Genomic DNA, 40,808 nt, shown 5'->3' on the forward strand with positions numbered 1-40,808 from the left:
CAGCAGGCTGACCTCGCCGACTGGTGCAGCAACCTGCAGGGCGCGGCGGAGGTGGGCGGCGGCAACGTCAAGGCTGGCGCCATGCTGGGCGGTCGCGGCTGCATCGAATCGCTGGGCAGCAACCAGTACCTGATCACCGTGGCCTGGCAGGGCATGACGCCGATCTCCGCGCCGCCGTCGAGCGTGGCCTGTGGTAGCGGCAGCTACGACGGTAGCTCGGGCTGCAGCAGTGATCTCTGCCGGCGAGTGGTCACCACCATCGTGCGGGTCGCTTCGCTATGAGCGGCGTTTCCCGACAGCGGGGCTTCACCCTGGTGGAGATGATGATCGCCGTGACCATCAGCCTGCTGATCATGGTCGCGGTGCTAACGCTCTACCTGAACCTGCGCCGCACCAGCGACGACATGGCCCAGACCAACGCGCTGATCGAGAACGGGCGCTTTGCCGTGGGGTTGCTGCAGGAGGACCTGGCCCATGCGGGGTTCTGGAATGGCCACGTTCCGCAGTTCGACAATTTGAGCGCCAGCAAGGAGCCCGGCGACTACCCCACAGCATTGCCCCCGGTGTGCTCAGCCTTCTCGGCGTGGACGCAACAGGACCGAGTCAATGCCATCGGCATCGTGGTACAGACCTATTCCGGTGTCCCGCCCGGTTGTTCGGGGATTGTCACCAACCTGGCGAGCAATTCCGACGTGCTGGTGGTTCGGCACGTCGACACCTGTTCGCCGGGCGTGGGCAACTGCGACCCCGTGGCGGTAGGCAAGGTGTATTTCCAGGCTTCATTCTGCGACGACGACATTCCCCCGTCGAACCCCAGTCCCGAGACAACTCCCTACCCCGTCGTTCTGGACACTACCGGGTTCACATTGCACCAGCGCAACTGCACATCCCAGGCAGAGCTTCGCAAGCTCGTCGTCGATCTGTACTACGTCCGCGACTACGCGGTCGCCGCCGGGGATGGTATCCCGACCCTCATGCGCTCTTCGTTCGATCTTTCTGGCGGCGTCACGCCGGCCAACGCGCTGCAGCCCGCAGTGCCGCTGATCGAGGGGATCGAAGCATTCCGCGTCGAGTTGGGGGTCGACAGTCTTAGCAAGACGGGTGAGGCGCTGAATTATTCGGCACCCCCGGATTGGGCTGACCCCGTCACCAGAACCACCGTGAAGAACCGCGGCGACGGCTCGCCCGATGGACCCTTCGTCCATTGTGGCGCCGCCTCCTGCACGCGGGACGATCTGGCGAACGTGGTGGAGGCCCGGCTATATGTTCTGGCTCGCACCCGCACCCAGACGCCCGGCTACAGCTCGGACAAGACGTATGCCCTGGGCGGTACCACCCTGGGACCGTTCACCGATGGCTACAAACGGCACCTGTTCACCTCCAGCGCCACGCTGGTGAACGTATCCCGGCGGAGGCAGACGCCATGAAGATGCAGCCTGATTCGAGATCCCAGCAGGGGGCGACGCTGGTAATTGCCCTGGTGATGCTGCTGATGCTGATGCTGATGGTCGGCAGTGCCTACACCCTCAGCGGCGCCAACCTCAAGGCGGTGGGCAATATGCAGTTCCGCAACGAGGCCATCGCCGCAGCCGATGTCGGCCTCCAGCGGGTCATCGGCTCAGCATTCACCGGCTCGCCGACGGCCGAGCAGCAAGATGTCGACATCAATAACGACGGGACCAAGGATTACACGGTTTCGATGGAGGCACCGGTATGCATGAGCGTCAAGCGGAGTCCATCCACGAGCGCTTGTACGGGCCCCCTTGAACCTATGTGTTCCAAGGAATGGGACTCCATCTGGGTGCTCAACGCCAATGTCACCGATAACGTGACCGGGACCTCGGTGAGAGTACGTTCCGGGGTGCGGGTGCACCTGAACGACGCGCAGAAGAACGCCGCCTGCGGAGCATGATCATGAAAAAGAACTGCTTGGCCGGAATGCTCCGGCGTATCTTCGCCATTGGCCTCCTGTGCGTCGCCCACTCGTCTGTTCGCGCCGAGGACATCGACCTGTTCGTCGGTACCCCCACGGGCGCCACGGACGCGCCCAACGTCCTGATCATCCTGGATAACACGGCCAACTGGACCACCCCGTTCACCAACGAGATGACCGCCCTGGCCTCGGTGGTCAACAGCCTGCAGGTAAACAAGTTCCGCGTCGGCCTGATGCTCTTCAGCGAATCCGGCGGGGGCAACAAGGGCGATGACGGCGCCTATGTGCGTGCCGCCATGCGCCTGCTCGACAGCTCGACCAAGCCCAAGTACCAGACATTGGTGAGCAGCCTGGACGTGGGCGACGACAAGTCCAACGGCGGCAAGATCAGCAAGGCGATGGAGGAGGCCTGGCTCTACTACTCGGCGGGCACGCCCAACTCCGGTAACCAGAAGGCCAAGACCGACTTTACCGGCAATGCCAGTGGTACCGCGGCGTCCAACGCCATCTACGCCCTGAGCGGCAACGCCTTGGCATCCAAGGACGCCACCACATACAACAACCCCATCGTCGCCGGCTGCGCGAAGAATTTCATCATCTATATCAGCAACGGCGCTGCCCAGGACAATACCGCCGACATCAAGCAGGCGACCGACGCGCTGACCGCCGCCGGGGGCAGTACCACGGCGATTCCCATTTCCCCCAGCGGTTCGCAGGACAACATGGCGGATGAATGGGCGCGTTTCATGAAGAAGAGCACCCAGTCGATCACCACTTACACCGTGGACATCAACAAGGTCACCACCGGCCAGGGGCCGGGCTGGACGGCGTTGCTCAAAAGCATGGCCAACGTCAGCAGCGGCAAGTACTTCGACGTAACGGCCAGCGGTACGCAGATCGCCGATGCACTGAATGCGATCTTCTCCGAAATCCAGGCGACCAACAGCGTGTTCGCCTCCGTCACCCTGCCCATCAGTGTCAGCTCCCAGAGTACTTACCTGAACCAGGTGTTCGTCGGCATGTTCCGCCCGGACCCCGATTCCTTCCCGCGCTGGCCCGGTAACCTCAAGCAATACAAGATAGGCGTGGTCAGCAGTCAGCTCACCACGGTGGATGCCGACGGCAAGAGTGCGATCAACGGTGGCACCGGTTTCATCACCGAATGCGCCCGCAGCTTCTGGACGCCGACATCACTGGACAATTACTGGGCATTCAAGCCCCAGGGCAACTGCCTGACCGTGACGGGTTCCGACGTGTCCAACTACCCGGACGGCAATATCGTCGAGAAGGGCGCCCAGGCCTATGTGTTGCGCCAGGCCACCTCGCGGACCGTGAAAACGTGCAGCCCGACGAGCTGCACCGCGCTGACCAATTTCAATACGGCCAATACCGCGATCACCCAGGCGCTCCTGGGGGCGACGGATACCACAGAGCGGGACAACCTGATCGGCTGGGCCAGCGGCGCCGACAACCTGGACGAGAACCTCAACGCCAACTTCACCGAGATGCGCCCCTCGGTGCACGGCGATGTCGTGCACTCGCGCCCGGCGGCGGTCAACTACGGTACTTCGTCGTCGCCCCTGGTGGTGGTCTACTACGGCGCCAACGATGGCCTCCTGCACGCCATCAACGGCAACCGCACCGGCACCGTTGCCGGTGTTTCGGCGGGCAGTGAAATCTGGTCCTTCATGCCGCCGGAATTCTATCCACGCATCAAACGCCTGCGTGACAACACCACTACCATCAGCTTCCCCGGCCACACCACCGGCACGCCGACGCCTCAGCCCAAGGACTACGGGATGGACGGTTCGGTCTCCGTGGTCCAGCAGGGCACCAGCACCTGGATCTATTCGGCCATGCGTCGGGGGGGCAGGGCGCTCTACGCTTTCGATGTTTCCAGCCCGGCCAGCCCGAGCCTGAAGTGGAAGATCGGTTGCCCCAACCTGGGCAACGACACTGGCTGCAGTACCGGGCTCACCGGATTGGGGCAGACCTGGGCAACGCCTGTACCGGTGTTGGCGCAAGGCTACGGTAGCGGTGCATCGACCATCCTGGCCATGGGCGGTGGTTACGACAACTGTGAGGACGCCGACCCCAATACCTGCAGCTCGACCTCCAAGGGCAATCACATCTACCTGATGGACGCCGACTCGGGCGCCTTGCTCAAGACCTTTGATACTGATCGTGGTGTGGTGGGCGATATCGCCCTCGTCACCAACAGCAGTGGGATGATCTCCTATGGGTATGCCTCGGATCTGGGGGGGAACATCTACCGCATCTCTGGCATCGATGCGTTCACTGCCATCGGCAGCACCGCGCCGGCTAACTGGACTATTACCAAGATCGCTTCACTGGGATGCACAACGGCGACCACCTGCTCGGCCAACCGCAAGTTCCTGTTTGGGCCGGGCGTAGCCACGGTCAATGGCCAGTATGTGATCATCCTGGGCTCGGGCGACCGCGAGAAGCCGCTGCTCACCTACTCCTCCGCGGCCAGTGTGGCGAACCGCTTCTACGCACTGCGCGACAAGCCCAGCGATGTCAACTGGCTGACCCAGGAGAACGCCACCTGCGCCGCCAACCTGATCTGCAACAACTCGCTGCTGCCCATTACCAGCACGGCGACCCCGACCAGCACACAGCTCGCGGCGTATCCCAAGGGCTGGTACCTGGGCCTGCAATCCACCGAACAGGTGGTGACCTCGGCGCTTCTGCTTTACAACAACATCACCTTCAGCACCCACCAGCCTGCCGTGGCCAGCACCACCAGCTGCTCCAGCCTTGGTACTGCGCGTGTCTACAACATTGATTATCGGAACGCCGCAGGCAGCGGTGATCAGCGCTTCGCCGTCATTGCCGGCGGAGGGCTGCCGCCGTCGCCCGTGGCGGGGCGCGTACAACTCGACGACGGAACCCTGAAGGATTTCATCATCGGCGGGAACGAACAATCGCCGTTGACGGCCAAGGAACCCCCGGCGCCCGGCGGCGGTGCGCAGCCCAAGTCCTGGGTATTCTGGGACATCGAGCGATAGGGGCCGGCCATGAACGCGAAATCAAGGCGTACTGCGCGCGGCTTTACTCTGCTGGAACTGATGGTGACCGTCGCCGTGCTGGCGGTGCTGATCGGCATCGCCGTCCCCTCGCTGGGCGATGCCACGCTCGCCGGCAAGCTCGCCGCCAGCGCCAACGACCTGGTCGCTGGCGTGGCAATGGGCCGAAGCGAGGCGATCAAGCGCAACGCGGTGACCAGCCTGTGCGTCTCCAGCAATGGCACCAGTTGCGGCTCGGGCGGCTGGGAGCAGGGCTGGATCATCATTTCCGGCTCCACCGTGCTCCAGAAACACTCTGCCGCGCCGACGGGCTTCAAGGTGACGTCCAGTGTCGCCAAGGTCGACTTCCAGCCAACCGGCGTGGGCAACACCCAGGCGACCATTACCGTGTGCCGCTCGGCCCCCAGCGCGGGCTCCCAGGAACGGGTGGTGAATGTCAGCGCCACCGGGCGCGCCTATGTCAGCAAGACCACCACCGGGACCTGCTCCTGAGCGGAACGACCGGGTAAATCGCAGACAACAAAAAACCGGCCAGAAGGCCGGTTTTTTGTGGGCTCTGGCAGTTCATCAGAACTGCCGGAACCATGTGGTGGTGCCCCGGGAGGGACTCTCATAGCTCCAAGTGGGTTTCGTAAGCCTCTATTGGGTTGCCTCAAGCCCTCGATTCATAAGGGTTTACGCCAAAGTTCATTCGTCAACTTACATAGGCTTGGCGTAATTTCGTGCTACCGTTTACGCCAAATTTACGCCAAGGCAGGTTCACGGTGGCAACGTACAGGAAGCGAAGCGGCGGGTGGCGCGTCGAGGTGGCCAAGAAGGGAGTGCGCGACTCAGGCACCTTCGCCACGAAGGCTGAGGCGGTGGCCTGGGCGACTCAGCGAGAGGCTGAGATTCTGGCTGGAGTGGGAAGCCCCAAAGGGACATCGAACTCGACTCTGAAGGAGGCGCTGGAGAAATACAAGCTTGAGGTATCGCCCAGCAAGGTTGGCCAGCGCTGGGAGGAGATCCGCCTGGACAAGCTTATCAATGAACTGGAGTTCGTCGGCGAGCGTATCGCTGACGTCGGCGCCGAGCAGATCGCGGCCTGGCGTGACCTGCGATTGAAGTCGGTGGCCACCTCAACCGTGCGACGAGAGATGACGCTGCTGTCCAGTGTGTTCGAGCAGGCGCGGCGCGAATGGCGCTGGATCAAATCAAACCCCGTTCGCGAGGTGAAGCGACCGAAGAACCGGCCGCCCAGGGATCGGCGGATCTCGGCCACTGAGGAAAAGAAGATTCTCGACGGTCTTGGGTATGTCGAGGGCGAGGCGCCTACCAGCAAGCTGCAGGAACTGGCCTATGCCTTCCTGATTGCGCTGGAAACTGCCATGCGGCAAGGCGAGATTCTCGGCCTATCTTCCGGCCGGGTGAGCTTGCAGGCCCGATACGTGGAGCTGACGCATACCAAGAACGGCGACGCGCGCAAGGTGCCGCTGAGCTCACGCGCCGTTAATCTATTGAAGGTGATGGTCGATGCCGCCGGCGATCGCCAGGAGCTGTTCACGCTGTCTTCGAAGTCGGCAGACGTCATGTTCCGTCGCGTCCGTGACCGCTTGAAGATCGACGGTTTGACATTCCACGACACGCGCCACGAGGCAACCACCAGGCTCGCCAGAAAGCTCGACGTCCTGGACCTTGCCAGGATGACAGGGCATCGCGACCCGCGCTCGCTTATGGTCTACTACAATGCCACGGCTACGGAGGTTGCGAGCCGTCTCGACTGAATCTGCAGGAAGCCGGGATAAAATGAAGGAAGCGATGATTGTTGATAGTGCTGAAGCGTTCCTTGAAGCAATCAGTGCTATGAAAGGAAACTCTGTTGTTCTACCAATTTTCAAGGGCTGGCCTAACTTTCACGTAGAGATCGAGGGGGATCGATACAAGGGGACGCTCACTCCTCGGCTCATGATGGGCCTTGTTGAGTTTCACGAGCAATTGCTGCGGGCCTACGCCGAAGTAAGGTACGGTTCTCCTGTACTAACGCGGCTGACCCACGCTGAGAAGGCTGAGCTAGATTTAATTTTCGAGATTTCCAAAGGTTGCACAGATGGAAAGAGTCCCCTTGACGAATTCTTGAATAAAATTCTTTCGGCACTCCCTATGAATAAAATGTCTGGTGGTCAGGTTACAGCTTTTCTGATAGTGGCCGTTCTGTCATTTGCCGGTTACCACGTGTTTTCTGAGTGGAACGCTAATGATCTTGAAAAGGCTCGCTTCGAGGCTGACCAGAAAACCGCTGAACTCAATGCGAAAGTGGTCGGCAAGCTGGCAGATGCGCTGGCAGGAAATAATTTCACCACTGAAGCGGCGCGAGTCAGGGACCGGGCGAGCGAGGGTTACCGCGCGATTGTAAGCTCAGCCCCCGATGCGACATCTATGGAAATCCAAGGTCAGCATTTTAATGCCGATGAGCTAGAGCACATACGTGCTCAGGAACCGAAGGATCGAGTTAGAAGCGAGCGTCGTGAAGAAGTCTTGATTGAGATGATAAAGCGGAATCAAGACTATCTTGCGCTTACACTTCGTCTTCCCGAGGAGGAGTATAGCTTTCCAGGGCGAGTAGAACTTTCGACATTTGATCCCGATAAGCTTGACCGTCTTTTTGATGCAATCAAGCACGCCAAACCAATCCGCCTCTTCCACTATTCGGTAATGGAGAATGGGAGGATTTTGCGTACCTCGGTTTTAGCTGTCGATGATGTTAGTGGAAAGGATTGATACAAAAGGGGCTAGCTTTTGCTAGCCCTACCTCTCGGCAACTTACTACTGTTCTGCCTCGCCCATTTTTTCACGTCGACAGCAAACCAACGCTTCATCGCCTTCACCGTGCCGCAGGGTTGTAGAGGCTCCGGGAAGTCCGGCCGGATCGCCACGCGCTGCTCGACCGTCACGTGCGAGAGCTTCAGGTACTCGCCAATCTCTCTGCTGGTCCACAGCTTCTCGTCCGGCGCGATCTTCGGCGCACTGAGTTGCGCCACCAAGTCACGAATCGCGGCGGCCAGATCCTGGTCCGTCGGTTGAACACTCTGCTCCATCTCCTACCTCCGGCTTTCCCGCGCCACGTTTCGCGGATTGTTCATTTCGTGGCGCGCGACTATCGCCGCCACCTCATCAAGCAAGGACTCGACGCCAGCGGCATAGCTCGCCGGCTTTGCCTCGGCCCCCTTCCTCAATAGCGCAATCACCTCGGCCGCTGCACCTTGGTGCTCGATCATCCCGAGCATCGTGCTCAGCAGCTCGGCCGTCTCGATGCGCCCCTGCCTGAACAGCACCTGGTCGACTCGTTGCCCTGCCGGCGCGACACGGACCGGCAAGCCCTCATCTGTCTCTTCATGCCTCTGCGTAATCGCCTTCCGCTCTGCTGGTGCTGACTTGGCGATTGCCTTCTTGCGCGCCGGTGCCGGGGCTATCCTCCTGGCCCGATCGAGCGCTTGCCGTGCGAGTGATCCGAGAGGCTTACCCACGGCTCACCTCCGGCTTGCGCTCGATCATCCTGGTGGAGCCGTCAGCGCGATGTACCGTAAGCCCCGGCCGCTGAATGAAGGTCGTTCCGTCCTCCGTCTGGTACTGGCGCGGCGCCCCATAGAATGGGCCGTCCGGTGCGAACGGGTCAGGGATGGCGTCCGGGTTGTTCAGCATGAAGTCGTTCATGGCGAAGCTCATCGCCACGGAGAAGGGACCGGCGTCCCAGCGGATTCGCCGGCCGCTGCGGTGGTGCGCGCTATCCTCGAACACGCCGCCGCTCCAGAGCAGCCCGTCAATCTTGTTCCGGAACTTACCGGCCGCCTCCCGAGCTTCAGCGCGGTGAGCATGATTAACAGAGAGCACGTCGCACAGGCTGTCGAACGTCATCAGCGCATCGATCCCTGCCGCTGCGCTGGCCAGCCAGGCGCCCGTTTCTACCATGGCCTTCCACGTCGCCTGTGCCTGCTGGCGATCCTGCTCTTGAACAGCCTTCAGCGCCTCAGCGGTGAAGGGGAGGCCGCGCTTCAGCTTGGCCATCTGCTGCGCGTAGGTGACGCGCCCGAGGCCGCGGATTCCCCATATGCAGCGGACGGCCATGCGATAGGCGATCAGCCGCACGGCTATCGAGCGGCTATCGTCGCACGCGATATCGATTGCCTTGTGCAGACGCTTCGGAGAGCGGATCACTGCTCGCCCTCCACCACTTTTATGCGCAATTGCAGACCGCAGGCCTTTGCCAGCGGCACCAGCTGCTCGACAGTGCTTTCCCCGCTCTGCAGTGCAAGGCCGAGCTGCACCAGCCGATCACCCAGGACGGCGAAAGGATTGCTGGTGACCAACTCGAAGGTGTGTGCGCCAGTGGACGCCGGCACATGTGCTGTCAGGGTCATAGGATGAACCTCTCATGCCGCGGGGCTGGGCGCGCGGCGGTTGGCGTGATGGGCTTGGGGCAGCTGACCACGATGGTGGTGCCGTTCATGTCAATGACGGGCTTGGCCAGGTGCCTGGCTTCGTCGCGCTGTTCGAATGCGCCCATCGCGATGGCGAAGTTGGCGATGGCGAAGGTGCCGAGCAGCCAGTGCCAGAACCAGTGGGTGCTTGTGCTCATGCTTCACCGCCTTCTGGCTCCTGCGCGCCAAGCCAGGAGTCGTCGACTGCGGCACAGTCACTGCAGATGCCGCGTTCACGGATCAAGGTTGCCTCGTCGCTATCTCCCGCGAACCAGTGTCCGTAGCGGCAAACAACGGGGTCCGCCGTCTTCTGCTGGCGCTTCAGCTCGGTGACCACCACCTCGACCGCCTCGATCACCGGCACGCCGACGTAACCGTCCTCGATCTCCACTCGCTCCAGCCAATCCCCCAGAACCAGGATGCTTTTGGCCAACTCGGCCTGGTCCTCGCGTAGGCCGGCAGCCACCTGCTCGATCTGGGCCGCGTGCTCCTCGCTCGAGGGGAGCACCTGCGGCACGTTGGCTGCCTGCCCGGCGGTGCCTGTGATGATGTCGAAGATGCTGGGCTTAAGTGCTTCGCTGGGTGCGGCGTTGAACTCTTGGGCGTGCTCTACCAGGTGCCTGTCGATCTGTTGCACCAATGCCAGCCCGGCGCGAGCGCCCTGCCAGGGGCAGTTCTCGTCAACGTGATCCTGCTGGCTACATATGCCGCAGCAAGCGGAAGTCGGCGCGGAGTAGGGAGGCTCGCCGGTTTTTACTGGCTGCTCCCGTGCGCCAGACTGATCCAGGAATGCCGCCGCCAACTCGCGGATGTTGCCGAGAGCGTCCATCGCTTGCCGGGTCGTGCCAGTCTGGCCGACCACTGCGTGCTTCTCGATGCACAGCAGCGTGCGCTCCAGCGCGCTAACCACAAGCTCCAGTGACTCCGCTCCCTCCAGTCTGCTCTCCACCGAATCGATGTAACCGGCAGCAGACTCGGCCGCCTGGCGCTTGTCCTCGATGGTGTTGCCCTCGACCACATCGGCGATTACTGCGCCGCCCCGGCCGATGGCGATCGGTGTGCCGGGTTTCAGGTAGGGGCGAACCGAGGTGAGCTGCATGCCCATTCCGGAGCGGAGAACGATGGTGATGGCTTCCATGATCATGCCCCCACTGCATTGGGCTGATGGCGCAGTTCTGCACCATGAATGCGCTGGTAGATCTCCTCACGATGTACCTCGGTGTCACGCGGTGCGGTCACACCGATACGCACCTGGTTGCCCTTCACGCCGAGCACCACGACCTCGATGTCGTCGCCGATGCGGATGGTTTCGCCTACGCGCCTGGTCAAAATCAACATGGTTCCTTCTCCTTGGGTGGCTTCCCAAAGCGCCCGGTTACCCAGGCGCTTCAGTGAAGCGGCTACTGGATGACTCGAAGTTCGTTGCGCGGAACCCAGCCGGCAGGCGTTTTCACCATGCAGCCCATGAAGGCCGCATAGCGGGTGTCACGTCCGGTCTGGAATCCGTAGTAGCTGCAGCTGCCCCAGTTCAGGGCGGCATTGACCGCAGATGCGCCCAGCGCCACCAGCAGAACCAGGACAAGACTCTTCCGCGCGCGCCGCTTCATGCCTCGATCCCGAAGTCCTTCAGGCGCAGGCCGAGTTGGGTCCCGATTTCGGCTAGCACCTTCAGCTCTTCGGGGCTGATATTCCCGTCACCCTCGGCAACGGTGAGCATGTTCACGAACACCTCTTCCGCATCGAGCGGGTTGTTCTTGATGTCCGCGATCTCGCGCATGATGTTCATGCGGCCCAGGCGGAAGCCGGCCTGCAGCTGCTCGGTGAACAGGTTGACGGTGCTGGTGATCTCGGAGCCGAAGTGCTCCAGGTTCTTGTTGGCGCGGATCTGAATGTCGATCTGCGCGGCTTCGTTCTTGCTGATTTCGCCGTCGGCAGCGGCGACCAGCAGGCAGCCGCCTACGATCGCCTGCATCAGGTCGCGGTTTTCCAGCTTCTTCACCGCGCGCTTGGCGCCGAACAGTTTTTTACCGATGCCGAACATGGTGTTTCCTCTCTGTTGGTGTGGTGGTGCGCTTTATCCGGGCAAGCCGATCCCCTGCCGGGCTGTTTGGCTTTCCGAGAATCAGTGGTTGGTGGTCACCGGACTGCGCTCGATCAGGAGCGCACGCCGCTGATCACGCTGCTATCAGTCCTGCTTCCTCGCTGCGGCGGGAGGTCTGGCGCAGCTCGCTCTTGCGCTCCGGCGGGCGGCGGTCGCGGCGAATTGGGTCGTCATCGAGGATCGGGTGGATTGCTGCCATACCAGCCAGCACCATCACGCAGGCCGGGGCGATGATTTGGCGGCGGAAGGCCTCCAGCACCAGGCCGCGAACGGTCTTGGCGCCGAGCTTGAAGCGCGCGTCATCGAGGCGCTTCTGGACAGTGCCGGGGGAAATCCCCATCACCCGCGCGATCTCCTTCGCGCTCATCTCGTCGGCGGCGAGCAGGGTCGCCTCCAACTCGCGGGGCGCGAGGCCCATGCCGAGAGTGCCTTTCCATTTGCCGGTGTTGATGGTTTCCATGCTGCGCCCCGTTGGGTTGTTTCGCGTCGGTAGGGCGAATATAAGCCGATGCCTAATCATGTGTAAATAGGCAATGCCTAATTTTATTAGGCAGACCTCTCCAGTTGAATCTTAGCGATTCAGAAAGTACTGTATTTATGTACAGCAAAAGGAGAGGCGTATGGCCAAGCAGAAGCGTTCGAACGATCAAGAAAAGGGTGGGGTTAACGCGCTGGATCGCCTGCGCCTGCGGGTGTCTGCGATGATCCACAGCCCGAAGGCACAGGCCGAATGCCGAGCGTCAATTTGGCGTCTAGATAGCGATACGGATCAGGCGTGGCGCCAAGTGCTAGAGGAGCTCGCGGAGACTGATGGGCTGCAGATGACCGTCAATGAGGGCGGCACGGTACTGCTGGAGTGGGAGGCGGCAAATGACGACGAGGCCGCGGCGGCGGTGGATATGCCTCCGGATCTGGTCGCGCAGCGGCTGGACGAGGAGCCGGCGCCGTTCTAACGGCAGAAACGAAAAGCCCCGCGCGGTGGCGGGGCTTTTCGACGATTCTTGCTCAAGCTGATTGGAGCTTGGCGGCCGTGATTACTTCGTTTTGCTGCTTGGTGGACTCCGTGATGACTGCGCTGTAGACGCGTTTCTTCTCATCCGATTTGGCATTACGGATGAAGTCGGCAAATGGGTTGCTCTTGGCTGCCCGGCTGGTGCCTGTCTTGAAGAACATCATGATTGGAGTCCTGATGGTGTGATTCCGAGTAGAGCGGCCAGCGATTCGCGCGTATGCCGCTCGGGGATATGATAATCGATCTTGTCGACGCCTGCCTTATATTGGCGATTGGAGTTGTCGTTGCTCTTGAGGAGCAAGTCAACGTTGATGTCTTTGCCGAACTCTAGCTTGAGACGGTTCACGACGTCACGCGCGGCGAAATACTGTGCGACGAAATGCTCTGGCAGGATGCGCCGCCCCTCTACGACCTCGCGGGCCTGGACAAATTCCCACGCCAGCAGCGGGTCTTGATAGACGTAGAGAATTTGCACGAACCTGCCGCGCTTGAGTGAGCGGTGGATGTTCTTCTTGGCCAAGTCGTAGTTGGCGAGGGTACCGTCGAGTAGGTATGACTGGTGGTTATCCAGGGCCATGTCGAGGATTTTCTCGACCAGGATTGAGACAGCGCCCTGGAACAGCCAAGCGTTCCCCCCTTTGTAGGCCTTGAACTCATTGCGCAGCTCGTCCGGGTCTATGCGTAGGATGCGGGTATTGGTGAACAGGCCGAGCAGGGCCGTCGAGGCTTCTGTCTTTCCCGCACCTGGCGAGCCTGCCATGAATACTGACACCGGGGCGCTTTCGGGGGGATAGACGTTCTTGTCTGTTATCCGCCTTGCGATGGATTTCTTGTTGGCTCGGGCAAATTCGATTGCCTCATTCTGAGTGTACTCATCGATGGGGCTCATCCATTGGGGCACTCTTCTAGTCCCTCATCGTCTGACCGCGGGTTACAGCTTCCGGAAATTCCAGACGCCCAGGACTCTTGCCTGAAAGTGCATGTCTTCCATCCTGGCTTTCTGAGGCTCGAAAGCCTTGTTATCCGAGACGAGAAGGAAGTGTTCTGCGTCCAGCACCTGCACGCGTTTGATGTAGAGGTGTTGCAGCCAGGTGAACACGTACACGCCGTCGTCGGCCCAGTCGGTAACGCCGATATCGACGAGCAACGGGGACTTGTCCTCAATGGTGCCGAGCATGCTCTGACCCCATCCACTGATAATCTTGAGATTTTCAGGCGCGGTGTATTTGATGCCGAGGTCGTCGAGCTGGATCCTGTCGACCACCACGTTGCGCACGAACTCACGGTAGTCAGCGGGTACCTGCCCTCCTGCACCCATCGCCGCCCTGACGTCATATTGCGCGATGACTATGGTGTCTCCCTTCACCACTGTAGAACGGGAGAAATCTCCATGGATGACATTACTACTCCCTCCGGATGGAGGTGAGTCAGAGACTGCATTCGCGATCTTCTGTCGCGCTTCGGGAGGCAGGTTTTTCCCATGCTTCGCTAACATCCGCAGCACTGCATCAGCGGCTGTTTCTGGCTCAGGTTCTAGAGCTGGGTCTATAGCTGGATAGGACGCGAAAATGAGATCGCCATCATCGAGTCCCCAGTGCTCGGGACCGACCACGTCCGAAAAGAAGCGGATCACGTCGATCAGCTTTGACTTGTCGATTCGCCCGGTGGTTACCCATCCCTGAACGGAGGGCGCCGCAACACGGAAGACCTCTGCAAGGGCCTTCTTGGTGATGCCTTTTTTGACACGGGCGGCCTCAATGGCTTGGCCAAGATCTAATCCAGTAAGCATTGCCTAATATGGCCTTTACATAAGGTGATTAGGCAATGGCTTGTTATTGATTAGCCAATGCCTTATTTTGTCATGAGCTTTCATCGGAGAATCCTCATGACCCCCTCAGCGGCTGCACGTAAGGCAGCGGAGATCCTTGGCAGCAAGACGGAATTGGCCAAGCGCCTTTCGGTTAAGAAGCCAACCGTAAGTCAGTGGTGTTCTGGCGCTCGTCCTATTCCAGCAGCCAGGGCGATTGAGATTGAGCGCCTGACGGGTCGTGTTGTGAGCCGCTCTGATCTCTGCCCTTCGTTTCCTTGGGGTTGCGCTGGCAGCGGCGCCGATGACGTTGAAGAAATCCTAACCGCTGATCTCTCCGCGTTGCAGAGCTTCGATGATCCTGTTCAGGCATCCAGTATCGAGGCGCCCGCATGAACCCCTCTGTCTCGGCCGCCACCTTCAGGCCAGGCTGACTTTCTTCCGAGCAATAAAAAACCCGCCTGCCAGGGCGGGTCTTCTCCGGTAGCCGTGCCAGCGGCTGCCTAGGTACTTCATCGTCTGTAGGAGGACGAGAAAATGTCACAACCTAAAACTATCAAAGCGGCGCCAATGGCGCAACAGGATAAACCAGAGGCCAAGACAACCGGCTGTGGTTTCTGGGGTAGCCCACTCACAGGCCATACGATCCTTCAGGTAAACCCTGGGATTCCGTGCTCTGCCGTGATGGCCAATGCCACCACGCTTAACGATGGAATCTTCTGTCTTCTGAGGCGACTCGCGGACGAGGGCGAGGGCGAGGCAAACGGTATGGAACTGCAGGTTCTTGCCATGGCTGCTTCGACCGTTGGCGCTATGTTCTCCTCCTGCCAGCGCGCCTTTGAGCGCCAGGAAGGTGAAGCATGAGCCTCCCCAGGGTCGATCCCTGCATCCCCATGGGACACTTCCGCGTTTGTCCTGACACCTCTGTCGACGGCGCCTTGGATGAAGCGCTCCGCCTTATCGAAAGCATCCAGTACCTCTTCAGCGACCTGGACGGCGAGCCTCTGGAGCCTGGCGCTCACTACGGCATTGAGTTCTTGGCTCGCTCCGCTGCGGAGCTGGTGGATTCCGCCCGACGTGGCGTGGCTCGTCATGAAGGGGGGGCATCCGAATGAACCTCTGCCATGTGATCCGGAAGAAGGGCAAGCGTGATCCGGCTGAGGTGCTCAGCGCTGCCGACATCGACGAAATCAAGCACGACCTTGATACCGCCCGCGATGCCATCTGCAACATCTCGCTGGGCATTGCTGCCATCGGCACGCTGCTCGCCAGCAATGCCGTTGAGGGCGAAGTCGGCCAGGAAATGGCGGAACGGCTTGGGTGGCTGCTCGAAGAACTGGGTGGCGGCATCTACGGCCTGCTGAATTTCGAGACCTCCTGCGCTGAGCGCCTTCGCGCACAGGGAGGGCGCCAGGAATGAAGACTCGCACCGAAGTGCAAATTCTGGCGGATCAACTCCAGGACTACATCAGCGCCGTTGGCGACCTGGCTTCCGCTGTTCGCGAAGACCTGGCTTTCGAAGGTTCGCGGGACCTTGCTCCGCGTCTGGCCGGCGACCAGGTAGACGCCATCCACTTCTCGATCATCACCATCGCCAAGCTCGCCGGCGAAGACCTCGTCAGCCTGCTGACCAAGTTGGAGGTGCCGGCATGAAGAAGAACCTTCACCCCTGGTCCAACGTGCTCCTGTGCGCTGATGACTATTGGCATGGCATGACCCCAGAGCCGGCCCACATCGAGCGCGTCCAGTCTTCCGCCCGCGACCTTCAGTACACGATTACCAACGGCCTATCTGCACTGAACGCGCTGCTTCACAACCATGACGACACGCTGCGCGACGAGGAGGCGATGGATCTGCTGCGCCTTCTCGCCAGCCTGGGCGATGTCCTTCTTTCCCTCCGGATGTTCGAGGAGGGGACCGTAGAGATCGGCGAGCGTATTGCCAAGGGGAATCTGGAATGACCGACCTGACCATCACCGGCGGATCGGCCGCCACCATGACCAGCCTGGAGCTGGTCGACTTCATCAACTCCCACCGCAAGCAGCAGGCCGAGCAGGCTGGGCAGTCGTTCCCGTCGGACGAATTTCCCGAGCTGACCCACGCCAACTTGCTGGCGAAGGTCCCCAAAGTCCTCGGCGGGACATCTCATTCATTTGAATGCGATCTCCCCGACAACTACGGCAGGCCCCGCCGCGGCTACCGCTTCCCGAAGCGCGAGTCCTGCCTGATGGCCATGTCCTACAGCTACGACCTGCAGGCTGCGGTCTTCGATCACATGACTGCGCTGGAAGAGAAGCTGACCAAGCCGCTGACCGCCGCCGAGCAGCTGCTGGCCAGCGTCCAACTCACCGTCGATCTGGAGCGCCGCCAGCGGCAAACCGAACACCAGGTGGCGGCCCTGGCCGAAACTGTCGGCGACATGGACCGCGCGCACCCGCTGCTCGACTCGATCCCGAACGGCATGGAGAGCATCACCACCATCCGCCAGCGGATCGGCAAGCAGTACGGCCTCCCGCCCAGGGTGATCGACGCTGTGGTGCGCGAGATGCCACACAGCCCGCGCCCCTTCGCCATGGTCCGCAGCAAGCACGAGGAGCTGAACGCACGTCCCTTTGCCGTCTGGGCCAAGGCCGAGATCAGCAGGGTGTTCGAGCGCTTCGCCCGCGGCTGCACCTTCGTGACCCCGCACCGCGCGATTCACCCTGACTTCGGCGCCGGCATCGAGCGCTTCCAGATGCGCGGCACGCCCGCCCAGGAGGCTGGTGAATGACCACCCAACCGAACCCCGGCCGGATCACCACCGGCCCCAACGGCCAGCCGGTGATCGCCGGCCCGTGGCCTTCCTACCGTCAATTCCGCGATCTGCCTGAGCGTGAGCGCTGGGTTTTGTACTCCCATGCCAAGGCCAGCCGCGCCGCGCTCGAAGACCAGGGCTTCGTCATGGCCGAGAGCTACGACGATTTCGTGAAGCGGGTAACTGAGGAGCTGGACGTATGAAGCTCAAGCCGACCTTTGAAACTGACGTGTACATCTCCGATGGCGGGTACTTCGCCATCCGACAGGAGAACTCGATGGGGGAGGAGGAGACCATCATTCTCTCGCCCGAGCAGCTGCGCGCCGTGATGGCATACGCCCGCGTCCAACTGTGCACCTCGAAGACCTGGTGGAACGCGGAGGAGGCTGACTGATGGCTCGCTCTCGCAACATCAAGCCTTCGTTCTTCAAGAATGAGCACCTGATCGATCTGCAGCCATTGGACCGGCTGCTGTTCATTGGGTTGTGGACGCTGGCCGACCGCGAGGGGCGGCTGGAGGACAGGCCGCGCCGGATCAAGATTGAGCTCTTCCCTGGTGACAGCTACGACGTGGAGACCGGCCTGGCTAACCTGGCGGGGAAGGGGTTCATTGAGCGCTACGAGGTAGATAGCGAGCAGTACATCCAGATCGAGGCATTCACGAAGCACCAGAAGCCGCATCACAAGGAGATTGCCAGCGATATCCCTGCGCCCCCTGGCCGACCTCAGGTAACCAGGCATGCCTACGACGTCTCGAGCGAAACCCGCCTTTCGGTATTTGAGCGCGATGGCAATCGGTGCCTCAAGTGCGGCGCGGAGGAAGGTCTGTCCCTTGACCATATCCAGCCTCTTGCTAAGGGCGGCGATAACTCAACCGAGAACCTGCAAACGCTGTGCACAAGCTGTAATTCGGCCAAGGGTGACACCACCAAGGACTATCGACGCGCCGTCGATGATTCATCGTTGAGCCGTGTTCAAGGCAACGATGGTGCGCCTTGTCCATCTGATTCCCTCTCTCTTGATTCCCTCTCTCTTGATTCCCTTAACCTGATTCCTGATTCCCTCCCCCCCTTACCCCCAGAGGGGGGAGCCGCTGCCGCGGCGGGTAAACAGGTCGGCAAGTACTCCGACGACTTCGAGTCGTTCTGGCGTGAGTACCCGAAGCGTCACAGGGCGTCACCGAAGCCTGACGCCTGGAAGGCCTGGCAGGCACGTATTCGCGCTGGCGTGCCCAGCTCGGATCTCATCGCCGCAGCCATCGCCTACCGGAAGGAGCAGGTGGCATTGGGCAAGGCCGGCACGCAGTACGTGCAGCAGCCGGCCACCTTCCTTGGTCCAGGCGAGCGCTGGACGCCGTACCTGGGCCCGCAGCCAGAAGCCCAGGCCGCCCAGCAGAGCGCTGTCCTCTCGGTTCCTACCCATTCGCAGGAGATGTACCCAAGTGACAAATTCTAAGTTCCGTCCTGCTCCGCGAATCGCCGAGCAGCATGAGGTCTGCTGCCGCGCTGGCCGTGGCCACAAGAACTACGACGAGCAGTTGGTCGAACTGTTCGCCGGCGGCTGGTACCGCACCGAGTGCCCGGCTTGCCAGTGGGAACTGCTGTACAACAAGCCCAAGGAAGACGAGCGCCGGCAGGCCGCCGAAAAGGCTGCTGCCGAGCACGAGCTGAGCCAGGACCTGATTGCCACCGGTATCACGCCGCGATTCCGCGGCTGCACCTTCGACAACTTCCTCACCGATGCCGGCGACGCCGGCAAGACTCGTGCGTTGAGCATCTGCCGTGGCTACGCCGAGAAGTTCGCAGAGAACTACCGCCAGGGCCGTGCCCTGATGCTGCTGGGGGAGATCGGCAACGGCAAGACTCACCTGGCCTGCGCGATCCTGCAGCACATCGTCCGCGAGGAGCAGGCCACGGGATTGATCGTCACCGCCGAGGCGATCATCCAGGGCGTTACCGACAGCTTCCGGCAGAACGCCAGCCACACCAAATCCCAGCTGCTCCAGGAGCTGGCCGAGGTGGACCTGCTGGTGATCGACGAGGTGGGTATGCACACCCCTCGCCAGGGGCGCGACTTCGCCCCCGGCCTGCTGCACGAGGTGATCGACCGGCGGTATCAACTGGTGCTGCCCACCGTGTTGGTGAGCAACCAGACGCGCGAGCGCCTGCCAGAGTTCATTGGCCCGCGTGCCGCTGACCGGCTGCGGGAGAACGGCGGCCTGCTGGCCCCGTTCACCTGGCGGTCTGCTCGCGTCGGAGGTGCCGCATGATGGACCGCTATCCCGACGAACATCTGTTCGAGGCCGTCGTGGACGAATCCAAGCTGTACAGCCATGAATCCGAGTACGCCGTGATCGGGTCGATGATCAAGCAGCCCGAGCTCGTTGATGACCTCAGTGGCCAGCTGGTGGTCTCGGATTTCCACCACCCGGCCTGCGCCGAGCTGTTCGAGTTGCTGGTGGCTATGCGCAACCAAGGGCACGCGATCGACATCGTGACGTTGTACGAGGCCCGATCGCACCTGGCCGATGGGCAGAGCGTCCTCCAGGTGGCGGCGAAGATGGCGGATAACACCCCGAGCACAGCCAACGCCGGCGCTTACGCCAGGACGGTCAAGCAGCGCTCGGTAGCGCGCCGCGTGATCGCCGCCGCGCAGGTCATGAGCCAACGCCTGATGGATGGCGAGCCCCTGGATGAGGTCTTGAGCCAGGGCCAGCAGGCATGGCTTGCGCTGGAGGCCGAAGGGACCGACAGCCGGAAGAAGTACCGCTTCATCCGCGACGTGCTTCCTGAGGCTGTGGATGGCATCGACAGGCGCTTCAACCGCCAGGTGAGCCTTGGCTATGACACCGGCCTGCCATCGCTGGACGAGTTCATCCCCGGCATCTGCCCTGGCCACATGGTGGTGGTCGCTGGTGAGCCCGGCAGTGGCAAGACCACCCTGGGCCTCGGTCTGGCCGAGCGGGTGGCGTTGCACAGCGGTGACGTTGCGCTGGTCTTCAGCCTGGAGATGACCGATGTGGAGCTGACCAACCGGGCGCTTGCCTCGGTGGGCAGCGTGCCACTCAAGCACATCAGCGAAGGCCATTCGATGCGTGACTCTGACTGGCCGGGTCTGACCGGCGCGGTCGCGAAGCTCAACGACGCCCCGCTGATCCTGTGCGATGACGCCTCCCTGACCCTGCGAGACATCCGCCAGATCTGCCGCACCGTGAAGCGCGAGCACGGGCTGGGCATGGTGGCGGTGGACTACATCGGGCTGATCAAGGGCGAGCAGAAGAACGCCAGCCGCTACGACGTTGTGACCGAGATCAGCAAGGGCATGAAGCGCCTGGCCAAGGAGCTCGGCGTGCCGGTGGTGGTGCTGGCCCAGCTCAACCGTGGGCCCAAGGCGCGCGCGAACAAGCGCCCCACCAAGAGCGACCTGCGCGACTCCGGCCAGATCGAGGCCGACGCCGATGTGGTGGTGCTGGTACACCGCGACAACGACAGCCCGGCGGGCCAGGCCGGCGTCACTGAGCTGATCGTCGACAAGAACCGCCACGGCCCCACCGGCATTGCCCACGTCCAGCACCAGGGGCACTTCCATCGGTTCGTTGAGTTGGCCGGTGGGTACATGCCCAGCGACGAAGAGGTCGAGATGGCTCGGCCGTACAAGGGCCGCCAGTACGGCAAGGGGAAAGCAGCATGAGCAACGTAATGGCGCTCGCACCAAGGAAAAGCATGACCCGACCGGAGCGGCAGATGCTCCAGGTGATGGCTCAGGAACTGCCGAATCGCCTCGGCGGGCCATCGACAATGGCAGCACTGCTCCAACTGGTTGCCAGTTGGATGGGCAGCCCGTCGCCCCTCGGCTTTGAGGACTTCGCCAAGGCCTGGGTACAGCAGGGCAACGTCAAGGGCGCCGCAGCGGAGCAACTGCTGCGCGACGCCCTGGGGATGAACACACCGCCGAAGGGGGCCGCATGACGGGAATCTATCGAGACGTGCTGCCGGCGATCGTCCGCGTGCTGGCAGCTGACGTGATCGACAACACGGCAAAGCAGAGCTGGCAGAAGCTCATCGATCGGAAGGTGGATGGCGGGTACCGCGCGCTGCTGTCGGCACAGGACCAGTTCGAGTTCGACTGCATGCTCCATGCGCTGCTCCACCGCGAGCTGAGCCAGTCGGAGTGGGACGTCTTGTACGCGCGCTACTCGACCCACAATGGTCGCCGCCTCAACGCGGTCGGCCGGATGGTGCCGAGGGTCACCAGCCCGGCGCCGCGCGTCTTCTTGACCTACGCGGTGACCAGTTGGTGCATCCCGAAGCTGAAGGGGAAGGATGGCAAGCGCTCCACCGATGTCCTGGTTCTGTCGGCGAAGTGGTACGACATCAACCAGTGGGACACCGAGGCGCGTCCGGACTCCACTCGCAGCCGGTGGCGACGCGATATCTGGAAGGCGCTGGATGCCATCGAGGAGCAGGCGATGATCCGCGTCACTGATATTTTGGAGCGTGAAAGGTTACTGGATGCCTCGTAGATAGGGATGTTGGCAGATGTTAGTGTGCTGGCATCTGCCGCTTTTCCGCGAAGGAGGACTTATGCTGAAGAGGCGATATGCGGGGGAGTTGTACTACGTCCAGCCTGGTCCCGACCATATGGATTTTTCAACGCTGATACTGCGAGATGGTGTTCTCGTTTTTGTCGTCGCTTCGGTCACCGTAGATCACGGTCGCTGGGAGGTTGACGCTGGCAAGCACGCTGAGCTTCAGCCTGATGGGACGTATCTAGCTCGGGACATTTGGGCGTTCAAAGATGGCGTGAAATGCAGTGATCCATGGACTATTCGTTTAAAAATTATGGAGGAGGTAGAGGGCGAGTTTATCTACCTTAAGGGGGAAATAACCGAGGGAGGTCAAACAGGCTATTTCGATGGTGAGTTGGAAGCAGTCAAAGCTTGACTCTTGTGAGCGAATGAGCGAAATTCACCACATCTGCTGATCCGTGCGCGTCGCACAGACCGGCAACAAAAAGCCCAGCCATCGAGCTGGGCTTTTTCGTTTCTGGAGCAGGCCGCCGCGGCGTGCTCTTTCGTTGCAGTGGCGTTCCGCCGCAATGATCTGTCAATTTGCCCTAAAGCTTCTTGATTCGTTGCCGATGATCATGTCTCATTGCCATACTTTTGATGGGCAACATGGTTAAGGGGATCAGGGATGTCTGAAGCGTCTTGGTATTACGCGTTGAACGGTTCTCGGCAAGGGCCATTCACGATCGACCAGATGAAGGAGTTTGTGGCTTCGAGTGCTATCCATCTGGAGACTAAGGTATGGGCGGGAGACGGGGAGTGGGTGTCATTGCGGGACACTGAACTGGCTGACAGCGTCAGTCGCCCATCCGGCCCGCCACCACTTGCAGCCTCGGATATTGATAACCGATTTGTTTGGGGGCTAGTTGGCGTTCAGCTGGCAGGTGGAGTGCTCGAGTACTTCTTGGGCGTCAGCGTCTGGTGGGCGTTCCTCGCCTTCAATATCGGTCTTTGCGTCTTTGACGAGAGACGCCTGAAAGCGGCCGGCCATGCCGCCCCTGAGAGCTGGTCGGTAGTAATCGTTCCTGTCTACCTTTGGAAGCGCGCCAGCATCCTGGGACAGAAAAAGAACTACTTCTACGGATGGATTGCAGCTTTCATTGTGTCGATTCTTTTGGGATTGGCCGGCGGGGATTCCGCCATCGAAGATGCTGCCTGTCCGATTGTTACCGACATCATCCATAAGCAGCTTTACCAGAGCTCTTCTTGTGTTGCAGTAACCATTGATGATGAGCCGAAGAGCGGTTTCTACCGTGCCACGGCTCTTTTGGATAATGGCAACGAGCTCAATATCACCATCCAGAAGAAGGGGGAGAACATCTATGTCCAGATCCCCCGACAGTAAGACTGCTGACTGAAGCGAAGCCCGGCCACTGAGCCGGGCTTTTTTATGAGCCCAGCCTTCCGCGCTGGGCTTTTTCATTCCTGCCCCGCAGAGGGGATAACGAGAATGCCCCAGATGCCCGACAAACCGGAGACGTGGGCGCTTGTGCTTGCTTGGCTGAGCCAGCACTCGCCCGTGCTGTACGCCGGCGCACTGTCCTTCCTGGTTGCACTGATCCGGGTTATCTACGGTGGCGGTACCCGTCGCCAGGCACTGCTTGAGGCCGCACTCTGCACGCTGATTACGCTTGGCCTGATCCCTGTGCTGGAGTGGTTTGGCTTGCCCTCGAACATGGCCACTGCTGCTGGCGTGTTCACTGGCTTCCTGGGTGTGAAGAAGCTCGCCGACATCGCTGATCGATTCGCCGATTGGAAGCTGCCGCGCCGGGAGGGTTGAGGTGATCATTATCAGCCCTGGGCTTCTGCATGATTTCGATGACGAGCTGTCCAGCCTGGAGCAGGACCAGATCCCGTTCGCGGCAGCGCTCGCCTTAACTCGCACAGCGCAGGCTGTGGAGAAGGTGCTGGTCACCTCGATGCGCACCGTGTTCGATCGGCCAACGCCGTACACCCTGAACAGCCTTCGCGTGTTCCCTGCCACCAAGGAGAAGCTGGTGGCTCGGGTGTGGATGAAGGACGAGTCGGTGAAGGCTGAGCCGGCCACGCGCTGGCTTACCCCTGAGATCTACGGCGGTGATCGCCGGACCAAGCGGGTAGAGCGGCAGCTGCGTGAGCGCGGCATCCTGCCCGAGGGCAAGTACATCGCGCCCGGCGCAGGAGCCAAGCTGGACAAGTACGGCAACATGGTGCGCGGCCAGGTGACCAAGGCATTGTCGGGCATCGGTGGCTTCACCCAGCAGGGCTACGACGCCAACGCTACCAGCAGTGCACGCAGTACGAAGAAGGGCAACTACCGCCGCTACTTCGTGATGCATGGCTCTGATCGCCAGCCCATCGGCATCGCCGAGCGTACAGCTAAGGGCAAGGACGGCCTGGCCATGATCCTTGCCTTCGTGTCCAAGCCCACCTATCGCAAGACGTTCGACTTCCATCAGATCGCTCAGCGCGAAGCTGAGGCGAGGCTGCGCGACGAGGCCGTGAAGGCAGTCGCCGAGGCCCGGCGCACCCGTCGATAGGGCCTGCCTATGGGCTTTGGGTCCTCCCTGGGGTACCCCCCTATGAGGGTAATTCGAGCCCCGCGCGCCAAATATGTATGACCAAATTTCAGGGGTTGGTTGTTGTGTTGTTATGAGCAAATCAGACATCACTCGGCAGCCTCACTGGCTCAACAAAAGCCGGATGGCGGCGAGCCTCGGCATAAGCACGCAAGCCTTTGATAAATGGGGCGTCGAGCCGGTAGCAAGGATCGGTCGTGAGGCCTTTTATGACGTCCGCTCGGTGTTGGAAAACCGCCTGAGTTCCGCTGAGCGGAAACACCAACCAGGGGGCGGCCTCCAGGAGGGAATCGATCCTCTCGCCGAGCACAAGTTGACCCAGGAGCGACTCCGACTGACAACGGCGCAGGCGGACGCCCAGGAGCTGAAAAACCAAGTCTCTGCGAAGACTCTCGTACCGACCTCCTTCGCCACCTTCGCCCTTGCCAGGATTGCGGCCAAGATCGGCTCGAAACTAGAAACGGTCTGCAAGACGGTCCGCAGCAGAATCCCGGATGCGCCGCCCCTGGTGCTCGAGGCCTTCGAACGCGAGATAGCGCTGGCCCGAAATCTGTCCGCGGAGTTCGCCGAAGACCTACCGGAAATCCTTGATGAGTACTCCGCCACCCTGGATGAATGACCTGCGGAAAGCGGTCGATCTGGGTTTGCAGGGGATGTACAAGTCGCCGCCGAAGACGGCGGTGGAGTGGGCGGAAGACCCTGACGACGGCTTCTACATGTCGGCGGAGTCCTCTTACAACGAGGGGAAATGGAAAACTGCTCCGTTCCAGGTTGCCATCCTGAACGCCATGGGCAACGACCTGATTCGGGTCGTCAACTTCGTGAAGTCGGCGCGTATCGGCTACACGAAAATGCTGATGGCGAACATCGGCTACAAGATCCAGCACAAGCGCCGCAACGTGCTGATGTGGAGCCCAACGGACCCTGACGCTGAGGCGATCAGCAAAAGCCACGTCAACGGCCTGATTCGAGACGTGCCGTCGATGCTGGCTCTGGCGCCGTGGTACGGCCGCAAGCATAGCGATAACACGCTCGACACGAAGGTGTTTGCCAACCGGCGAACCCTCTGGAATCTCGGCGGCAAGGCTGCTCGCAACTATCGCGAGAAGTCGGCGGACGAGGTGAATTACGACGAACTGTCGAAGTTCGATGCCGATATTGAGGGAGAGGGCTCCCCGACATTCCTTGGTGACCAGCGACTGCGCGGCGCGGTTTATCCGAAGTCCATCAGGGGGTCGACGCCTGGTACTGAGGGCCAATGCCAGATTACGAAGGCGGCAGACGAGTCCCCCCACCGGATTCGCTTCTACATCCCGTGTCCCCACTGTAATCACGAGCAGACGCTGAAGTGGGGCGGTAAGGACTGCTCCTACGGCCTGAAGTGGGTGGCGAACGAACTCAACGAGGCCACCTCGGCGTGGTACGCCTGTGAGAACGATAGGTGCAACGCCACTTTTGAGCACCACGAGATGGTGGTTGCGTCGGAGCGAGGCCGCTGGATTTGCGAGGTTTCGGGAATCTGGACGCGGGACGCCATGGAGTGGTTCGGTCCTGATGATAAGCCGGTCAAGACTCCTCGTTCGGTAACTGTCTTTTGCTGGGCGATCTACAGCACCTGGACCGGATGGCTTGAGCTCGTCGATGAGTGGCTGAAGGTCAAGGGCGATCGCGAGAAGCTCAAGACCTTCACCAACACCATCCTGGGCGAGGTGTGGGTCGAGGATCAGTCCGAGCGCCTGGAATGGGAAACGCTTTATGGCCGTCGGGAGATTTATCCCTGCACCGACCACGTGCCGGAGCAGACGCTCGGCATTTTCGGCGGGATCGATACGCAGGATGACCGCTATGAACTTCGCTTCTGGGGCGTCGGCGCCGGAGAGGAGCTCTGGCTGATCCGGCGCGAAATCCTGATGGGTAACCCTGATAGCGCCGAGCTTCGCCGTCGAGTAGGTGTCGAGCTGAATCGAGAATTCAAGCGGCCTGATGGAACGCCTATGCGAGTGGAGCGCTGGTGCTGGGATGCCGGCGGCCACCACTCCGACGTGGTAGCTGAGGAAAGCATCAAGCACGGCGTCCGCTGGGTGATCCCCATCTTCGGTGCCAGCACCTACGGCAAGCCGATTGCGAACTTCCCGCGGCGCCGGAAAAACAAGATCTACAAAACCGAGGTCGGCACGGACAACGCCAAGGAACTGATCTACGGGCGGCTGAACATCGTGGTGCCGCAGCCGTGGACATCGACTCCAGGTTGCATCCACCTGCCGCTTGTTGACTGGTGCGATGAGGACGAGCTGCGTCAGCTCACCTCGGAGCGGAAAAAGCCGGTGATGGTCAAGGGCAAGCGCGAAATGCGCTGGGACTCGGGCGGCCGTCGAAATGAGGCGCTCGACTGCCTCGTGTATGCCATTGCGGCATTGCGCATCAGCCAGACCCGGTTCGGCTTCGACCTTGAAGTGCTTGAGGCTGCGCGCCTTGCAGCCGCGAAGCCGGTCAATGCTGTCGTCATCAAACGAGAGCCCACCAAAAAGCAATCAGCTCAGGAAGTGAACGACGCATTCCTGAGCACTACAGGTAGCAGCCCATGGCTATAGAACTTTCCCAGGCCAAGACCATTCTGGAGCGGTACGTGGAGGCGGAACTGGCAGTACTCGATGGCCGTTCCGTCACCTTCGGTTCGCGGACTCTGACCATGGCTGACTTGGACGAGATCCGCGCCGGCCGACAGGAATGGGAACGCAAGGTGGCGAGCCTCGAAAGCGCCGCCCGCGGCAGGTCTCGACCCTACAAACTGGCGGTGTTCTGATGAACTGGTTCGATCGAGTGTTGGAGCCTTTCGCTCCCGGCTTCGTGGCCAGCCGTCTGCGGAGTCGTGCACTGATCCAGGCCTACGAGGCCGCCAAGCCGAGCAGGACGCATAAGGCCAAGGGTGAGCCCCGCAGCGCCAATTCCGCCCTGCAGGCCGCCGGCCGATCCCTGCGAGAGCAGTGCCGCTGGCTCGACGAAAACCACGACATCGTGACCGGCATCTTCGACCGCCTGGAGGAGCGTGTGGTCGGGGGCGCCGGCATCGGGGTCGAGCCGCTTGTGCTGGATCTGGCCGGCGAAGTCCATCTGGATTTCTGCGCGCAGATCAAGGCCGCCTGGGCTGAATGGTCGCTGCGGCCGGAGACTGCCGGGGAAGTCACAAGGCCGCAGATGGAGCGTCTGGTCTGCCGCACCTGGTTGCGCGACGGCGAGGCACTGGCGCAGAAGATCATGGGGCCGGTGGCGAACTACAAGCACCTGACCTCGGTGCCATTCGCCCTGGAGCTGCTGGAGCCGGACTATCTGCCGTTCGAGAAGAACGACCTGGCCAAGGGGATCATCCAGGGCATCGAGCGCGACGCCTGGCGTCGGGTGAAGGCCTATCACCTGCTGATGGCTCACCCCGGCGATCTCGGCCTGGGAATCCTGCAGAAGACGAAGCGGGTCGATGCCGATCGGGTTATCCACATTGCCCACCGCAAGCGAATTGGCCAGAACCGAGGGGTGCCGCTGCTGCACGCCGCGCTGATCCGTCTGGCGGACCTCAAGGACTACGAGGAAAGCGAACGGATCGCAGCACGCATCTCGGCGGCGATCTCCTTCTACATCAAAAAGGGTGAGCCGCAGGACTACGAGGCGAAGGGGGAGGAGGCCAAGCGCGGCACCTTCCCGATCGCGCCGGGCATGGTCTTCGACGACCTGCAGCCCGGTGAAGACATCGGGATGTTCGAGAGCAATCGCCCAAGCACTCTCCTCGAGGGCTTCCGCAACGGCATGCTCCGAGCGGTGGCGGCTGCCGGCCGCAGCGCCTACTCGACCATCGCCCGCTCCTACGACGGCACCTACTCGGCGCAGCGTCAGGAGCTGGTGGAGGCGCAGGAGGGCTACGACCTGCTGCAGCACGAGTTCATCGACTACTGGTGTCGCCCGGTGTACCGCACCTGGTTGCCGCTGGCGATTGCCGCTGGGGTCCTGAAAGTCCCCAAGAACGTGGATATGTCCACGCTCTACGCGGCCGTTTACCAGGGGCCGGTGATGCCGTGGATCAACCCCGAGCACGAGGCCAACGCCTGGGAGTCCCTGGTGAAAGCCGGATTTGCAGACGAGGCCGAGGTAGCCCGCGCTCGCGGCCGGAATCCGCAGGAGCTGAAGAAGTCCCGAGCAGCCGAGGTCAAGACCAACCGCGAGTTGGGGCTGGTCTTCAGCTCGGACGCTTACCACTCCTTGGTCAAGGACGGCATGAATCCGGTGGAGGCCGTGCAGAAAGCTTATCTGGGCGTCGGGAAGATGCTCACCGCCGACGAGGCCCGCGAGTTGGTGAATCAGTACGGGGCGAACTTGGCCGTGCCTGGCCCCGACTTCACCGCAACAAGCAACCAAGGAGGCGCCAATGGGCAGCCATCAACCCCTGAAGACCCTGCTCCAGCCGGTGGCGATGGCCGCCGCGCTGACTGAAGAAACGAAGCCGAGCGAAAGCTGGTACCGCATCAAGGCGCTCGCCCGCGGTGTGGCCGAAGTCATGCTCTACGACGAGATTGGCGCCTGGGGCATCAGCGCCCAGCAGTTCGCGCGCGAACTGAAGGCCCTCGGTGATCTGCAGCGCATTGACCTCCGAGTGCACTCGCCGGGCGGCGATGTGTTCGAAGGCACCGCCATTTACAACCTGCTCAAGCACCACCCGGCGAGGGTCGACGGCTATGTGGACGGCCTGGCGGCCTCCATGGCCACCGTCGTGCTGATGGCCTGCGACACCGTCTACATCCCTGAGAACGGGATGATGATGATCCACAAGCCCTGGGGCATCACCGGCGGCGACGCCGACGACATGCGCCGCTACGTGGATCTGCTCGACAAGATCGAAGACACCATGGTCACGGCGTATGCCAGCAAGACCGGGAAGTCCGCCGACGAGATCAAGGCTCTTCTCAAGGAGGAGACCTGGATGACCGGCCGCGAGGCCATCGAGGCCGGCTTTGCCGACCAACTCACCGAGCCGCTCAGCGCGGCAGCTCAACTTACCTCCAAACGCATGCAGGAGTTCAACCACATGCCCCAAGCTCTCCAAGCTCTGATGCAGCCGCGCGCGCAAGCCACTCCGCCGGCTGCTCCGACTCCTCCGGCCGCGCCGGCGGCTCCCGCCACCCCTGCTGCGCTGGACGAGAACGCTGTGCGTGCTCAGCTCCAGGCCGCTGAAAATGTCCGCCGCGACGGCATCCGCGCGGTCTTCCAGCCCTTCGCCGCCACCCACGGCGAGATGCTCAACGACCTGCTGCTGGATAGCGGCGTGACCGTCGAGCAGGCCCAGGCGAAGCTACTGGCGAAGCTGGCCGAGGGCGCCACCCCGTCCGCTGGCCCTCAAGCTGCCGCCGGCGGCAATGCGGTGATCTACGCCGGCAACGGCAACCTGGTGGGCGACTCGGTGCGCGCTTCGATCCTGGCCCGTGCCGGGCTCGAAGAGCGTCAGGGCGACAACCGCTACAACTTCATGAGCCTGCGCGAGCTGGCCCGCGCCTCGCTCGCTGATCGCGGCATTGGCGTCTCGACCCTCGATCCGATGCGCATGGTCGGCCTCGCGTTCACCCACACCACCAGCGACTTCGGCATCATCCTCCTGGATGTGGCGAACCGCTCGATGCTGTCCGGCTGGGAGGAAGCCGAGGAAACCTTCCAGCGCTGGACCAAGAAAGGCCAGCTCTCGGACTTCAAGACCGCCAGCCGCATTGGCCTGGGTGAGTTCCCGGCCCTGCGCAAGGTCCGCGAAGGCGCCGAGTACAAGTACGTCACCATTGGCGAGCGCGCCGAGCCGATCGTTCTGGCCACCTACGGCGAAATCTTCAGCATCACCCGCCAGGTCGTCATCAACGACGACATGAACATGCTGACCGACATCCCGCGCAAGATGGGCATGGCCGCCAAGGGCACCATCGGCGACCTGGTCTACGCGGTGCTGACCAGCAACCCGGCGCTCAGCGACGGCAAGGCTCTGTTCCACGCCGACCACAAGAACTACCTGACTGGCGCTGATTCGGCGCTGTCCATCGAGTCCCTGAGCAAGGCCAAGACCCAGATGGCCACCCAGAAGACCCAGGCGGAGGGCAACGCCAAGGGCCGTACCCTGAACATCCGACCGGCCTTCGTGCTGACTCCGGTAGCCCTGGAAGACAAGGCCAACCAGATCATCAACTCCGAGTCGATGCCGGGCGCCAACGTCAACAGCGGCGTCATCAACCCGATCCGCGGCTTTGCCGAGGTGATCGGCGAGCCGCGCCTGGACGACGATTCGGCGAACGCCTTCTACCTGGCCGCCCGCCAGGGTTCCGACACCATCGAGGTAGCTTACCTCGATGGCAACGAACTGCCGTACATGGAGCAGCAGCAAGGCTTCACCGTCGACGGCGTGGCGACCAAGGTCCGCATCGACGCCGGCGTGGCCCCGCTGGACTTCCGCGGCCTGGTGAAATCCAAGGGCGCTGCCTAATCGGCACCGCGCTACCCCAAGCCCCGCACCTGCGGGGCTTTTTCATTTCAGCCATCTGGAGACCCAACATGGCCAAGAATTTCGTACAGGACGGCGACGTCCTGACCCTGATCGCTCCGGCCGGTGGTGTCACCTCCGGCGTTCCGGCGGAAGTCGGCGACCTGGTGGTGGTGCCGCTGGTAACCGCCGCCGCGGGCGAGGAGTTTTCCGCCAAGATCGGTGGCGTCTGGAGCCTGCCGGCTGCCGCCGGGCTGGCCCAGGGCGTGAAGTGCAGCGTCCTGGACGGCGAGCTGGTGGCTGCAGCCACCGCTGACTCGGCGCCGTTCGGCTACATCACCGAGGCCACTGTCGGCGGCTTCGCTTCCGCGCTGCTCGTCCAGCAATGACCGGCGACAGATTCGCTCGTGCTCTCGGCCGCTTGCATGAGCGCGTGGTCGAGCGGCTGAACGACGGCACCGCCCAGTACCTGGCCAGGGATGGCCGCCTGGTGGCGAGCAATCTGACAGTCATCGTCGACCACAACCTGATGCAGAACGGACCGGATGGCCTGATGCGTTCGGATGCGGTCGGCATCAGCTGGCGGAAGGTGTTCCTCGACACGGTCGAGCGGGGCGGCGTTTTTGTGCTCCCGGGCGGCCGGCGCTTGCTGGTCGAGGACATTGCCGCAGACGACGGCCACGTGGCGACAGCAGCCTGCATGGAGGCTCCATGAGCAGCATCCTCACCAGTGTCCGCCAGGCGCTGATACGGCGTGTTGAGCAAATCACCATCGACAACGGCTGCCTGACCAACATAGGCCAGCAGGTCCGCACCGGTTGGCTGAACGAGGTGCTGACCGACAAGGACCTGCCGCAACAGTTCGTCCTGATCCAGAAAGCGCCGAACCGGCCGCCGGAGGGCAAGCCGGGCGCGCTGCGGATGCACGTCGGGTACTTCGTCATCGGCTTGGTCCGCACGGACATTGCCACCTACGAGGAAGCGCTTGAGTCCATGGAGTTGGATATCAGCCAGGCGTTTGTCCCCGTTGAGGGGGTATTCCCTGCGTGGCTTCCCAAGGGCTGCACCGGGAGCACCGTCGGCTCCTCGGACCCGTTCCCGCCGGGCAATGGCCAGCCCTACGCCGGCGTCATCGTTCCCGTCCACATCACTACCATCATCCAGGAGAAGATCCGCCGATGAGCGAAGAGAAATCCGTGCAACTGGTCGAGGTCAAACTCGCCAGCGAGCACACCCACAAGGGCGTCGACTACAAGGCCGGCGACAAGATCAAGGTGACCCCGCGCCAGAAGGCTTTCCTTGAGGAAGCGAAGAAGGTCGAGGGCGCCGCCATCACCGCGAAGGAGGCCTAAGCCATGGCCATTGTCAAAGAGACGGTCGTCATCGGCGGCCACCTCAAAGCGCGCGAAGTTGGCTCCGGCCTGCCGTTTCAGAAAGTCGGCCTGGTTTCCACGATCCAGCATGCCACCGAAACCAACAGCCTGACCTTGGCTGATACCACCACCCCGCAGGGCGGTGAGTACGACAGTCTGGACCGCGTCACCAGCGTCTCGCTTTCGATCAACTTCCGCGAGATCTTCAGCTGGGTGCTGGCTGCGCTGGTATGGGGCAACGTCACCAGCGTCGCCGCGACCACCGTAACCGGTGAAGTGCATGTCGCCGATGTGGACGGCACCATCGCTCTGGCGCAGATGCCTCTCACCATCGCCAACGTGAGCAACGAGGCGGGCACCACCGATTACGACGAGTTCGACGACTGGGTCATGACCGGTTCGGGCATCGAGGTAGTCGCCGGCGGCGCACTGGAAACTGCGATCAAGGCTGCCGCCCCGGGCACGCCCTTCAAAGTGAGCGTGGACTACAGCTCCGCCGCGGTGGACGTCATCGAGGCGCTGACCAACAGCGGCAAGACTTTCGAGTTCCTCTTCGAGGGGGAGAACGCCGCCGGCACTCAGAAGCGTATCGAGGCGCGTTTCTTCCAATGCCGCCTCAACCTGGCGACCCAGATGGACTGGATTAACACCGAGGACTTCGGCGGATTCCAGGCCACTGCGAAGGTTCTCCGAGACTCCACCAAGGTCGGCGCCGGTACCTCGAAGTACTTCAAGATCAAGAAGGAAAAAGCCGCAGCGTAAGGCTGGCTTTGATGTTGCGATGGGATAGTAGTTCCAGCGCATCTAGCGCTGGTCCTACCCTAGGCCCGCGGTGCTGCAACCAGCATTTGCACCATGAATGCTCACTTGAAATTGCGCTTGTAGAGCAATTCGTAGCAGCGTTTTGCGATAGTCATGAAGACAAGCCCGCTTAATGCCAGTCCGCCTAGGAATACCAGTACCACAACAGCTTTGGGGGTGAGGGCATGGTCACGGGAAATTTCGAGGAAGTCGGGCATTACTTTCCCTACAACCCAGAGGTAGTAAGCGCCAACGAGGAAACTAGGAGCACCAATTAGGGCGAGTTTCCAGTCGCTGAGCTCTTCCCAGGTGTACTTCTTTCGGTAGCGAAAGTGGATTAGTGCACGTCCGAAGAGTTGATTCATACCTGCCTCCTGCTTGAGCGCTCTCGTGAGCATGTGGAGCTAGGAATTATCATTTCGACGTGATTCACGTAAAGGTGCTCTTCCCTTGGTGATCTCTCTACCTATTCGCAGACAGGCATCCGCCCGTCGCTGGCGTTTCCGTGTGGCCATCTACAAGACGATTACCCGCTTCGGCGGGTTTTCCATTTCTGGAGTCTGAAAATGTCTGAAGCAGCCGGTTGCCGGATCGTTCCGCTCGGTGCCCATAGCGTCACTGTTCATGAGATGTCCGTCGCCCAAGTCCGTCAGTTGATGGACACCATCACTGCCGACCTGATCGGTGACTCGTTGCTCGGCGGCGCGCTGCGCCTGCATGACCTTTCGGTTATGTCTTCGCTGACCACCGCGCAGATCGACGAGCTTACTCCGTCCCAGCTTGAAGAACTTTCCCAGGTTTGCCGTGAGGTGAATCGCCATTTTTTCGCGATGCTGGAGCGACTGGAGAAGGTCCTGGTGAAGCCCTAGGCCGCCTCGACCAGACCATCGCTTTGCTGGTGCGCGCGGGCCACCAGAACGTCCTTTCCTATCCCTGGAGCCTGTTTCTCCGGGCCCTCAAGGTGTGAGCCATGACCGATGTAGAGCTGCGGCTGACGGCCGATGACGCCGAGGCGCGCCGCGCTGTTTCCGGCTTTCGCGCCGAGTACCAGAAGCTGGTCAAGGACGTCGAGCGACCGCTGCGCCAGGTGAGTGCCTTCCGGGATCTTGAGAGTCAGCTGGATAGCGGCTCGCGGACAATTCGCCGTGCGCGCGATCGAGTGCGCGAGCTCGGCGACGAGATTGCCCGTGCGGATAATCCGACCAAGGCTCTACAAGCCAGCTACAAGGCTTCGGTGGCTGACCTGCAGCGCCTGGAGCGTGCCGAAGCTCAGCAGATCGTGCGCCTGTCGAGCATGCGGGCAGAGCTTCAGGCCGCTGGTGTTGATACCCGGAACCTTGCCGCGGAACAAAACCGCCTGCGCGCCGAGCTTGGTCAACGGCAGGCAGCAGGTCGTGCTGACGCCGATCTTTCTGCCGCCAGCGGCACGCTAGGCGTTGATCGCTTGCGTACGCTGCAGGCTCAACTGCGCACGCTTCCAACGGATTACGAACGGCTCAGCCGCGCGGGCTTCAAGTCCGCGGCGGAACAATCGGCTGCTCAACTGCAACTCCAGCGGCGCCTCGAGGAGACTCGCCGGGAAATTCAGGAGCTGACCGTTGCCAGTCAAGGCGCCGGGCGCCTGCAGGGGCTCATCAGCGGCGCGGCAGGTCTCGGCATCGGCCTCGGCGTGACCGAAACTGTCGGCGCTTACATCAAGGCCGCCGACCAGGTGAAGAACCTGCAGTCGCGCCTGCGGCTGGCTACCAATGACCAGGAGGAGTTCAACACCGCTCAGCGCGAGCTCGGCCGCCTGGCGAACGATAACCAGGCTCCGCTTTCCAGCCTCTACTCGCTGTACACGCGGCTGGCGCCGAGCCTTGCAGAGCTGAAGCGTGGGCAAAAGGACTTGCTGGGTGTGATCGAGGCGGTGTCGGCGTCGACCCGCATCAGCGGCGCAAGTGCAGAGGAGGCGGACGCCTCTATCATCCAGTTCGCCCAGGCCCTTGGCGCGGGTGCGCTGCGGGGTGACGAGTTCAACTCTGTCGCCGAGCAGACGCCGCGCCTAATGCGCGCCTTGGCCGACGGCCTCGGCGTCGCTCGGGGCGCCCTGAAGCAGATGGCCAACGACGGTCAGCTGACCGCCAACGTGGTCATCAACGCCTTGCTGAAGCAACTGCCGCAACTGCGCGCCGAGGCCGCAGCGCTGGAGAAAACCTCCGGCGGGCAATTCCAGGTGTTGGCGAACGAGGCCACCCAAGCTGTGGGGGCTGTCGATGATCTGACCGGACAAACGAAGGCCCTTGCTACCGGCCTCGGCCTTGTCAGTCGAGGCCTGAAAGTCATCGGCGACGGCTTCAAGGCTTTCAACAAGGGGGGCTTCGGGGCCCTCTTCGAGTTTGATCGTCAGTCCACTCAGGACAACGCCATCGCGGACGTCGAGAAGTCGATCGCGCGCGTGATCGCGGCGAAGAAGGAGCTGCAGGACGACGGCAAGCTCAGCATCCTGAACTTCCTGCGCTTTGGCACTGCTGACATGGCGGAGCTGGACCGACAGCAGGCCAAGTACGAGGAGTATCTGAACAGCCTCAAAGCTGCCCGGGAAAAAGCGGAGAACGATGCCAAGCAGAAGCGCCTGGCCAAGGCAGAGGCGGAGGAGGCCAAGGAGCGCGAGCGCAACTATCAGGAGCAGCTTCGGGCACTGGATGGCTTCGCTGGGAGTGAGCGTGCGCTGCAAGCGGCCCGCGAGGCGGGGGAGCGCGGCTTCCAGGATCGGATCGACCGTGCCCGGCAGGCGGGGCTGACCAAGCTGAAGGGCTACCTGAATCAGCAGTACCAGGAGCTGAAGAAAGCCCAGGCCAACTACGAGCAGGTCGTCGGCGAAACCGAGACGATCCTCAAGCCGTTCAAGGACCTCACCCAGTCCTTCAAGGATGGCACCGCCGGGCCGTCGGCTGCTCCCAGCTACAACCAGGTGCAGGACCTGAAGTTGAAGGCCCGGTCGAAGATCGATAGCGACCCGCAGAAGGCGATCGAGTACGCCAACAAGGCGCGCGAGGCGCTCGAGCAACTGCTGTCGGCCGGCGAGAATACCTACGGCCTGCAGGGCGTGGCCGGGGATCTGGAGGACATCGCCACCGCTGCCCAAGAGGTGCGAAAGGTGCGCGCTGCTGATATCCAGACCAGCGTCCAGGACAGCATTTCCGAGCTGGTGCGCCAGGCGGATGCGCTGAAGAACCTGAGCGTTACTGTCTCCTGGGATCAGGCCAACGAGGAGCAGATCAAGGCCCGGATGCTGGCGCTGTCCCAGCAGATTGCCGAGCAGCTCAAGTTCAAGGTTCAGGTGACCGCGCCGGACGTCGACGCGAACGTGGCCCGAGTCACCGCGGATTCTCCGGCGGCGGTACCAGGATTCGACGGAGGCGGGTGGACTGGCCCAGGTGCACGCCTGCAGCCGGCCGGCATTGTGCACGCTGATGAGCACGTGCAGCCGAAGCGTGTTGTCAACGAGCCTGGGGCGCTCAACTTCCTCGAGCGCGTGCGCCGGAACGGCTTCACCAGGACTATGGCCGATCTTCAGCGCCGTATGGTGAATGGCTTGCCGGGGTACGACGTCGGCGGGCTGGTTGGTGCCGTGACCATTCCAAGCATACCGGCTGCGCCTGCTTCGCTGTTGGGAGGGCCGGCGGGCGACAGCCTGGGGACAGTCGTTCTACACCTGGATGGTCAGTACTACAGCATGCAGGCCTCTGGCGATCAGTTCGTCGCCTTGCATCGAGCCTCGCTGAAGAAAGGTCACCGTCGAAAAACCTGAGCCCCGCACCCGCGGGGTTTTCTTTTCTGGAGCTCCTGAATGTCTCTACCCATGGTCATGCTGGGCGGCCTGCCCATTGTCCTGCATGCCGGCACGGTGACGCAGTCCATTACGCCGCTGGGTGGGCCGGAAGTCCTCCGGCTCACCAGCGGTACCGGGGTGCAGCAGACTCACTGGCAGCGCTCGGCGATCGCGCTCAGCGGTTCCGGCTGGATGCCGCCGGGCCTGGATGGGCTCGATTACACCCAGCCGCTGGAGCTGCGGTGCACCAAGCAATTGAGCATCGTCAGCACCGGCCGCAGCTTCCAGGTGATCGGCACGCCGAGGCCGGACTTCCCCGTCTACGCGCTGGCGCTGGTCGGCAAGGAGTGGGTGAGCGCGGAACTGACCTTGACCGGCAGTGCGGCAGAGGTCGCCGAGGTTCCTGGCGCATCGCTCTACCAGGTCTTGTGGATGCCCATGTTCACCGTCTCGGCGAAGCGCCCACAGGGGGACATGGACCCTGGCAACGGCGCCACGCCTCACGGCTGGCAGATCACCTGCGAGGAGCTGTAAATGCTGACCAACGGCGTCCCGCTGAACTCCTTCGCGCTGAACGTTGCTGGAGCCACTCCGGGGGGCGAGCTGGTTCCGGTGCCGGCGCCGCGGTCCGTGCTGTGGTCATGCCGGCTCATGCTGGGCGACGAAGATGTCACCGCGCAGGTTACCGGCGGCATTCGCATCGAGCGGGAGGAGGGGGCTGCCGCCATCGCCGAGTTCTCCCTGTACCTGCCGGAGGTCGGCGTTGATGTCGTCGGCTGGACCGGCCGCCCTGTGGAGATCTTCTACCGCGAAACACTTGGCGCAGGCTGGATCGAGGAAATGCGGTTCTCTGGCTGGCTGGAGCAGCCGAGCTACGATCCGCGCAATCGCATCGTCTCTTGCGAGGCCACCGATCGGCTGCAGGACCTGGTCGAAGCGATGGAGATCGCCGACATCGAGGCCCTGGTGGGCGGTGTCTGGACTGTCGACGTGTTCGAGGCCACTGATGGCCGAAGCCGCTGGGACTATGCCAGCGAGCGCCTGGCGTCCGTTGCTGGCAGCCTTGACCGCTCTGTGGCGGGCGCTCTTCGCGTGACGCCCTGGGTGGCGCAGGCGCCGAGCAAGAGGTTTGCCGCCGGCACCACCATCGACGGCTCCCTGTCCGTGGATATCGCCAAGCTGTCCGACCGCGTCAACCGAGTCGAGCTGTCCCTCAGCTACCGATTCAGTCGCCTACGGGAAAGGCACCAGGCATTCAACTGGGAGCACCCGGATATCCAGGGCTGGTCCGTGGACAATGGCTTCTGCATCTGGCGCGCCAACTCCACTGAGTTGCCGACAATCGACATGGTGGAAGAGGCACTGAGCTCGGCGGGGTACAACCTGCTCGCCGGGGCGCAGTTCCTGACGGTCCCGCTCTCCGGGGTCTATTGCGACCCGCCGCAGGCCTGGCGGAACGACTTCGACAATCTGCTTCTGGCGGCTGATGTGGTTGGCGGCATGCGCTGGACCCAGGCGGTCACCGAGACTTACACACTCACCGTGGAGGCTCCGGCCAGCGTCGCACAGGCCGGCGCCGTCCTGCGGCGCGATGGCGGCTCCGTGGAAAGCGAGTTGGCTCGGGCTGAGGACTGGGAGTCTGCCGCATTCACCGCGCCCGAACCGGACGCCGTGCAGGATGCGATCGAGGACTACCTGGTCGACTTGCGAGAGACGCCTCGGCTTGAGCTCGCCGCGTCCTGTCTGTTGATGGGCGCGCGCGTGTCCATCTTGAGCGCGCACCGGGCGAACAAGGTCGCCTGGCAGGTGCCGACCTCCATGGCGCTGGGGATCGACTTGGTGGACACCGTGCTCATGGAGGACCGCATCCGCGCCCAGGGCAAGGTCTTCTCCCTGATCGATGAATACGACCTCCAGGGGCAGACGGCCATCAGCACCATCACGTTGGCCATCAGCCGGGGTGGTGGCACTGATGACGATCCGCTCACCCTGCCGCCGCCGCCGAACAGCGATATTACCGGCGAGGCGCCCGAACTGATCCAACTGCCGACCCAACTGCGCGGGCGCGGCCTGATGACCTACGACGATGAACTGGATGGATTCGCCGGCAACTACGACGAACTGGATATCGGCTCGCCGCCCGACGCATTCCCGCGCCGGCACCAGGTGACCGCGCCGGAGGTGCCGGCCGAGCACCGGGACGAGTTCACCGCTGAGACGGCCAGGACCTACCGCGTACTGGTCCCCAACGACCTGCTGGAGCTGTAGCCATGACCCTTGCCGAAGAGCGCCGCGCGATCGCCGGCGGGATCACGGCTGCCCGTAAGTCGCAGCAGTTGGTGAGTGACCTACAGTCGCTGGAAAGCCAGCGGCGCAAGATCGGGGAGTTGAACGAGCTGGAGCGCCGTGGCGCGCGGCCGGCAACTCAGGGCCGCGCCGCCTACAAGGCGCCCACCACGGCCAGCACCGGGGGCATCGCCAGCCCTCTGGTCGAAAAAACCAAGACCGAGGGCACCGCGCAGGTGCCGGACCGCGACTACTACGCGGACGGGCTCACCAGCAGCGACGGTCTACTGATCCTGCCGGCTATCAAGACGCTGCGGATGACCGACGCCAACGGCGCCGACGTCGAGTTCCAGCTGGCGAATCCGAAGGGGACCCTATGACCGAACCCGTCTGGGGCTGGCCATGGCATGGCCGGCTCGACAGTGCCGGGCTGCACCTACCCAACGGCCTGCTGATCAACACGGTGTACATGCCCGGCGACAGTCCCTGGCTGACCTACCGCCACCAGGTGCCTGGCATTGCTCCGGTGCAGCGCACGGAAGACGAACTCGCGGCTGACCAGGCCGCCGGCCGCGAATGGCGTAACCAGTCGATCCTCTGCGGGCGCAACTTCAACCTCTACAACCGCGACCTTGGTGGCTGGGTGTATAGCGCACCGGACGGCAGCAACTGGATCATCAACCTGGAAGCCGAGTCGGCCACGCTGTTCGGCGTGCTGGGCGGTAAGCAGGTGATTCGCTCGATGCCTGTCACCTGGCCGGAAGACCTCGGGCAGTCCACGCCGGTGCTCGCCGGCGCCCTGGTGAAGCGCGACAACACACCCGTAGATATCTCTCCGGATGGTTCCCGGGCGGTGCTGATGCTCTACATGGAAGACCCGGACATCACTATCGCGCCTGGTGTACGACCTATCCCGCTGGGGTTCCTGCTGGTGACCGTCAGTGGCGACCGCCAGACGGGCTTCGCCGCGGTGGCTACGGTGCTGCGCACCAGGGCGCAAACGCTTGGGACCTACGTCGGCCAGGACGCTTACTCCGGGGAGCTGCGCGAGTCCCGCTGGACCATCGGCCCACCGCACCCGCACGACCCCGACCATCCCGTGGTGGTGGATCGGCCGGCGGCATCGGATCCGCCGGGCACGTCCTATGCGGGCACGGATGTGAATGGGCAGCTCGGCCGGTATGCAGTTCGCGAGGGAACCCGGACAGACGCGGTGCAAAACAAGATCCTGGCAGTGTGGTTCAACGCCGCCGGCGAGCTTATCGACTGCACCTTGGACTTCCAGATCCTCTTCGCCTGGGACTATCCGCCGGCCTCGTTCAACGTCGGGCCGGCGGCCACCTCGATCAACCGAACCACGTCGACCACCACCACTTACTCGCTGGCCCTGAAGGTCGGCGGTGAGTTGGCGACGACGATGGAGGAGGTGGTTGTGCATACGGAGCGTTGGGAGAACCAGGCCGGCGTCGTAGAGCAGACGGAAACGCTCAACGGCGAAAACGTGACGGGGCAGTACAACCCCATCGCCGGCACCTGGGCGCCCGTGCCGTTCGACTTCCAGAACTGGACGCTGCAGCAGCAGTGCCTGATCAGGGCGCGCCTCCGGCCCTTCGACTGGGTTCGCTACTCCAACAACCTGCTGGGCCTTTATGCCCGCGTGAAGCCCGCAGAGCTGTACATCCAGCACTACCGAGGGCCGGCAGCGCCGGTCGACGGTGCGGAGGCGTACCAAGTCCGCCGAGCCGACCTGGACGAGCCC

55 protein-coding genes (1 of these 55 running past the window's edge) are annotated in these 40,808 nt (G+C 62.3%); 41 read left to right on the forward strand and 14 right to left on the reverse strand.

The features are described from left to right. The 7 genes from pilV to ACNFIA_RS14750 form a co-directional block, all read left to right on the forward strand. On the forward strand, window positions 1–282 hold the 3' portion of the coding sequence (gene pilV, locus ACNFIA_RS14720) for a type IV pilus modification protein PilV (RefSeq protein ID WP_416785981.1). 270 nt of this gene lie to the left of the window's left edge; only the last 282 of its 552 coding nucleotides appear in the window; its start codon lies off the left edge, out of view; it ends in the stop codon at window positions 280–282. After that, window positions 279–1,427 carry a PilW family protein gene (locus ACNFIA_RS14725; protein WP_416785984.1) on the forward strand — a complete coding sequence of 383 codons (1,149 nt, stop codon included), beginning with the start codon at window positions 279–281 and terminating at the stop codon, window positions 1,425–1,427. Before pilV ends, ACNFIA_RS14725 begins: the two co-directional genes overlap by 4 nt. Then, window positions 1,424–1,912, forward strand: coding sequence for a hypothetical protein (locus tag ACNFIA_RS14730; protein ID WP_416785986.1), 489 nt, complete (start codon window positions 1,424–1,426; stop codon window positions 1,910–1,912). Before ACNFIA_RS14725 ends, ACNFIA_RS14730 begins: the two co-directional genes overlap by 4 nt. A gap of 2 nt (window positions 1,913–1,914) precedes the next feature. Then, the gene (locus ACNFIA_RS14735) at window positions 1,915–4,965 is read left to right on the forward strand and encodes a pilus assembly protein (RefSeq protein WP_416785988.1); all 3,051 of its coding nucleotides are present in this window, start codon (window positions 1,915–1,917) and stop codon (window positions 4,963–4,965) included. A 9-nt stretch (window positions 4,966–4,974) separates the two neighbouring features. Beyond that, window positions 4,975–5,475 (forward strand): GspH/FimT family pseudopilin, encoded by a 501-nt coding sequence (locus tag ACNFIA_RS14740; RefSeq protein WP_416785991.1) that lies wholly within the window; start codon window positions 4,975–4,977, stop codon window positions 5,473–5,475. A gap of 314 nt (window positions 5,476–5,789) precedes the next feature. Then, a complete protein-coding gene (locus tag ACNFIA_RS14745; RefSeq protein ID WP_416785994.1) occupies window positions 5,790–6,746 on the forward strand; it encodes a tyrosine-type recombinase/integrase in 957 nt (318 codons plus the stop codon). Between the two features lie 22 nt (window positions 6,747–6,768). Further along, window positions 6,769–7,740: a hypothetical protein gene (locus tag ACNFIA_RS14750; protein ID WP_416785997.1), complete on the forward strand. Its 972-nt coding sequence runs from the start codon at window positions 6,769–6,771 to the stop codon at window positions 7,738–7,740. Window positions 7,741–7,751: 11 nt separating this feature from the next. Here the strand turns inward: ACNFIA_RS14750 and ACNFIA_RS14755 are convergent, their stop codons facing one another. The 10 genes from ACNFIA_RS14755 to ACNFIA_RS14800 all read right to left on the reverse strand — a co-directional run bounded on the left by ACNFIA_RS14755 (window position 7,752) and on the right by ACNFIA_RS14800 (window position 11,998). After that, complete coding sequence (locus ACNFIA_RS14755) at window positions 7,752–8,057, reverse strand: hypothetical protein (RefSeq protein ID WP_416786000.1); 306 nt, start codon at window positions 8,055–8,057, stop codon at window positions 7,752–7,754. Window positions 8,058–8,060: 3 nt separating this feature from the next. Further along, window positions 8,061–8,294: a hypothetical protein gene (locus ACNFIA_RS14760; RefSeq protein ID WP_416786003.1), complete on the reverse strand. Its 234-nt coding sequence runs from the start codon at window positions 8,292–8,294 to the stop codon at window positions 8,061–8,063. Window positions 8,295–8,478: 184 nt separating this feature from the next. Continuing rightward, window positions 8,479–9,174, reverse strand: coding sequence for a hypothetical protein (locus tag ACNFIA_RS14765; RefSeq protein WP_416786005.1), 696 nt, complete (start codon window positions 9,172–9,174; stop codon window positions 8,479–8,481). Next, window positions 9,171–9,377, reverse strand: coding sequence for a hypothetical protein (locus ACNFIA_RS14770; RefSeq protein WP_416786007.1), 207 nt, complete (start codon window positions 9,375–9,377; stop codon window positions 9,171–9,173). The genes ACNFIA_RS14765 and ACNFIA_RS14770 overlap by 4 nt, the downstream gene beginning before the upstream one ends. Beyond that, window positions 9,374–9,595: a hypothetical protein gene (locus tag ACNFIA_RS14775; RefSeq protein ID WP_416786010.1), complete on the reverse strand. Its 222-nt coding sequence runs from the start codon at window positions 9,593–9,595 to the stop codon at window positions 9,374–9,376. The genes ACNFIA_RS14770 and ACNFIA_RS14775 overlap by 4 nt, the downstream gene beginning before the upstream one ends. Continuing rightward, window positions 9,592–10,581 carry a hypothetical protein gene (locus ACNFIA_RS14780; protein WP_416786012.1) on the reverse strand — a complete coding sequence of 330 codons (990 nt, stop codon included), beginning with the start codon at window positions 10,579–10,581 and terminating at the stop codon, window positions 9,592–9,594. The genes ACNFIA_RS14775 and ACNFIA_RS14780 overlap by 4 nt, the downstream gene beginning before the upstream one ends. After that, window positions 10,578–10,775 carry a carbon storage regulator CsrA gene (csrA, locus tag ACNFIA_RS14785; RefSeq protein ID WP_416786014.1) on the reverse strand — a complete coding sequence of 66 codons (198 nt, stop codon included), beginning with the start codon at window positions 10,773–10,775 and terminating at the stop codon, window positions 10,578–10,580. Before csrA ends, ACNFIA_RS14780 begins: the two co-directional genes overlap by 4 nt. Window positions 10,776–10,837: 62 nt before the next feature. Then, window positions 10,838–11,044, reverse strand: a complete 207-nt coding sequence (locus ACNFIA_RS14790; RefSeq protein WP_054909085.1) for a hypothetical protein — start codon at window positions 11,042–11,044, stop codon at window positions 10,838–10,840. Then, window positions 11,041–11,478, reverse strand: coding sequence for a tellurite resistance TerB family protein (locus ACNFIA_RS14795; protein ID WP_054909084.1), 438 nt, complete (start codon window positions 11,476–11,478; stop codon window positions 11,041–11,043). Before ACNFIA_RS14795 ends, ACNFIA_RS14790 begins: the two co-directional genes overlap by 4 nt. 133 nt (window positions 11,479–11,611) lie before the next feature. Next, on the reverse strand, window positions 11,612–11,998 hold the full coding sequence (locus tag ACNFIA_RS14800; RefSeq protein ID WP_416786016.1) for a response regulator transcription factor: 387 nt from the start codon (window positions 11,996–11,998) through the stop codon (window positions 11,612–11,614). A gap of 160 nt (window positions 11,999–12,158) precedes the next feature. Here ACNFIA_RS14800 and ACNFIA_RS14805 point away from each other — a divergent pair, with 160 nt between their 5' ends. Beyond that, entirely contained in the window at window positions 12,159–12,491 is a 333-nt protein-coding gene (locus tag ACNFIA_RS14805) for a DUF1654 domain-containing protein (RefSeq protein ID WP_416786018.1), read from the forward strand. 52 nt (window positions 12,492–12,543) lie between these two features. Here ACNFIA_RS14805 and ACNFIA_RS14810 read toward each other — a convergent pair whose 3' ends face one another. The 3 genes from ACNFIA_RS14810 to ACNFIA_RS14820 are packed head-to-tail and all read right to left on the reverse strand — an operon-like array spanning window position 12,544 to window position 14,339. Further along, entirely contained in the window at window positions 12,544–12,714 is a 171-nt protein-coding gene (locus ACNFIA_RS14810; protein ID WP_416786020.1) for a hypothetical protein, read from the reverse strand. Then, the gene (locus ACNFIA_RS14815) at window positions 12,711–13,439 is read right to left on the reverse strand and encodes a zeta toxin family protein (protein ID WP_416786023.1); all 729 of its coding nucleotides are present in this window, start codon (window positions 13,437–13,439) and stop codon (window positions 12,711–12,713) included. The genes ACNFIA_RS14810 and ACNFIA_RS14815 overlap by 4 nt, the downstream gene beginning before the upstream one ends. A gap of 42 nt (window positions 13,440–13,481) precedes the next feature. Continuing rightward, complete coding sequence (locus ACNFIA_RS14820) at window positions 13,482–14,339, reverse strand: S24 family peptidase (RefSeq protein WP_416786026.1); 858 nt, start codon at window positions 14,337–14,339, stop codon at window positions 13,482–13,484. A 96-nt stretch (window positions 14,340–14,435) separates the two neighbouring features. On the opposite strand from ACNFIA_RS14820, the gene ACNFIA_RS14825 reads away from it, so the two are divergent. From ACNFIA_RS14825 to ACNFIA_RS14955, 27 genes are all read left to right on the forward strand, one after another. Then, window positions 14,436–14,753 (forward strand): transcriptional regulator, encoded by a 318-nt coding sequence (locus ACNFIA_RS14825; RefSeq protein ID WP_416786029.1) that lies wholly within the window; start codon window positions 14,436–14,438, stop codon window positions 14,751–14,753. Window positions 14,754–14,894: 141 nt separating this feature from the next. Further along, window positions 14,895–15,221, forward strand: a complete 327-nt coding sequence (locus ACNFIA_RS14830; protein ID WP_416786032.1) for a hypothetical protein — start codon at window positions 14,895–14,897, stop codon at window positions 15,219–15,221. Window positions 15,222–15,468: 247 nt separating this feature from the next. Then, the gene (locus ACNFIA_RS14835) at window positions 15,469–15,777 is read left to right on the forward strand and encodes a hypothetical protein (RefSeq protein ID WP_037008918.1); all 309 of its coding nucleotides are present in this window, start codon (window positions 15,469–15,471) and stop codon (window positions 15,775–15,777) included. Beyond that, entirely contained in the window at window positions 15,774–16,010 is a 237-nt protein-coding gene (locus ACNFIA_RS14840) for a hypothetical protein (RefSeq protein ID WP_037008915.1), read from the forward strand. Before ACNFIA_RS14835 ends, ACNFIA_RS14840 begins: the two co-directional genes overlap by 4 nt. Next, on the forward strand, window positions 16,007–16,318 hold the full coding sequence (locus tag ACNFIA_RS14845; protein WP_037008913.1) for a hypothetical protein: 312 nt from the start codon (window positions 16,007–16,009) through the stop codon (window positions 16,316–16,318). The genes ACNFIA_RS14840 and ACNFIA_RS14845 overlap by 4 nt, the downstream gene beginning before the upstream one ends. After that, on the forward strand, window positions 16,315–17,127 hold the full coding sequence (locus ACNFIA_RS14850; protein ID WP_037008910.1) for a hypothetical protein: 813 nt from the start codon (window positions 16,315–16,317) through the stop codon (window positions 17,125–17,127). The genes ACNFIA_RS14845 and ACNFIA_RS14850 overlap by 4 nt, the downstream gene beginning before the upstream one ends. Next, the gene (locus tag ACNFIA_RS14855; protein ID WP_037008907.1) at window positions 17,124–17,354 is read left to right on the forward strand and encodes a hypothetical protein; all 231 of its coding nucleotides are present in this window, start codon (window positions 17,124–17,126) and stop codon (window positions 17,352–17,354) included. Before ACNFIA_RS14850 ends, ACNFIA_RS14855 begins: the two co-directional genes overlap by 4 nt. Then, window positions 17,351–17,545: a hypothetical protein gene (locus ACNFIA_RS14860; RefSeq protein WP_037008905.1), complete on the forward strand. Its 195-nt coding sequence runs from the start codon at window positions 17,351–17,353 to the stop codon at window positions 17,543–17,545. The genes ACNFIA_RS14855 and ACNFIA_RS14860 overlap by 4 nt, the downstream gene beginning before the upstream one ends. Next, window positions 17,545–18,606: an HNH endonuclease gene (locus ACNFIA_RS14865; protein ID WP_416786037.1), complete on the forward strand. Its 1,062-nt coding sequence runs from the start codon at window positions 17,545–17,547 to the stop codon at window positions 18,604–18,606. Before ACNFIA_RS14860 ends, ACNFIA_RS14865 begins: the two co-directional genes overlap by 1 nt. Continuing rightward, window positions 18,593–19,420, forward strand: coding sequence for an ATP-binding protein (locus ACNFIA_RS14870; protein ID WP_416786040.1), 828 nt, complete (start codon window positions 18,593–18,595; stop codon window positions 19,418–19,420). Before ACNFIA_RS14865 ends, ACNFIA_RS14870 begins: the two co-directional genes overlap by 14 nt. Further along, window positions 19,417–20,841 carry a replicative DNA helicase gene (locus tag ACNFIA_RS14875; RefSeq protein WP_313462493.1) on the forward strand — a complete coding sequence of 475 codons (1,425 nt, stop codon included), beginning with the start codon at window positions 19,417–19,419 and terminating at the stop codon, window positions 20,839–20,841. Before ACNFIA_RS14870 ends, ACNFIA_RS14875 begins: the two co-directional genes overlap by 4 nt. Then, window positions 20,838–21,119, forward strand: a complete 282-nt coding sequence (locus ACNFIA_RS14880; protein ID WP_416786044.1) for a hypothetical protein — start codon at window positions 20,838–20,840, stop codon at window positions 21,117–21,119. The genes ACNFIA_RS14875 and ACNFIA_RS14880 overlap by 4 nt, the downstream gene beginning before the upstream one ends. After that, window positions 21,116–21,673, forward strand: a complete 558-nt coding sequence (locus ACNFIA_RS14885) for a hypothetical protein (protein ID WP_416786046.1) — start codon at window positions 21,116–21,118, stop codon at window positions 21,671–21,673. Before ACNFIA_RS14880 ends, ACNFIA_RS14885 begins: the two co-directional genes overlap by 4 nt. Window positions 21,674–21,734: 61 nt before the next feature. Further along, on the forward strand, window positions 21,735–22,094 hold the full coding sequence (locus ACNFIA_RS14890) for a hypothetical protein (protein ID WP_416786049.1): 360 nt from the start codon (window positions 21,735–21,737) through the stop codon (window positions 22,092–22,094). A gap of 252 nt (window positions 22,095–22,346) precedes the next feature. Then, window positions 22,347–23,063, forward strand: coding sequence for a DUF4339 domain-containing protein (locus tag ACNFIA_RS14895; RefSeq protein ID WP_416786052.1), 717 nt, complete (start codon window positions 22,347–22,349; stop codon window positions 23,061–23,063). A gap of 105 nt (window positions 23,064–23,168) precedes the next feature. Then, window positions 23,169–23,498, forward strand: coding sequence for a phage holin, lambda family (locus ACNFIA_RS14900; protein WP_316867218.1), 330 nt, complete (start codon window positions 23,169–23,171; stop codon window positions 23,496–23,498). Window position 23,499: 1 nt separating this feature from the next. Continuing rightward, window positions 23,500–24,237, forward strand: a complete 738-nt coding sequence (locus ACNFIA_RS14905) for a hypothetical protein (RefSeq protein ID WP_416786056.1) — start codon at window positions 23,500–23,502, stop codon at window positions 24,235–24,237. 112 nt (window positions 24,238–24,349) lie between these two features. Next, entirely contained in the window at window positions 24,350–24,895 is a 546-nt protein-coding gene (locus tag ACNFIA_RS14910; RefSeq protein ID WP_416786059.1) for a terminase small subunit, read from the forward strand. Further along, window positions 24,867–26,867 (forward strand): phage terminase large subunit family protein, encoded by a 2,001-nt coding sequence (locus tag ACNFIA_RS14915; protein ID WP_416786062.1) that lies wholly within the window; start codon window positions 24,867–24,869, stop codon window positions 26,865–26,867. The genes ACNFIA_RS14910 and ACNFIA_RS14915 overlap by 29 nt, the downstream gene beginning before the upstream one ends. Continuing rightward, window positions 26,858–27,079, forward strand: coding sequence for a DUF6148 family protein (locus tag ACNFIA_RS14920; protein WP_416786064.1), 222 nt, complete (start codon window positions 26,858–26,860; stop codon window positions 27,077–27,079). Before ACNFIA_RS14915 ends, ACNFIA_RS14920 begins: the two co-directional genes overlap by 10 nt. Then, on the forward strand, window positions 27,079–28,755 hold the full coding sequence (locus ACNFIA_RS14925) for a phage portal protein (RefSeq protein ID WP_416786066.1): 1,677 nt from the start codon (window positions 27,079–27,081) through the stop codon (window positions 28,753–28,755). Before ACNFIA_RS14920 ends, ACNFIA_RS14925 begins: the two co-directional genes overlap by 1 nt. After that, window positions 28,691–30,778, forward strand: a complete 2,088-nt coding sequence (locus ACNFIA_RS14930; protein ID WP_416786069.1) for a ClpP-like prohead protease/major capsid protein fusion protein — start codon at window positions 28,691–28,693, stop codon at window positions 30,776–30,778. The genes ACNFIA_RS14925 and ACNFIA_RS14930 overlap by 65 nt, the downstream gene beginning before the upstream one ends. A gap of 68 nt (window positions 30,779–30,846) precedes the next feature. Beyond that, complete coding sequence (locus ACNFIA_RS14935) at window positions 30,847–31,164, forward strand: capsid cement protein (protein ID WP_416786072.1); 318 nt, start codon at window positions 30,847–30,849, stop codon at window positions 31,162–31,164. Then, window positions 31,161–31,490: a hypothetical protein gene (locus ACNFIA_RS14940; protein ID WP_416786075.1), complete on the forward strand. Its 330-nt coding sequence runs from the start codon at window positions 31,161–31,163 to the stop codon at window positions 31,488–31,490. Before ACNFIA_RS14935 ends, ACNFIA_RS14940 begins: the two co-directional genes overlap by 4 nt. Next, complete coding sequence (locus ACNFIA_RS14945; protein ID WP_416786078.1) at window positions 31,487–31,957, forward strand: hypothetical protein; 471 nt, start codon at window positions 31,487–31,489, stop codon at window positions 31,955–31,957. The genes ACNFIA_RS14940 and ACNFIA_RS14945 overlap by 4 nt, the downstream gene beginning before the upstream one ends. Continuing rightward, entirely contained in the window at window positions 31,954–32,127 is a 174-nt protein-coding gene (locus tag ACNFIA_RS14950; RefSeq protein ID WP_416786081.1) for a hypothetical protein, read from the forward strand. Before ACNFIA_RS14945 ends, ACNFIA_RS14950 begins: the two co-directional genes overlap by 4 nt. A 3-nt stretch (window positions 32,128–32,130) precedes the next feature. Then, the gene (locus tag ACNFIA_RS14955) at window positions 32,131–32,910 is read left to right on the forward strand and encodes a hypothetical protein (protein ID WP_416786084.1); all 780 of its coding nucleotides are present in this window, start codon (window positions 32,131–32,133) and stop codon (window positions 32,908–32,910) included. A gap of 101 nt (window positions 32,911–33,011) precedes the next feature. On the opposite strand, the gene ACNFIA_RS14960 is transcribed toward ACNFIA_RS14955, so the two are convergent. Next, complete coding sequence (locus ACNFIA_RS14960) at window positions 33,012–33,314, reverse strand: hypothetical protein (RefSeq protein WP_416786086.1); 303 nt, start codon at window positions 33,312–33,314, stop codon at window positions 33,012–33,014. Window positions 33,315–33,515: 201 nt separating this feature from the next. Between ACNFIA_RS14960 and ACNFIA_RS14965 the strand changes: the two genes are divergently transcribed. From ACNFIA_RS14965 to ACNFIA_RS14990, 6 genes are all read left to right on the forward strand, one after another. Then, entirely contained in the window at window positions 33,516–33,818 is a 303-nt protein-coding gene (locus tag ACNFIA_RS14965; RefSeq protein WP_416786089.1) for a hypothetical protein, read from the forward strand. A gap of 101 nt (window positions 33,819–33,919) precedes the next feature. Then, window positions 33,920–36,742 (forward strand): tape measure protein, encoded by a 2,823-nt coding sequence (locus tag ACNFIA_RS14970; protein ID WP_416786092.1) that lies wholly within the window; start codon window positions 33,920–33,922, stop codon window positions 36,740–36,742. A 39-nt stretch (window positions 36,743–36,781) separates the two neighbouring features. Further along, window positions 36,782–37,297, forward strand: a complete 516-nt coding sequence (locus ACNFIA_RS14975) for a hypothetical protein (protein ID WP_416786095.1) — start codon at window positions 36,782–36,784, stop codon at window positions 37,295–37,297. Then, window positions 37,298–39,031, forward strand: coding sequence for a hypothetical protein (locus ACNFIA_RS14980; RefSeq protein ID WP_416786098.1), 1,734 nt, complete (start codon window positions 37,298–37,300; stop codon window positions 39,029–39,031). A gap of 2 nt (window positions 39,032–39,033) precedes the next feature. Beyond that, the gene (locus ACNFIA_RS14985) at window positions 39,034–39,429 is read left to right on the forward strand and encodes a hypothetical protein (protein WP_416786101.1); all 396 of its coding nucleotides are present in this window, start codon (window positions 39,034–39,036) and stop codon (window positions 39,427–39,429) included. After that, on the forward strand, window positions 39,426–40,808 hold a 1,383-nt coding region (locus tag ACNFIA_RS14990), incomplete at its 3' end, for a hypothetical protein (protein WP_416786104.1). The genes ACNFIA_RS14985 and ACNFIA_RS14990, both read left to right, overlap by 4 nt.

This window comes from Pseudomonas sp. NY15437, from assembly GCF_048068435.1.
Classification (GTDB): Bacteria; Pseudomonadota; Gammaproteobacteria; order Pseudomonadales; family Pseudomonadaceae; genus Pseudomonas; species Pseudomonas nitroreducens_B.

Bases quoted from the DNA above. Each gene is read 5' to 3' on its own strand.
- ACNFIA_RS14845 (WP_037008913.1), top strand. From the start codon at position 16,007: ATGAAGAAGAACCTTCACCCCTGGTCCAACGTGCTCCTGTGCGCTGAT.
- ACNFIA_RS14930 (WP_416786069.1), top strand. From the start codon at position 28,691: ATGGGCAGCCATCAACCCCTGAAGACCCTGCTCCAGCCGGTGGCGATG.
- ACNFIA_RS14750 (WP_416785997.1), top strand. From the start codon at position 6,769: ATGAAGGAAGCGATGATTGTTGATAGTGCTGAAGCGTTCCTTGAAGCA.
- ACNFIA_RS14770 (WP_416786007.1), bottom strand. From the start codon at position 9,377: ATGACCCTGACAGCACATGTGCCGGCGTCCACTGGCGCACACACCTTC.
- ACNFIA_RS14960 (WP_416786086.1), bottom strand. From the start codon at position 33,314: ATGAATCAACTCTTCGGACGTGCACTAATCCACTTTCGCTACCGAAAG.
- ACNFIA_RS14805 (WP_416786018.1), top strand. From the start codon at position 12,159: ATGGCCAAGCAGAAGCGTTCGAACGATCAAGAAAAGGGTGGGGTTAAC.
- ACNFIA_RS14775 (WP_416786010.1), bottom strand. From the start codon at position 9,595: ATGAGCACAAGCACCCACTGGTTCTGGCACTGGCTGCTCGGCACCTTC.
- ACNFIA_RS14965 (WP_416786089.1), top strand. From the start codon at position 33,516: ATGTCTGAAGCAGCCGGTTGCCGGATCGTTCCGCTCGGTGCCCATAGC.
- ACNFIA_RS14835 (WP_037008918.1), top strand. From the start codon at position 15,469: ATGAACCTCTGCCATGTGATCCGGAAGAAGGGCAAGCGTGATCCGGCT.
- ACNFIA_RS14920 (WP_416786064.1), top strand. From the start codon at position 26,858: ATGGCTATAGAACTTTCCCAGGCCAAGACCATTCTGGAGCGGTACGTG.
- ACNFIA_RS14900 (WP_316867218.1), top strand. From the start codon at position 23,169: ATGCCCCAGATGCCCGACAAACCGGAGACGTGGGCGCTTGTGCTTGCT.
- ACNFIA_RS14820 (WP_416786026.1), bottom strand. From the start codon at position 14,339: ATGCTTACTGGATTAGATCTTGGCCAAGCCATTGAGGCCGCCCGTGTC.
- ACNFIA_RS14980 (WP_416786098.1), top strand. From the start codon at position 37,298: ATGCTGACCAACGGCGTCCCGCTGAACTCCTTCGCGCTGAACGTTGCT.
- ACNFIA_RS14945 (WP_416786078.1), top strand. From the start codon at position 31,487: ATGAGCAGCATCCTCACCAGTGTCCGCCAGGCGCTGATACGGCGTGTT.
- ACNFIA_RS14800 (WP_416786016.1), bottom strand. From the start codon at position 11,998: ATGGAAACCATCAACACCGGCAAATGGAAAGGCACTCTCGGCATGGGC.
- ACNFIA_RS14880 (WP_416786044.1), top strand. From the start codon at position 20,838: ATGAGCAACGTAATGGCGCTCGCACCAAGGAAAAGCATGACCCGACCG.
- ACNFIA_RS14740 (WP_416785991.1), top strand. From the start codon at position 4,975: ATGAACGCGAAATCAAGGCGTACTGCGCGCGGCTTTACTCTGCTGGAA.
- ACNFIA_RS14860 (WP_037008905.1), top strand. From the start codon at position 17,351: ATGAAGCTCAAGCCGACCTTTGAAACTGACGTGTACATCTCCGATGGC.
- ACNFIA_RS14910 (WP_416786059.1), top strand. From the start codon at position 24,350: ATGAGCAAATCAGACATCACTCGGCAGCCTCACTGGCTCAACAAAAGC.
- ACNFIA_RS14940 (WP_416786075.1), top strand. From the start codon at position 31,161: ATGACCGGCGACAGATTCGCTCGTGCTCTCGGCCGCTTGCATGAGCGC.
- ACNFIA_RS14810 (WP_416786020.1), bottom strand. From the start codon at position 12,714: ATGATGTTCTTCAAGACAGGCACCAGCCGGGCAGCCAAGAGCAACCCA.
- ACNFIA_RS14935 (WP_416786072.1), top strand. From the start codon at position 30,847: ATGGCCAAGAATTTCGTACAGGACGGCGACGTCCTGACCCTGATCGCT.
- ACNFIA_RS14725 (WP_416785984.1), top strand. From the start codon at position 279: ATGAGCGGCGTTTCCCGACAGCGGGGCTTCACCCTGGTGGAGATGATG.
- ACNFIA_RS14975 (WP_416786095.1), top strand. From the start codon at position 36,782: ATGTCTCTACCCATGGTCATGCTGGGCGGCCTGCCCATTGTCCTGCAT.
- ACNFIA_RS14865 (WP_416786037.1), top strand. From the start codon at position 17,545: ATGGCTCGCTCTCGCAACATCAAGCCTTCGTTCTTCAAGAATGAGCAC.
- ACNFIA_RS14735 (WP_416785988.1), top strand. From the start codon at position 1,915: ATGAAAAAGAACTGCTTGGCCGGAATGCTCCGGCGTATCTTCGCCATT.
- ACNFIA_RS14790 (WP_054909085.1), bottom strand. From the start codon at position 11,044: ATGAAGCGGCGCGCGCGGAAGAGTCTTGTCCTGGTTCTGCTGGTGGCG.
- ACNFIA_RS14885 (WP_416786046.1), top strand. From the start codon at position 21,116: ATGACGGGAATCTATCGAGACGTGCTGCCGGCGATCGTCCGCGTGCTG.
- ACNFIA_RS14730 (WP_416785986.1), top strand. From the start codon at position 1,424: ATGAAGATGCAGCCTGATTCGAGATCCCAGCAGGGGGCGACGCTGGTA.
- ACNFIA_RS14830 (WP_416786032.1), top strand. From the start codon at position 14,895: ATGTCACAACCTAAAACTATCAAAGCGGCGCCAATGGCGCAACAGGAT.
- ACNFIA_RS14780 (WP_416786012.1), bottom strand. From the start codon at position 10,581: ATGATCATGGAAGCCATCACCATCGTTCTCCGCTCCGGAATGGGCATG.
- ACNFIA_RS14955 (WP_416786084.1), top strand. From the start codon at position 32,131: ATGGCCATTGTCAAAGAGACGGTCGTCATCGGCGGCCACCTCAAAGCG.
- ACNFIA_RS14925 (WP_416786066.1), top strand. From the start codon at position 27,079: ATGAACTGGTTCGATCGAGTGTTGGAGCCTTTCGCTCCCGGCTTCGTG.
- ACNFIA_RS14915 (WP_416786062.1), top strand. From the start codon at position 24,867: ATGAGTACTCCGCCACCCTGGATGAATGACCTGCGGAAAGCGGTCGAT.
- ACNFIA_RS14950 (WP_416786081.1), top strand. From the start codon at position 31,954: ATGAGCGAAGAGAAATCCGTGCAACTGGTCGAGGTCAAACTCGCCAGC.
- ACNFIA_RS14890 (WP_416786049.1), top strand. From the start codon at position 21,735: ATGCTGAAGAGGCGATATGCGGGGGAGTTGTACTACGTCCAGCCTGGT.
- ACNFIA_RS14985 (WP_416786101.1), top strand. From the start codon at position 39,034: ATGACCCTTGCCGAAGAGCGCCGCGCGATCGCCGGCGGGATCACGGCT.
- ACNFIA_RS14795 (WP_054909084.1), bottom strand. From the start codon at position 11,478: ATGTTCGGCATCGGTAAAAAACTGTTCGGCGCCAAGCGCGCGGTGAAG.
- ACNFIA_RS14825 (WP_416786029.1), top strand. From the start codon at position 14,436: ATGACCCCCTCAGCGGCTGCACGTAAGGCAGCGGAGATCCTTGGCAGC.
- ACNFIA_RS14815 (WP_416786023.1), bottom strand. From the start codon at position 13,439: ATGAGCCCCATCGATGAGTACACTCAGAATGAGGCAATCGAATTTGCC.
- ACNFIA_RS14875 (WP_313462493.1), top strand. From the start codon at position 19,417: ATGATGGACCGCTATCCCGACGAACATCTGTTCGAGGCCGTCGTGGAC.
- ACNFIA_RS14755 (WP_416786000.1), bottom strand. From the start codon at position 8,057: ATGGAGCAGAGTGTTCAACCGACGGACCAGGATCTGGCCGCCGCGATT.
- ACNFIA_RS14855 (WP_037008907.1), top strand. From the start codon at position 17,124: ATGACCACCCAACCGAACCCCGGCCGGATCACCACCGGCCCCAACGGC.
- ACNFIA_RS14895 (WP_416786052.1), top strand. From the start codon at position 22,347: ATGTCTGAAGCGTCTTGGTATTACGCGTTGAACGGTTCTCGGCAAGGG.
- ACNFIA_RS14970 (WP_416786092.1), top strand. From the start codon at position 33,920: ATGACCGATGTAGAGCTGCGGCTGACGGCCGATGACGCCGAGGCGCGC.
- csrA (WP_416786014.1), bottom strand. From the start codon at position 10,775: ATGTTGATTTTGACCAGGCGCGTAGGCGAAACCATCCGCATCGGCGAC.
- ACNFIA_RS14840 (WP_037008915.1), top strand. From the start codon at position 15,774: ATGAAGACTCGCACCGAAGTGCAAATTCTGGCGGATCAACTCCAGGAC.
- ACNFIA_RS14850 (WP_037008910.1), top strand. From the start codon at position 16,315: ATGACCGACCTGACCATCACCGGCGGATCGGCCGCCACCATGACCAGC.